Here is a 54,371-nt window from a genome sequence, read left to right on the forward strand (position 1 = left end):
CGCCCCGAGGGTGAAGGAGAACGGGCCGAAGGCCTCGCGCAGCTCGCCATTGCGATCAACGCTCAGGCGCGACCGGAAGCGCTGGCCGGCGAAGTTGCGGGTCCAGATCTCGCAATTGTCATCGAGCGAATCGCCCCTGGTGACGCTGACCGTAACCGGCAGCTCTGTCCCTGCGGCAGGCAGGCCGAAGAGCCGACAGATCAGGCCGATCCCCGCCCCGTTTCCGCGCGTGACTTCGGCCCGGCCCTGCCAGACCGGCTCGGCATCGTTGGCGTGGAACGTCCGGATCGCCGCGGGCATCATCGCGACCGCCTGCGCTCCCAGCACGGTCTCGAACAGGGCGGGGCCGACGGCGCGCTCGTCCTGGCTGGTGCTGATCGCATAGGGCGCCATCTCGGCCTCGATCGCAGCGAGATCGAGCGCTTCGGCGGCCGAGCGCGCGCCCGGAGCGATCTCACCAGCGAGGAGCGCGCGCACCACGGCGGCGGCTGCCAGTGTCGGCACCTGTGGGCCATCGTCGTTCTCCGCCAGCAGCGACCAATAGGCCCGGCGCGGCCGCCCCTTGCCGTCGATGCCGGAGATCGCGACCCGCATGCCGCCGCGATCCGAGGTCCAGAGCCGGGTGATCCGGCGCGCCTTGACGAGAAAGGGTATCAGCGGCGCGAGATCGGCGACCCAGCCACGGCGGCGAATCCAGGCGAGCCGCGCCAGCCCCCATTGCTCGATGCCGGCTTCCAGCCCCGCCGCGAAGCTGACGCGCGAGCGTACGGCGAAATCGGGACCGAGCGTCTCGGCGTCGACCGTCTCGACGGGCGCGACCCGGCGCGGGCCGAGGCCCGGCATGTCGATGACCTCGCCGGCGCCCCATGCCGGGATCATCTGCAATTCGCCCTCCCGCCAGATCGGGACCGGCTTGCCGGCATAGCTCAGGATCGCGGCAATGACGGATGGGCCGACCTCGCTGCGCCCGCCCGGCGTGATCGCGATGTCGATGCTGTCGAGCCGCTCCCAGCCTTCGCTCAACTCCCGCGTCGCGGCGGCCGAGAGCGCCGGCGTCGAGCTCGCGCCGGCGAGCGCGACCAAGCCGCGCTGCTTGGCGAGCGCGTCGAGCTGTAGGCCGTAGCCGGTGAGATAGCTGCGCGCATCGGCGAGGTCGACGACATGGGCGCCGAGCAGCAGCGCCGCGGTGGGAACTTCATAGCCCTGCTGCTGGAACGGCCCGGAGGCGTCGATCACCAGCCAGGGCTTCAGCGCGGCGAGCGAGGCGACGAGCTCCCTGTCGCGGTCGAGCCCCGCGCCGCTGACCGGCACACTCGCCTCGGTCGCCAGTCCCTGCGCCAGCGCCTCGGCCTTGTCGGCGCTGCGCGAGGTCAGCACGAGCTCTATTCCGGCCATGCGCGCGAGATGGCGCGCCAGCCGCCGGCCGAAGACGCCGGTCGCGCCAATCAGGACGACGCGCTTCACGGAGCGTCCGGCAAGGTGAAACGGTGGCGCGTCGCCGGATCGGGCATCTCGCACGAGGTTTTCTGGCCGAAGAGCCGGTAGCGATTGCGTGCGACGCGATCGTAAAGCCAGTCGCGCCAGCGCTTCGGCAGCGCGCGGCCGAGCAGCAGGAGGCGCACCGGCCCGTTCAGATGGCGAGCGAGCGCCAGAACGCCCTCGGACTTCGCCAGCGCCAGGCCGTTCTCGATGAAGAGGAAGCTGTCCGGCTCGTCAGGGTCGATGCCGTGCGCCTGCGCGAGCGAGCGCCCTTCCTGCGACTGGATTGCGACGAAGCGAATGTCGTGGTCGCGCTCGTGCCGCAGGGTGTAGCGCACGCCGCCTGAGCAGAGAACGCAGACGCCGTCATAGAGCCAGATCGGGGCGGGGATGCTGGTCATCGGGCCTCTTTACGGGAGAGGTTGACCGGGCGGGAAAAAAGTTTCATGCGCTTCCTGCGCAGCCGTGCCATGCTCTGCGTGCAATTGTCGAGCGACCTGAGACAGTTGACGATCTTGCAACGATTGGGGGAGTGCTGCGCAAATCTTGTGCAAGTATAGATTCGAGGTGAGCCGATTAACCGTGGGTCAACCCGGGCCGCCGCTTCCGATCACCGCTGCATAACACCAAGGTCGTCCTACAAATGTCGCTTGCGCTGGTGCTATTGCTGCCCGGGCGCGGCGATGAACGTCGAAACGAGGAGATGCCCCATATGAAGCGTCGTCAATTCCTGAAGGTCGCCAGCGCAGGCGCGGCCGCCTCCGCTGTCGCCATGCCGGCTGTCGCGCAGTCCAATCCTGAGGTGAAGTGGCGCCTGGCGTCGAGCTTTCCGAAATCGCTCGACACGATCTATGGCGGCGCCGAGGTCATGGCCAAGATGGTCTCCGAGCTGACCGACGGCAAGTTCCAGATCCAGGTCTTCGCGGCGGGCGAAATCGTGCCGGCGCTCCAGGCTGCTGATGCGGTCAGCAACAACACTGTCGAGATGTGCCACACCGTCTCGTACTACTATGTCGGCAAGGATCCGACCTTTGCGGTCGCCGCTTCGGTTCCGTTCGGCCTCAACGCCCGCCAGCAGAATGCCTGGCTGTTCCAGGGCGGCGGCAACGAGCTCTTCAACGAGTTCTACAAGAAGTTCAACATCTACGGCCTGCCTTGCGGCAACACCGGCGCCCAGATGGGCGGCTGGTTCCGCAAGGAGATCAAGAGCGTCGCCGACATCAACGGCCTGAAGATGCGCATCGGCGGTATCGCCGGCTCGGTCCTGCAGAAGCTCGGCCTCGTGCCGCAGCAGATCGGCGGCGGCGACATCTATCCGGCGCTGGAGAAGGGCACCATCGACGGCGCCGAATGGGTCGGCCCCTATGACGACGAGAAGCTCGGCTTCGCCAAGGTCGCGCCCTACTACTATTATCCGGGTTTCTGGGAGGGTGGTCCCTGCGTCCACGCCTTCGTCAACCTGGAGAAGTGGAACGCGCTGCCCAAGGCCTACCAGGCCGCTCTGACCGCCGCCTGCACCTACGCCAACACCCAGATGGCGGCGAAGTACGACGTGCAGAACCCGGCGGCGCTGAAGCGTCTCGTCGGCGCCGGCACCCAGCTGCGTCCGTTCCCGCAGGACGTGATGGAAGCCTCGCTCAAGGCCTCGAACGAGCTCTATGCCGAGATCTCGGCCAAGAACGCCGACTTCAAGAAGGCGATCGACTCGATGGTCGCCTTCCGCGGCGACCAGTATCTCTGGTGGCAGGTGGCGGAACTCACCTTCGACATCTTCCAGGTGCGCAACCGCGGCAAGTAACAGCCGCCATCGCGGCGACAGCGACGAAGCCCGGCCGCGAGGCCGGGCTTTTGTTTTGCTCGATCAGCGCCAGCGCGTGGTGCACGGATACCAAGATGAGTTAGACCAAATACCTATGCAGAAAATGCATGGGAGCCATGTGCTGAGCTTGCGCTCGCACTGCAGATGCCCTTTTCTGACGCTCTTGCGCGCGAACCGGAAAGACCGGCGCGCCTGAAAGCTCTGGGAGGAGCACACCGCATGAAGCGTCGTCACTTTCTGAAGGTCGCCGGAGCCGGCGCTGCCGCCAGCGCCATCGCCGCCCCCGCCATCGCGCAGGCGATGCCGGAGGTGAAATGGCGCGTCACCTCGTCCTTCCCGAAATCGCTGGATACGATCTACGGCGCGTCGGAAGTGCTGGCCAAGGCGGTTTCCGAGGCGACCGACGGCAAATTCCAGATCCAGGTCTTCGCCGCAGGCGAGATCGTGCCGGCGCTGCAGGCGGCCGACGCCGTGACCAACGGCACGGTCGAGATGTGCCACACCGCTTCGTACTATTACGTGGGCAAGGACCCGACCTTCGCCTTTGGCACCGCGGTGCCGTTCGGTCTCAATGCCCGCCAGCAGAACGCCTGGTTCTATCATGCCGGTGGCATGGACCTGCTCAACGAGTTCTACAAGAAGTACAACATCTACGCGCTGCCCGGCGGCAACACCGGCTGCCAGATGGGCGGCTGGTTCCGCAAGGAGATCAAGACGGTCGCCGACCTGCAGGGCCTCAAGATGCGCATCGGCGGCTTCGCCGGCCAGGTGATGAGCAAGCTCGGCGTCGTGCCGCAGCAGATCGGCGGCGGCGATATCTACCCGGCTCTGGAGAAGGGCACGATCGACGCGGCCGAGTGGGTCGGTCCCGCCGATGACGAGAAGCTCGGCTTCAACAAGGTCGCGCCCTATTACTACTATCCCGGCTGGTGGGAAGGCGGCGCCTCGCTGCACTTCTTCATGAACACGGCCAAGTGGGAGGCCCTGCCGAAGACCTACAAGTCGATCCTGACCACGGCCGCCGGCCTCGCCAATATCGACATGCAGGCGAAATACGACGCCCGCAACCCGGCAGCGCTGAAGCGCCTCGTCGGCGGCGGAGCGCAGCTGCGGCCGTTCTCGCAGGAGATTCTGGAAGCCTGCCTCAAGGCTTCGAAGGAGGTCTATGCCGAGACCAGCGCGAAGAACCCCGACTTCAAGAAGATCTACGACGCGATGTCGGCCTTCCGCGGCGACGAGTACCTCTGGTTCCAGATCGCCGAATACACCTACGACAACTTCCTGATCCGCGCCCGTGCGGGCAACATGCTCTGAAAAGAGGGCGATACGCCGGTTCGCTGGCCAACCGGCCAACTCGGTGCAAATCGGACCCCGGCCGCGAGGCCGGGGTTTTTCGTGGCATCAGACGCTGCCGGCGCGCTCGATCACCAGGACGCGCGCGGGGCCGACCGGATGGGCGACATGGGCGTCGCCGTCCTGCGCGTGGAAGATGTCGCCGCGCAAGAGCCGCTGCACGCTCTCGACACCCTCGGCGCGGGTGTGCATGTCGACCTCGCCGTCCAGGACGACGAAGACCTCGGGGCCGTCATTGACGTGCCATTTGTAGGGCTGGTCGGTCCAGTGCAGCCGGATGGTGGCGTCGTCGATGCGCTCGATGTCGAGCGCCTCCCAGGCGCGGCTGCCGGTGAAGTCCTGCGGCTTGATCGTCCTCATTCCCGTTCTCCATGGTGGAAGAGGCCTGGAATCTTCACCGGCGGCGGCGCCCATGCCATAGGCAAGACGCCGGTAATGCCTGCGATCGGCGGTTTCTGGAGGGATCTCGCTTGCGAAACGACGGTGAGCTCGATGCGATCGACCGGAAGCTGCTGGCGCTGCTTGAGGCCGATGCGCGCGCGTCCTTCACGGCCTTGGCGCGCGATGCCGGCCTCTCGCGCACCGCGATCCAGGAGCGCATGGCGCGGCTCGAGCGCGACGGCGTCATCCTCGGCTACACCGTGAGAATCGCCGACCGGCCGAAGGCGCCGACGACCCGCGCGCTGCTCTGGCTGCGCATCCGCACGCGCCCCTGCGCGGCCGTGCTCGATCGCTTCAGGACCTGGCCGGAGGTCGTCGCCTGCTATTCGCTGGCCGGTCCCGTGGATGCGATGCTGATCGTCGAGACGGGGGATGCGCCGGCGCTGTCGCGACTGGTCGACCGGCTGAGCGACGTGCCCGGCGTCGGCGAGATCGAGACGGCGCCGATTCTGGCGGAGAGCGCCAGGGCCTGCTGAGCCGCGGCTGCCCTAGCCCGGCCTTGTTCGAAGCGCTAGGCTGTCCGCAACGCAAATCGAGGCACTCATGAAGCTGCCACTCGCCATCATCCTTGCCCTGGGCCTGCCGACGTTCGCAGCCGCACAGTCGATCGGCGAGCCCATTCCCGGTCGCGGGCCCGTCAAGGCCAAGCCGGTCGCCGCACGTCCCGCGCCAGCCCAGGCGGCGCGCGCCTGCCCGGAATACGGGCCCGGCTTTGTTCGCGTCGAAGGCTCCTCGGCCTGCGTCCGCGTCGGCGGCGGCGTCCGTGTCGAGTTCGGCAAGACCTCCAGCCGCCGCGGCTACGGCTCGGCCGCTGATGGAATGCTCTATGGCGAGGCGCGCGGCCAGACCTCGGTCGGCGAGGTCCGCGCCGTGATCAGCGGCCGGGGGCGGATCGACAACAATCTCAACGATGGCCGGCAGCGCTGGTGAGGTCAGCGTCATTCTCGGGCTGAACGAAGGGCAGACCCGAGAATCTCCGGACGAGAAGTTGCCTATAGGCGCCTGTTCCGGCCTGCGATGCTCGGGTCAAGCCCGAGCATGACGGGTGAAAAGAAAAAAGCCCCGGATCGGCGATCCGGGGCTTCGTCGTTCTGGCCTCGAGCCTTACTGCAGATTCAGCGTCGGCGGGGCGTTGAGGTCGAGCCCCGGCAGCCCGCCGGAGCCGCCGAGCCCCGGTATGCTGATGCTGTCGAGCTGCTTGTTGATCTGCTGCTGGTCGAGCTGCACGCCCGAGCTCTTGTAGTGCATCACCATCTGCGGGAAGAGCACGACGAGCGCGACCATGATGCACTGGATCACCACGAAGGGCACGGCGCCCCAGTAGATCTGGCCGGTCGTGACCGGCTCCATCATCTTGCCCGTCACCTTGTCGCGATAGGGGTTCTTCGGCGCAACCGAGCGCAGGAAGAAGAGGGCGAAGCCGAAGGGCGGGTGCATGAACGAGGTCTGCATGTTCACGCCGAGGATGACGCCGAACCAGATCAGGTCGATCCCGAGCTTGTCCGCCGCCGGCCCGAGCAGCGGCACGATGATGAAGGCGAGCTCGAAGAAGTCGAGGAAGAAGGCGAGCAGGAAGACCATCACGTTGACGACGATCAGGAAGCCCGCCTGGCCGCCCGGCAGCGAGGTCAGCAGATGCTCGACCCAGACATGGCCGTTTACGCCATAGAAGGTCAGCGAGAACACGCGCGCGCCGACCAGGATGAACAGCACGAAGGCCGAGAGCTTGGCGGTCGATTCCGTCGCCTGCCGCAGCAGGTCGAAGGTCATGCGCTTCTTGCCCAGAGCGAGCAGGATCGCGCCGGCCGCACCCATGGCGCCACCTTCGGTCGGCGTCGCAACGCCGATAAAGATCGTGCCGAGCACCAGGAAGATCAGCGCCAGCGGCGGCACCATCACGAAGATCACCTGCTCGGTCATGCGCGAGAGCAGGTTGAGCTTCAGGAACTTGTTGATCAGCGCGATCACGAAAGAGACGGCGACGGCGATCGACATGGTCAGGATGACGAAATCCGCGCCGGCTCCGACCTTGGTGAAGAATTTCATGTAGGCGATGGCGAGCGCGAAGGCGATGATCGTCACCACCAGCAGCGAGAAGCGGCGGGTCTGCCCGTCGGCATCGCGCAGCGTCTGCGCCTCGGGCGGCAGGCCGGGCGCGCGTTTCGGCCAGACCATCGTGACCAGGAAGACGTAGCCAGCATAGAGGCTCGAGAGCACGAGGCCTGGGATGAAGGCGCCCTCGTACATGTCTCCGACCGAGCGGCCGAGCTGGTCGGCGAGCACGATCAGCACCAGCGAAGGCGGGATGATCTGCGCCAGCGTGCCCGAGGCGGCGATCACGCCCGTCGCGAGGCGCCGGTCATAGCCGTAGCGCAGCATGATCGGCAGCGAGATCAGGCCCATCGAGATCACCGAGGCCGCGACGACGCCGGTGGTGGCAGCGAGCAGCGCGCCGACGAAGATCACCGCATAGGCGAGGCCGCCGCGGATCGGCCCGAAGAGCTGGCCGATCGTGTCGAGCAGGTCCTCCGCCATGCCCGAGCGTTCCAGCACCAGCCCCATAAAGGTGAAGAACGGGATCGCCAGCAGCACGTCGTTGTTCATCGTGCCGTAGATGCGCTCGGGCAGGGCCTGCAGGAAGTTCTCCTGGAACATGCCGAGCTCGATGCCGACCACCGCGAAGAACAGGCCGTTGGCGGCGAGCGCGAACGCGACGGGGTAGCCGAGCAGCAGGAAGAACACGAGCGCGGCGAACATCACCGGCGCCATGTTGGTGCGCAGGAAGTCGCCGATGCCAGCAGCGTGAGCGTCGCCTGTATGCAGGCTCAGGAAAGCGGCGGCGGTAAGCGCGAGCAGCAGCGCGGCGGCACGGACGGAACGGGCTGGGATCATGGAACGGGTCCGGGAAACGGCGGCTTGGTTCACGGGGCGAGGCCCTCGGCCCGGGCCTGCTCGAGCAGGCGCTGGGCCTCGGCTTCGGCGGCGGCGGCATGGCCGCGCAGCGTCTCGTCGTCGTCGAGCTTGCCGCGCATGATCGCGATCTGCTTGATCACCTCGGAGATGCCCTGCAGCAGCAGCAGGAAGAAGCCGATGATGACGAGCCCCTTGGCGGGCCATTGCGGCAGGCCGCCGGCCGAGAGCGACTGCTCGTTGACCTGATAGGAGCGCAGGAAGAACGGGCCGGAGTGGTAGACGATCAGCGCGCAAAACGGCAGCAGGAAGAAGAGATGGCCGATCAGGTCGATCCATTGCTGCACGCGCTTGGGCAGCAGGTTGTTCACGATGTCGATGCGGATGTGCTCCTTCACCTGCAGCGTCCAGGACGCGCAGAGCAGAAATACCGCGCCGAACAGCACCCATTGCAGCTCGAGCCAGGAATTCGAGGAGACGTTGAACAGCTTGCGAACGATGGCATTGACGGCCGAGACGATGACGGCAACGAGAATCAGCCACGCGACGGATCGACCGATCTTGCGGTTCAGGCTGTCGATCGCGCGGCTCAAAGCGAGGGGTCCTTCCACCTCAGTCCTCCCTGACCTCGTGGATTGCGTGCGGCCGCATCATGCGGTTTGCGAAGGGCGGTTATACGAATGCTACATGCCGCACAACATTGCGCGGTGCAAGGCGCTGTGGATCAGTCCTTTCGCTGACGCGGCTCGCTGCGCAATGCCAGCAAAGCGACGACCAGCATCAGCCACATCATCGCCATCAGCGCCGGCGGCCAATGCGCCACCAGCGCGCTGATCAGGGCGGCCGCCAGCGCGCCCGAGCCGAGCTGTATCGCGCCCGAGAGTCCGGCGGCCGATCCGGCGAGCTCCGGGCGCGCCGAAAGCGCCGCGGCGGTTGCGCCCGGCAGCGTCAGGCCGTTGCCGATCGCGCTGATCGCCAGCGGCAGGAACAGGGTGAGTGGCGTCCACCAGCTTGTCAGCGCGATCGCGAACGCGGCCGTGAGCGCCACGAACGAGATGATCAGGCCGATCCAGGCCATCTTCGCCGTCCCGTGCCGGAGCACCAATCGGGACATCGCGAAATTGCCCACCATGTAGCCGAAGGCATTGAGGATGAAATAGGCGCCGTAGACGTTGGAGGTGCGCCCCATCGTCTCCACGACGATGAACGGCGCCGCGGCGATGAAGGCGAAGAAGGCGGCCGAGGTCATCGCCAGCGCGATCACGTTACGAATGAAGCCGCGGTCGCGCGCGAGGTCCGGAAAGGCCCGGAAGATGCCGGTGATCGAGGTCCGCATGCCGACATTCGGCGCCGTTTCGGGCAGGCGCAGCTGGACCATGACCAGCACGATCGCGGCCACTGCGGCCATTGCCCAGAAGATCATGCGCCAGCCGAAACCGGTCTCGATATGGCCGCCGAGATAGGGCGTGATCATCGGTGCGACGACCATCACCATGGTCACCGTCGCGATCTGGCTGGCCGCCTCGTCGCGACTCGCCGTGTCGCGGATGATCGCCCGGGCGAGGGCGAAGGTGGTGCCGGCGCCGGCGCCTTCGAGGATCCGGGCGAGCAGCAGGGTGCCCGTGGTTTCCGCCAGGGCGCCGAGCACCGAGCCGACCATGAACACGGCGGTCCCGGTGATCACGCACGGCCTACGCCCGAATCGATCGGAAAGCGGGCCGACGACGAGCTGCGTCAGCGCGACCGCGACGAGGAACAGCGTCAGCGTCAGCTGGATCGTCGCGTAGCTGGTGGCGAAGTTGCGGGCGAGCGCCGGCGTGGCCGGGGCCAGCATGTTGAGAGCGATCGGCTGCAGGGTCGAGATCGCGACGAGGACGGCAACGGAAGGCTTCGCTGTCATAGCGGCTTGTCACCTTCCGGCTTCAGCTGCGAATCCGGGCGGACCCGCTGGCGGTGCAGGGTGTAGAGGCCGCTGCCGACGATCAGCGCGATGCCGGCGAAGGCGATGCGATCCGGCGTCTCGCTCCAGACCAGCCAGCCGATCAGCACGGCGACGAGCACGACCGAATAGCGGTAGCCGGCGACGACGCCGACATCGGTGTTGCGGAAGGCGCTGATGATGCAGAAGCCGCCGGCCGTCACCAGCAGCGCGGCGAGGCCGAGATAGAGAAGCTCGATTCGCCAGGGCGACTGCCAGGTTTCGAGCGTACCCAGGCTGAGGCTGAGGGAACCGACGATCACTGTCGTGGTCAGCGAGATCACGGTCGACGGCACGTCGTCGCCGATCATCCGGGTCATCAGATCGCGTATCGCGACGAGGAACGCGCTGGCGAGGGCGATCAGCGCGGCGAGGCTGAAACCGTCGGCGCTCGGGCGCATGACGATGAGCACGCCGACGAAGCCGACCGCGAGCGCGATCGTCCGGCGCCAGCCGACCGTTTCGATCCGCAGCAGCACCGCCAGCACGACGATGAGCAGCGGCGAGGCCATCAGGATCGCCGTGATGTTGGCGAGCGGCAGCAGGCCGAGCGCCCAGATGAAGGTCACGGCGCACAGCGCTTCGACGGCGCCGCGGCCGAGGACCAGGGGTCTCAGCCCGGATGGCAGCTTGCGCCAGTCGCCCATCATCGCGACCATGACCAGCCCCGCCACGATCGCGAAGCCGGTCCGAAGCGTCACCGCCTGCCCGGTCGGAAAGGCTTCGCGGGCGAGCTTCATCAGGGCATCGTTGCAGCAGAAGAGCGACATCGCCGTCAGCATGGCGATGATTCCGCGGCGGTTCTGGGCGGCGGTGGCCAAAGCGGGGTCCTGGTCGGCTTGAGCGAACTCAGGCGTCGAAGCGGGAAAGGGAGAAGGCGGAGAGGTCGAAGGCCGAGCGGCCCTCGGTCGCCAGGTCGGCGAGGATTTCGCCGATCGCGCTGGCGAATTTGAAGCCGTGGCCGGAGCAGGCCGAGGCGAACACCGCCTGTGGCACGCCGGGCACCGCATCGATGATGAAGCCCTCATCGGGCGAGACGGTGTAGATGCAGCCCTTCACCGTCAGCGGGTCACCCGCCGCGTCAGGGATGTAGCGTGCCAAGCACTCACGGATCAGGCGGAGCTGGTTCGGGCTCGGCGTCCGGTCGGGATCGCGCGGGTCCATCGGCTCGCGCCCGAAATGCGGGCCGCCGAGCTTGAAGCCAGGATGCTCGTAGAGCGGGAAGCCGTAGAAATTGCCTTCCTCGACGCTGAGGATGAAGACCGGGAAGACGCCCTGGCGGAATAGCTCCGGCTTGCGCGTGGTGAACCAGCCGATCGCTTGCCGCACCGTCCTGACCCGCTGCTTCAGCGCCGGCACCGCGTCCTCGATCCAGCCGCCGGAGGTGATGACTAGCTGGCCGGCCGAGTAGGTGCCTCGTTCGGTCTTGACCGTGACACCGCCATCGGCGGTCGGCTGCCAGTCGAGCATCGGCTCGCCGGTCCTGATCTCGGCGCCCTTGGACTGCGCCAGTCCGACATGGGCGTAGATCGCCTTCTCCGAGGCGACGAAGCCGCCGTCCGCTTGCCATAGTCCGATATGCCCTTCCGGCAGCTGGAAAGCCGGGAAGCGGCGGGAAATCTCGTCGCGATCGAGCACCTCATGCTCGAGCCCATGATCGATGCAGGACTTCAGCGAGGACTCGACCGGGCCGAGGCCCTCTGGCGCAAGATCGAGCGAGCCGGTGACATGCAGCAGCTTCAGCCCGGCGGCGTCGCCGGTCTCTCGCCAGAGCTGGTGCGCCCGCTTGACGATCGGCACATAGTGCGAGCCCTCGAAATAGGCGAGGCGGATGATCCGGGTCAGCCCGTGCGAGGAGCCCATGGCGTGGCCGAGATCGAAGCGCTCGAGGCCGAGCACCCTGAGCCCGCGCTTCGCCAGGTGCCAGCAGGCGGCCGAGCCCATCGCGCCGACGCCGGCGACGATCACGTCATATTGCGAGGAACTCATCGCGGGTCCTTGGAGAAGCCGGCTCAGCTCGCCGGTCTGATCTGCCTGCAATCTAGGCGGGCGGGCGTTTCGGGTCCATCCCGCGCAATGGGTGAGCGCATCTGCACGCGGGGCAGGGATGGTGCCCGGCGTGGCGGAAAATCGCGCCTTGAGCTCACCGCCGCAGCTTTTTGTTAACCTTGCCGGGCGCATGCTCCTTTATCCTGTCTCGCCTCGGGAATGCCTATGCTTGCTCGCTCTGTCTGGCGCCTGTTGGGCCGCGCCGGCCCCGCTGCCGCGCCGGCTGCGTCGCAAGCCGCAGCGGCGCCTCCGCCGCCTGCGACACCCGCCGAGACGTCGATCAGCGAGGCGATCAACGAGCTGGAGAGCGACGTCGTCGCCGCGATGCGTCGCCTCAACGACGGACTCGACCAAGCCGAGCACTGCTCCGAGCGTTCGGAAATCCGCTCCCGCGAAATCCGCAGCGGGATGGCCGAATTGCGCGAGGCAGCGCTGCAGGCGAGCGAGAATTCGTCCGCGCTGGCGACCGCGACCCTACAGGTGTCGGAGGCTGCCGAGCGGGTCGGTGCCGCCATGTTCGGTGCACGCGACATGCTCGACAACGCCGCCGAGCGCGCCGCCGAGGCGACGGCAATGATCAACGGGCTCGCGGTTGCGACCAGCGAGATCCGCTCGATCGTCGACGCCATCGCCGAGATCGCCCGCCAGACAAATCTGCTCGCCCTCAACGCCACCATCGAGGCCGCCCGTGCCGGCGCGGCCGGCAAGGGCTTCGGCGTCGTGGCGCAGGAGGTGAAGTCGCTTTCCCTCGGGGTGCGCGATGCGGTCGACCACATCCGCAGCCAGGTCGATCGGCTGAATCAGGCTGCCCAGGGCTCCGCCGCCGTGGTCACCGACGCCTTCCGCCTGGTCGGGGAGGTCAATCCGGTGATGGCGACCGTCGGCGAGGCCTCGCAGGAACAGGCGGCAGCCGCGGCCGAACTGTCGCGCAGCGCTGAGGCGACCGCCCGCTTCATCGATACGGTGCGCGACCGCGTCGGCGAGGTCGACCGCGTCGCGCTTGCCGCAGCGCAGGAGAACATCGACGCCAGGCGGGCGTTGGCCGACGGCGCGCGCCAGGCGGAAGGGCTGCTGGAGCGCTTCGTGCCGACGCTGCGCCATACCGTTTTCGCCGATCGACGCCAGCACGATCGCTTCCCGGCCGAGTGCCCGGTCAGGTTCGATATTGCCGGGCGCAGCATCGCAGGGCGGACTATTGATCTCGGTTTCGGCGGCGCGCTGCTCTCGATCGCAGACCCAGAGCTAAAGCAGCGCGCGCGGGGCTCAATTGCGATCGACGGCTTGCCGCCGCTGCCCTGCCGGGTGATGGCGCGCAGCGATCTGGGCCTCCACATCGCTTTCGAGCGCGGCGAGGAGGAAGCGCATGCGGCCCTCCATCGGCGGCTTGCTCAAATCGAGCACGGCTATCGCCCGCTGATCGAGCAGGCGCAGGAATTCGCCCATCGCGTCGCGGCCTTGCTCGAAGCGGCGCTGCGCACCGGCCGCCTCAGCGAGCAGGACCTGTTCGACACGGACTATATCCCGGTGCCGAACTCCAATCCGCGCCAGTTCATTAACCGGGCGCTGCCCGTGCTGCAGGCGATCCTGCCGCCGGTGATGGCGCAAGCCAAGGCGAGCGATCCGCGCCTCGTCTTCACCTTGCCGATCGACCGCAACGGCTATGTCCCGGTGCACCACCCCGAATATTCGCAGCCGCAGCGGCCCGGCGATCCGAATTGGGATCCCGCCTATAGCCGCGACCGCCGCATCTTCGATGATCGTGCCGGCATCACGGCCGCGCGTTCGGCGCGACCCTTCATCATCCAGTCCTACCACCGCGACATGGGCAGCGCCGGCATCCAGCTGGTGCGCGAGGTCGATGCGCCGGTGCGCGTCGCCGGCCGCCATTGGGGCGGCGTGCGCATGGCGTACAGGATGGCGTGATCAGTCTTTCCCCGCCGCCAGGATGGCGTCGATCCAGCGCTGCGAGGTCAGCGCCTCTTCGCCCGTCACCACCGGGTCGCGACCCGCTTCGATCGCATCGAGGAAGTCGGCGATCACGGCGCGGTGGGCGTCGTGCGGGAAGTCCATGATGTTGGCGCCGCTGCCGGTATTGCCCTCGGCTTCGACCACCTCGGAGCGGCCATCGAGGAACGAGAGCTGCAAACGCCCGCCGACCAATGCCGCGTGGCCCTTGCTGCCGATGATCTCGATACGCTCGGGATGGCCGGGGTGGGCCGCGGTGGTGGTCACCAGCGTCACTGGGGCGCCATTGCCAGCCTCCAGCAGGGCGCCGACATAGTCTTCGGTCTCCATGCGGTGCAGCGCGGTGGTGCGCACCTGCGCCGCGACGACCCTGGACACGCCGACCAGCGAGCGGAACAGGTCGAAGGAATGGATCGCTTGCGTCAGCAGCACGCCGCCGCCGTCGCGGGCCATCGTGCCGCGGCCAGGCTCGTCATAGTAGGTTTGCGGCCGCCACCATGGCACCTGCAGCAGGCCGGCCTCGACCGAGCCGAGCTCGCCGCCATCGAGCGCCGCCTTGAGTCTGAGGCTCGCCGGCCGGAACCGGTGCTGCAGCACGACGCCGAAGGCCTTGCCGACGCGCCTTGCCGCCGCGACCAGCTCCTCGCCGCGCGCGACGGTCAGCTCCAGCGGCTTCTCGACCAGCACATGCTTGCCGGAGGCGAGGCAGCGCGCCCCGACATCGCGATGGCTCGCCGGGGGCGTCAAGACGATCACTGCCTCGACGGCCGGGTCGGCTAGAACCGCGTCGATGTCGGTGTTGCCGGGGAAGGGGAACTGGGCGCGATAGGCGTCGAGCCGCTCCTGCGAGCGACTGACGACGTGGCGAACATCGACCCTGTCGGCCAGGTCGACCAGGCTGCGCGAATGGGGCAGGGCGGCCGGTCCCAGCCCGATGACGGCGATGCCGATCTTGCGTGTCACTTTGGCTCGGTTCCTCTGACGGGCAGGCGCACGGCCCGGTCCTGCGCATGCAAGGCGAGCCGGCAGACCGTGAACATGTGCCGCTGCGTCGACGCCGTCTCGCTGCGGTCCGCGATGTCGGCGATCAGGTTGCGGAAATAGGTGAGCGGCTCGCTGCTGGCGTCGATGTGGCGGGTGCCGGCCTTGTCGACCAGGAAGACATGGTCGGTGCCCGGCCGGCCGGCGATGTCGACATATTTGCGCAGCTCGATCGTGCCCTCGGTACCGAGGATGGTGAGGCGCCCGTCGCCCCAGGTCGGGAGCCCGTCGGCGGTGAACCAATCGACGCGGATAAAGCCGTTCGCCCGGTCGCTGCGCAGCAGGATCTCGCCGAAATCCTCGAAATCGGGCAGGTCGGCCAGGCCGAAATGGCCGGTGCCGGAGGCGGCAATCTCGGCGTCCTGCGAGCCGGTGAAATGCAGGAACTGGTCGATCTGGTGCGAGGCGATGTCGGTGAGAATGCCGCCGAAATAGCGCTTGTCGAAGAACCAGCCGGGCCGGATCGCCCGGTTGAGACGGTGCGGCCCGAGCCCCACCGTCTGCACCACGCGCCCGATCGCGCCGTCCGCGATCAGCTTGCCGGCGACGATGGTGGCGGGGACGATGAAGCGCTCGGAAAAGCAGACCGAGAAGATGCGGCCGGTCTCTGCGACGACCTTCTCGACCTCGGCGAGTTGCTCGAAGCTGGTGACGCCAGGCTTGTCGACCATCACGTCCTTGCCGGCGCGCATCGCGCGGACGGCGAGGCTAGCCCGCTCCGAAGGGATGCCGGCGCAGACGACGAGATCGACCGAGGGATCGTCGAGCAAGGTCTCGGCTTGCGCCTCCCGCAGTTGCGGGAAGCGCTCGCGGAAGCCGACGAGCACGCGTGGATCGCTGGTCGCAGGATCGAAGCCGGCGCAGTCCGCGCCGGCCTCCAGCAGGCCGCCGACCATATGGTAGATATGGCGGTGGTCGAGGCCGATGGCAGCAAAGCGCATGTTATTTCGGTGCGTGGCCGACGCCGATCTCCTGGTCCCAGCGCCGGAAGGCGGCGACCAGACGCTCGGGCGTCAATGGCGGGCGGGTCGGCAGGCTGGAGATCAGCCCGTCATATTCGGGCCGGCCGAACTCCTTCAGCACGTCTTGGCTCTCCTTCGGCGCCATCGCCAGGGTCACGCCCTTGATCGCCGGGCCGGGATAGAAATAGCCCTTGTCATAGGTCGCAGCTTGCGATTCCGGCTTCAGCAGATGCGACATCAGCGCCAGGATCACCGGAATCTTCTCCGCAGCCACGCCCTTCGGGATGCACATGAACTGCGTGTCGGGAATCCAGTGCGTATTGGCGATGGTGAAGACCTTCGCCTCCTTCGGCACGATGCCGAGCGCGCGCGGGTTGATGTCCCAGCCCAGCGTCGAGACGATGCAGTCACGCGTGCCGTCGCCGAGCTCCTTCATCGTCGCAGCGGTGCCGGTCGGATAGTAGTCGATCGCTGTTCCGAGCTCCTTGAGATAGGCCCAGGTCTTGGCCCAGCCGTTCATCGGGTCGCTCGGGTCGCTGTCGCCGAGGATGTAGGGCATGCCTTGCAGGAAGGTCCAGCCGGGGCCGGAGTTGAGCGGGCGGGCATAGGTGAAGCGGTTGGGGTTCTGCTTCACATAGGCGAGGAATTCCTCGGCCGTCTTTGGCACCGTCTTGATCTTGTCCGCCATGTATTCGAACAGCGGGCCGGAGGGCGAATAGACGACGGCGACACCTTCGTTCTGGCCGAAATTGCGCTGCATCATCAGCGCCTGCTCGTGATAGATCTCCTCGGCCTTGGGCAAGCTAGCCGTATGCGACTTCCAGACGTCGACCCACAAGCCCTGCTGGATGCCGTCCGACATCGCGCCTGGGCCGGTCAGCACCATGTCGATGTCGACGCGGTTGGCGTCCTGCTGCGCCTTGAGCTTAGCCGGCAGTTCGGGCGAGGGCGCCCGCGAGAAGTTCAGGCGCGAGATCAGCTTCGGATTGTCTTTGGCGAACTTCTCGATTGAAGCTTGGGTAAGCTGCAGATTGCCGGCGACGTCGATGATGTTGAGCATCACCGGGTTTGCAGGCGCGCTCTGGGCGAAGGCTCCGCCGGCGGAGAGCGCCGCGAGGCTGGAAGCGCCGGCGATCACGCCGCGCCGAGTCGGATGGGTCATTGCTACCTCCCTGTGCTGGCCTGCTTCGCTGCGGCCTTGGCATGTATACTAGTGCACAAGGCGTATCGGGCAAGATGCGACGAGAGCAGGGACGGAATGCGTCGGCCTTGAGCGCAGCCTTTCAGCTGACAGCCATTGTGGGCGAGCCGGGAAATGATGATCGCGGCGAAGGGCTGGCAAGGGCCTCCGCCAGGAATTCGACGAGCGCGGTCACCCGCCGGTTCGCAGGCCCTGCTGGCTGGACACCGTACAGATCGATGTCGCCGGCATTATAACTGTCGAGAGCCGTTTCCAGTCGGCCGGTCTGCAATTCGTCCTGAATGTCCCACTCGTTCTTGAGGATTGCGCCAAGCCCCTGACACGCCCATTCCCGCAGCACGTCGCCGTCGCTGACCTGGCGATCGCCCGACACTTTGACGACGAAGTGCTTGCCACCGTCGCGGAAAGGCCAGGCTGACAGAGGCGCGCCCGGCCGTGCCAGGATGAGGCAGTTATGATGTGCCAGATCGCGCGGATGCGTGGGTTTGCCTGTTCGCGCCCAGTAGCCTGGCGCCGCGCATACGAGACGTTGCCCGCGGATGAGCAGGCGGGCACGCAGGCGCGAATCCGGAAGCGGGCCGCTGCGTAGCGCCAGATCGAAGCGCTCCTCGATAAGGTCCACAGTGTCATCGCTCAATATCAGCGTCATGTGAACGGCTGGGTGTTGTCGTTGAAAGGCGTCCAGCAGGGGCCGCAGCCGCGTGCGACCGAAGTCATTGGTGGCTGTCAGCCGGATCGGCCCAGCCAGCGTGCCGTTTTCCCGCAGGCTGCCCACCGCCACGTCCCATTCGGCGACGATGCGGCGCGCGTCGGCCAGCAGCGACGCCCCCTCATGCGTGAAAACCAGGCGACGCGTCGAACGCACGATCAGCCGGGCACCGAGCTCCTGTTCAAGCTGGCTGACGGCGAGCGCCACTGTCGAGGTCGCCAGCGCACGCTGGCGCGCGACGCCGGAGAAACTGCCCTTTTCGGCGACATCGAGAAACAGGCGAAGCGCGTCGATCCGGTCCATTTTTCGAAAAGCTCGTAAACTTATTTGTCAATCGGCATGATTATGCAGCAAGCGATTGGGAATTATAGTGTCTGCATATCAACTGCGGTCAGACGAAAGCGAGTTCATCGTGCTCATCGACTTCACCGACAAGCGGATTCTCATCACCGGCTCGACCGCTGGCATAGGGCTGGCCGCCGCCAAGGGCTTCCTGGCGGCAGGCGCCTCAGTCGTCATCAATGGCCGCACGCAGCCGAGCGTCGACGCGGCGATCGCGCGGCTGGCCGATCCGGCAGGCCGCGTCCAGGGCTTTGCAGGCGACCTCGCGAACGGGGAAGGCTGCGAGGAACTGATCCGGCAGCACCCCGATTTCGACATCGTCGTCAACAATCTCGGCGTATTCGGGCCGCAAGATTTTTTCGACACGCCCGATGCCGTGTGGGAGACGTTCTTCCAGACGAATGTTATGTCCGGCGTCCGATTGGCGCGCGCTTACGCGCCGGCAATGGTCAAGCGTGGCTGGGGGCGGATCGTCTTCGTCTCTTCCGAGTCAGGGCTCAACATCCCTGCCGACATGATCCACTATGGATTCACCAAGACCGCCCAGCTGGCGATTTCCAGAGGGCTTGCCAAGCGCCTTGCCGGTACGGGCGTAACCGTCAATGCGGTTCTGCCCGGCCCGACACTGTCGGAAGGCGTCGCCGACATGCTCAAGGCTGACGTCGAACGAACGGGAGAGACGCTCGAGAAGGTGGCGGCGGATTTCGTCCGTGCCCATCGTGGCTCCTCGATCATCCAGCGGGCCGCCGGCGTCGACGAGGTGGCTAACATGATCCTCTACGTCAGTTCCGAGCAGGCATCCGCCACGACGGGTGCTGCCCTGCGGGTCGATGGCGGCGTCGTCGACAGCATCGCCTAGAGCGTTCTCGCGCTCAGCGGACATTCGCGCGGCACCGCTGCGCAGGACGGTTCTGGCCGCCTGAGCCTCCTCCCTCGCCATGAAACCCATCACCGCGGGCTCGTGCCGGCGGACTGTGAACCATGTCTTGCATCCTGAAAGGACACGTCATGACCCATCCCATTATTTCGGCAATCGAAGAGCGCCGCACGACGAACCTGTTCGATGCGTCGCGCGGCATCAGCGACGACCAGATCAGCGAACTGGTCAGGCTCGCGACGAGGGCGCCGACCTCCTTCAACTTGCAGAACTGGCGCTTCGTCGCGGTCCGGAGCCCGGAGCAGAAGACCAGGCTGCGCAAGCTCGCTTGGGACCAGGCGAAAGTCACGGAGGCGGCCGTGACGTTCATCATCTGCGGCCAGCTGACGGATGAACGTGTTCTGGCCGAGCGTCTAGCACCTGTCGTCGCGGCCGGGATCATGCCTGCGACGATGGTGTCTGGATGGGAGGCGGGGGCCCGGAATCTGTATCGCGATCAGCCCTGGCGCCAGCGCGACGAGGCGGTCCGGACAGCGACCTTCGGAGCCGGCACGCTCATCTTCGCCGCCCACGCGCTGGGCCTGGGCTCATCGCCGATGATCGGCTTCGATCCCGACGCTGTCTCGCAGGAGTTCGGACTCGGCCCCGACGAAGTTCCGGTGATGCTTGTCGGAGTTGGCTATGCCACTCCGGAGAACTGGCCGCAAAAGCCGCGTCGACCGCTTTCGCAGGTTCTGGAGTTCGTCTGAAAGCGCGACAGGGACGGGCTGGCCAATCGACCTGCGCTCGCTTGGCCAGCTGCCTTGGACGTCGAAACGGGCTTCAGCCTCCCGTCACGCTCATGTGCCGGCCGACCGCGGCGCGGGGGCGGCGCCGGTCGATGACGAAGTCGTGGCCCTTGGGCTTGCGCGAGATCGCTTCTTCCATCGCCCGGTAGAGCAGGGCGTCGTCGCTGGAGGCGCGGATCGGGGCGCGCAGATCGGCGGCGTCCTCCTGGCCGAGGCACATATAGAGCGTGCCGGTGCAGGTTAGCCGCACGCGGTTGCAGCTCTCGCAAAAATTATGGGTCATCGGCGTGATAAAGCCGATCAGGCCGCCGGTCTCGCGCACCCGGACGTAGCGGGCAGGGCCACCGGTCCGGTAGGGGTCGTCGTCGAGCGTGTAGCGGTCCATCAGCCTGGCCCGCACCATCGAAAGCGGCAGGAACTGGTCGAGCCGGGCGGGCTCGATCTCGCCGAGCGGCATCACCTCGATCAGCGTCAGGTCCATGCCGAGGCCGTGGGCCCACTGCATCAGCCCCTCGATCTCGTCCTCGTTGACGCCCTTGAGCGCCACCGCGTTGATCTTGACGCGCAAGCCGGCGGCGCGGGCCGCCTCGATCCCGGCGAGCACTTTCGACAGGTCGCCCCAGCGCGTGATCTTGCGGAATTTTTCGGGATCGAGCGTGTCCATCGAGACGTTGACGCGGCGAACCCCGCAATCGGCCAGCTCCTGCGCGTAGCGGGCGAGCTGCGAGCCGTTGGTGGTCACGGTGAGCTCGTCGAGCGCGCCCGAGGCGAGGTGGCGCGAGAGCGAGCGGAACAGGTTCATGATGTCGCGCCTGACCAGCGGCTCGCCGCCGGTGATCCGCAATTTGCGCGTACCGCGCGAGACGAAGGCACTGGCGACGCGGTCGACTTCCTCCAGCGTCAGCAAGTCGCGCTTGGGCAGGAAGGCCATGTCCTCGGACATGCAGTAGACACAGCGGAAATCGCAGCGATCCGTCACCGAGATGCGCAGATAGGAGATGTCGCGGCCGAACGGGTCGGTCAGCGGCGCGCGCATCAAGGGCTTGACGGGGTCATGCAGCACGATGGCTGAAATCCTCGGGCGATCGCGGTCTTGCGGCGCAGTGCGCCTGCCGTTGCTCTGATATAGGAAGCGAGCATTGTCGGCGACAGGGCCGCCGTCAAGCGCACCAGAAGCCGCGAGCCGCTCTGAGGAAACACGAAGATGTCAGATTGGCCGAGCGAGATCCGTCTGTCGAAGGATCGCCGCACGCTCCACATCACTTTCGAGAGCGGCGAGAGCCATGCGCTCCCCGCCGAATTGCTGCGGGTCGAGAGCCCCTCGGCCGAGGTTCAGGGCCATAACCCAACGCAGAAGCAGACCGTGCCGGGCAAGCGCGAGGTCGAGATCCTCAAGGTCGAGCCGGTCGGCCACTACGCGGTGAGGCTGACCTTCGACGACATGCACGACACCGGGATCTATGGCTGGGATTATCTGCGCGAGCTCGGCCGCAATGGCGAGGCGAAGATGCACGCCTATCTCGACGATCTTGCGGCGAAGGGGCTGTCGCGGGAGCGAGGTCGAAGAGTTTAGCGCGCGCCGGCTCGATCGAACGAACCGAACCCGTGTCCCGGACGTAGATGCTCCCGAACGCGCCTGACGCGCACCAGGGAGGATGTCATGCAAGCGAAGGTCATCATCGCCGGCTTGGGGCTGGCGGTTTTTCTGTCGGGCTGCATGACGATGGGCGGGCCGGCCGTGAAGGCGCCCGAGCCGTTGAAGACGATCGATGCGGGCCGCTTCTACAGTGGTCTCTGGCACGAGATCGCCCGTCGCCCGATGGCGATCACCGATGGCTGCGTCGCCGGTGCGACGGAATACAAGCGCGACGCCGGTGGCGGCATAGAGGTTCTCGATTCCTGCCGGATGGGCACGCCCGCGGGCGAGCTCAAGACGATCGGCGGGCCGGGCCGTATCCTCGATCCCGGCACGAACGCCAAGCTCAGGGTCGACTATCGTCTGTACGGCTTCATTCCGGTCACGCGCGACTATTGGGTGCTCGATCGCGCCAACGACTACAGCTGGTTCATCTCGGCCGATCCCGAGTTCCGCGACCTTTACATCTTCTCCCGCGACCCGCAGATCGGCGAGGCACAGCGGCGCAGGCTTGTCGCGCGCGCCCGAGCGCTGGGCTATGACGTGAGCAAGCTCGAATTTCCCGAGATGCCGCCGCGGTGAGCCCGCCCGCCTGGGCGATCGAGAGCGGGCGTGATCAGCCCAGTCCTTGCGGGCGGCGCCCGCCGGCGCGGCGAGCCCTGCTTTAGCTCTTGACGGGCGGATAGATGGACGAAGGAAAGGCCGGTGCGAGGCCGGCCTTTCGCAAATCCGGATGGGGCTGGCGTTCAGCGGGCGACGACGACCCGGGTGCCGACCTTGGCGCGCTCGTAAAGGTCGATCACGTCCTCGTTCAGCATGCGGATGCAGCCGGAGGATACCGCCTGGCCGATCGTCTCCGGCTCGTTCGAGCCGTGGATGCGGTAGAGGGTCGAGCCGAGATAGAGGGCGCGGGCGCCCATCGGATTCTCCGGGCCTCCGGGCATGAAGCGCGGCAGGTCGGGCCGGCGCTTCAACATCTGGGATGGCGGGGTCCAGCTCGGCCACTCGGCCTTGCGTGTGATGGTCTGGGTGCCGCCCCATTCGAAGCCTGGGCGCCCGACGCCGACGCCGTATCGGACGGCCTTGCCGTCGGGCAGCACATAATAGAGGCGGCGCTCGGCGGTGTTGATGACGATCGTTCCGGGGCGATAGGTGCCGCTGAACGAGACGATTTCGCGCGGGATCGCAGTCGCCTGCGCCTTGGCGGGGTCGACATAAGAGACGAGTGGCTGACGGGTGAGCGGGTCGATTTCGGCGATAGCGGCCGTAGCGGTGGCCGCGACGGCCGTGCCGGCGATCAGGGCCAAACGGAAGAAGCGGAGCATAGCGGCCTCGGGCGAGGTTAGGGGAGCGGGCGCGGGAAAAGGTGACGGAAAAACGTCAACAATTCCCCAAATCTCTGGCAGAGCGAAGGCTGTCGTTCAATCGATTGGCGTTCACATCGGCGCGACCTCTCAAGCTTTCGAGGCGCCCGTTGCGGGGCTGCAACAGGCGTAGGCGTCTACTTTGGCGGTTGCCGTGATTTGGGCGATTTTCGGACAAAAGCGCGACGCCGAGAAAAAGTTCCCTGAGGCGAAATGCGGCTGAACCGGGTGGCGAGATCGACGGTGGAACATCCGTTGCGCTGCGACGTTGTGATGCCGCCGCTCGCTTGGCGGTGACTTCGAGGCCTGCCGACAGATGATTTCCGACGACAATGAGGAACAGCGCATTATCCGGATTGCGCGGGCGCTCTGCCGTTCGGCCCGTATTGATCCCGACTCGGCAATCGATGAACGCACCCGTCCGCTTCTTCCCGGGTCTTCCACGCACAGCGCGGCGCCGCTGCCGGCATGGGTGGCCTTTCGCGATTCGGCACGCGCTTTTGCCGCGAGCTATCCGCGCGAGATCGTGAGCAGTCTCTGAAGGCTTCTCCGATTGCCGTTAACCGGCCATTCCCCTAGTCTTCAGATCGAGGGGCAACTTCCGATTGCAAAGCCGGGCCGGCTCTGGTCCGCTTCTGCGAAACGCCGGGAGGTTCGCCATGGCTGCCTGCCAGTTCAATGCCGGGCCTGAAGAGCTCGCTGCCCTCGGGACAGCCTTTCACGAGGCCTGGCGGCATGTCGGCCCGATCTATGGGCCGTTCGAGAACCCTCATCGCGAATGGCTGGCGCGACTGATTCTCGGCCTGCGCCGCTCGGGTCATGCCGGCGACATCGCCCTGCTCGCCATTGAGCAGTTCATGGCGACCGCACCGCTGGCCGAATGGGCGAACGTTGCGAGAGACGCCCGGCAACAGCCAGGACCCATCGTGCGGAATTGAACGCGCTGCTCGCGTCTGCCCTCGGCGTCCGGCCGTAAAACTCCCAGGAATCCGTCTCGGAACGTGCCCGGCCTGCGGGCAACGTTGCCGTAATCTTCGCACGCAAATTGGGCCGTGCTGACCCGGTCCGACGCCCGGTGCCGTGGTCGCAAGGGGCCGGTGAACCGGTCTCCACCTGTCTGGCCTGATGCGTCGGCGGCCACAGCGGCCGCCGCAAGGAGTTTCTGATGAAGCGTTTCATCCCGATGGTCGGCCTGCTGGCCCTGCTCGCAGTTCCGGCCATGGCTGCCGATCGTCGCGTGCCCGTCCAGCAATACCAGCCGACCTATTCCCAGCCGCGCGCCTACAACTGGAACGGCCTCTATGTCGGCGCCCATAGCGGTGCCGGCTTCGACCGCTTTCAGGGCGTCGGCAAGAAGAGCCGCAGCGAGGTCCTGCTCGGCGGCCAAGTCGGCTACAACCTGCAGATGGGCGGCCTCGTCACCGGTCTCGAGGCCGACATCTCGATGAACGGGCTCGGCAAGGGTGCCAAGCGCACGGGCGGCACCAGCGCCGACATGCGCTATGTCAGCACGCTGAAGGCGCGCGCCGGCTTCGCCTTCGATCGCTTCCTGGTCTACGGCCTCGGCGGTGTCGCCTATGGCAGCCTGAAGGCGAGCGACGGCCTGGTCTCGAAGGAGAAGAGCAAGGTCGGCTATGTCGCCGGCGCCGGCGCCGAATACGGCATCACCGACAACCTCTCCGCCAAGCTCGAATACAACTACGTCTCGCTCGGCAAGCAGAACTTCCAGTTCGCCAATGGCCGCACCCGCGTCGGCGTCAACGAGCATCTGGTCAAGGCCGGTTTGAACTACCGGTTCTGAACCTCGAACCTCCGGGTCGGCAAACCGATCCGGATCGACTTGCGGCCCATGGCTGCGCCCGGGCATGGATGGAGCGTGATGTGTCTGGATATTTCGCCCCTATTCCGGCATCACGTTCCATCCGTGCACCCTGATTGACCTCTTCATGCGCGCCCTGATCGTCGAGGACGAGCCACAACTGATGGCTTTCCTGTCCTCGCTCCTGACCAATGCCGGGCTGATCGCCGACCGCACGACCACGATCGATGCGGCGATGGCGGCCCTGCGCTCGACGCCGTTCGACATCGCCATCGTCGACCGGCGCCTGCCGGACGGCGATGGCCTCTCGATCGTCAAGGCGCTGAGCACCTCCGAGACGCGGCCCGCCTTCCTGGTCCTGACCGCCCGCGATGCCAAGGCCGACGTGATCGAAGGCCTGAACACCGGCGCGGATGATTATCTGATCAAGCCGTTCGAGCCGGAGGAGTTGCTGGCGCGCTTGCGCGTCATCATGCGCCGGCGCAACCCCAAGCGCTCGCTGGTGATCACCGCCGGCAATCTCGCGCTCGATCTCGAAGGGCGCTGCGCCAGCGTCGGCTCGGACCTGCTCGACTTGCGCCGGCGCGAGGCGCTGATCCTCGAGGCGCTGGTCCAGCGCGTCGGCCGCGTCGTCACCCGCGACGTCCTGATCGAGGCCGTCTACGGCTTCGACGACCTGATCGAGTCCAACACCCTGGAAGCCCAGATCTCTCGGCTGCGGCGCAAGCTCAAAGAGGCCGGCGCAAGAGTCGAGATCACCTCGCTGCGCGGCATCGGCTACATGCTGCGGGTGTCGGAAGCGGTCTGCTGAACCACCAGTTTTTCCGGGGCAGGTTGAACGCCTAAGCCCGGAACTCATGGCCACGACGCTTCCCGTCATTGCGAGGAGCGCAGCGACGAAGCAATCCAGGGGGACGTGGAGCTCTGCCGCCCCTGGATTGTTTCGCTCACGCTCGCAATGACGCAGTGAGCATCGGCGTCGCCACATGCATAGGTCCCGGGTTCTTCGCTGCGCGAAGCCCGGAATGATGAGCGCTCTCAACGGAAACGCGGTGCCTCAACCGTCGCTCTCGCGCGGCGGAAAGACAAGCCGCACGATGGTGCCGCCGCCCGGCCGGCCGAGAATTGCGAGCGTTCCGCCATGGGCGGCCATGATGTCGCGCACGATTGTCAGGCCGAGCCCGGCGCCGGTCGAGTTCGGCGACATCCGGTTGAACGGTTCGGCCGCTTGAGAGCGGTCGGAGGCATCGATCCCGATGCCGTCATCGCTGACCTCCACCACGGCTCCGTCGATCACCCTCACGAGGATCGTCGATTTCGCCTGGGCATGCCGGAGCGCGTTGTCGACGAGGTTGGCGATGGCGGCCCGCACGGTCGGTTCGTTGGCCTCGATCAGCGAGCGGCAATCGCCTTCCTCCTCCAAGGCGACATCGGCGCCGTTGCTCAGGATCAGCGGCGCGAGATCGGCCAGCACGGCGCGGGCGATGCGGTTGAGCTGCAACCGCTCGAACGGCAGTTCGGTGCTGTGCAGCCGGGCCAGCTGCAGCATCGACGAGACGATGGTGGTCAGACGGCTGACATCGGTGGTGAGCGCAAGCCGCATCTGGTCGTTCGGCAACGTGTCGATCCGGCCGCGCATCACGGTGAGCGGCGTGCGCAGTTCATGCGCGACATTGTTCATGAAGCGCCTTTGTACCTCCATGTTCCCGGCGATCTTGTCGAGCGCCGCATTGAGCGCCGTGGTCAGCGGCATCAGCTCGATCGGGGTCTCCTCGGTCGGCAGCAGGCCGCGTGGAGCCTTCGGGTCGATCCTGGCCGCAGCCTCGGCCGCGCTGCGCAGGCGCGCGCCGATATAGGATACCGACATCGCGATCGCGCCGGCGATCAGCAGGCCGAAGACCACCGAGATCGCCAGTGCCGAGCCGGCGATTGCGCGCAGGTAGTGGGCGAGGATGAGGTCCCAGCCCGGCAGGCCGCCGCCGGTCGCCACGATGAAGCGGGTGCCGTCCTTTTCGATCACATCGAAGGCGAGCGCATTATCGCCGCCGACCCGCATCTGCGCCGCAATGGTCGGGCCGTCGAGCCGGATGTCGATCGGCAGGCCCGGCCGCAATTCTGGCGCATACTCGACAACCGAACGTCCGTCGGAGACCAGGTACCAGAGCGAGGGGCTGGCACGCTCGATCCGCGTGAGCCCGGCGGTCTTCTCGACCTGCAAGGCGATCCCGGAAGGCTGGCGGACGCTTTGCTGGATGATCTGGGAGGTGACGTCGTTGCGCAGGACGCCGGGATCCTCGGTGATCAGGGCAAAGGCGATGACGGAGCCGATGAAGGCGGTGAACAGGACGATGCCGAGCAGCGACAGGCGCAGCGTAAGGGCCCGCGACAGCGAGGTCATGACGAGGCTCCGCCGCCATGCCGTGCAGCCGGTGTCGGTTGGCGCTGGATCGATACGGCGTTGTGAGTCGTCACGGAACCTCGATGCGGGTATGGCTTGCGCAACCGGGCGCTCGCCTCTTCCTGTCTCTGCATGGACCGTATCGCCATTGCCGTTCAACTCTCTCCCGGAGCTGCCGGCCTGATGTCTGCGCTGCGCGTCATCTGGAGTTGGCCGTCGCTGCGCGTGATGCTGGCCACGTTGCTGGCCTTCGCGCCGAATCTCGTGCTGGCGCAAGGCGTGGCGACGAAAGGGGATATTCAGGCGGGCCAACTGCCGACGTCGTCCCGCCAGGACATTTTTCGTTTCGTTGAAGGCGTATTCGATACGACCAGCAAGACGGTCAGCTTGCCGATCGAGCGCTCGCTCGCGCTGTTCGGCGAGCCGAACGCCTATATCATCGGGGGCGAGCTCAGCGGCTCCTTCGTGGTGGGCGGGCGCCATGGCAGCGGCGAATTGCGCTTCTCCGACGGCATTCCGGTGCCGGTGAGTTGGTCGGCGTTGTCGGTCGGCATCGGCCTCGGCGCCGATTACGGCCGGGTGATCATGCTGGTCTACGGGCTCGACCGGCAGGAAGATGTCTTCGGCACCTATGCCAGCCTCGGCGGCAGCGCCCATTTCCTTGCCGGCGCCAACGCCACCATCCTGGCCTCCTCGCGGGCGCGGATCGTGCTGATCTCCTCCGGCCTCGGCCTGCGCTTCTCCGGGGACCTCAGCCGCATCGTCATCGAACCTGCGGGCCCGTCGGACCAATTGCGCCCGCCCGGCCGGATCTGCGCCACGCCTGCCGATTGCCCGCCGCCCGGCCGCTGACTGGTCTCGCGCCAACGCGCATACGTCCTAGCGGCGCCGGTCGAGCAGGCGATGCGCCGTGACATGCAGTTCGTCGAGCTGGCTCGCGATTTCAAGCGCGATCAGGCCCATCTCGCGCTCGTCGGCGGCTTTGCGGACATAGAGCGGCTCCGACCAGAGCACGCAGCCGCGCCCAAAGGGCAGGGCGATGCTCGCCCTGTCCCAATTGTCGAGATCGATCCGCGCACTCGTCACCGCGGCGAAGAGATAGATCGGGCGGCCGGTGGCGCGGGCGAGCTGGACCGCGCCTCTGCCGGCGACGCGCGCGATCTTCGGGACATCGGCGGTCAGGAGCAGGCTGGTGCCCGCGCGCAGCGCTTCGCGCATCTCGAAGAAGGCGGGAATGGCACGCTTGGCCTTGATCTTCAGGGGGCTTTGTGTGCCGGAGCCGCGGATGACGCGAAAGCCCGCCCGCTCCACCACCGAGGCGACAACCGCTCCGTCGAAATGCAGCGAAGCCAGGATCGCGACCTCGGCCGCGCCGTCGAGTGCCGCCAGGCTCAGCATTTGCTGGCCGTGCCAGGTCAGGGCGATGAAGGGGTCGCGGCTGCGCTCCCACGGTCTCGCCCCCGGGATCGCCGGCTTGAAGCGCGTCGTGCGGCGGACGAAATCGAGATATCTGTGCAGGGCGCGGCCGGCGAACGACGCAGATTGCCCAGTGCCGAATCGCATGATCCGATCTCCACGATGGTCCCGGTGGAGGGATCGGCGCGTCGGCTTGCTCCAACATTGCGCGGCCCCGCGGCGGCAGCACGCGTTTCGTTCGATCGAGCGAAAAGAGCTCGCGCAAGTATCGAGACCTGTCAGCGCATCATGAACTTGACGATGCGTGCGACGAGTTCCTCGTCCTGCCCGGCGAAACCATGATGTGCGCTGAAGCGACAGGGATTGGCCTCGTCGGTCTGCCCGCCGCTCATCCATTCGACCTGGACGCGCCCGCCCGCCCATGCCTGGAACGGGGCGACGTCGGCTGGCAGCGTCAAGCGGCAGCGATCCTCTCGGTGGTGCAGGACGAGCGTGCGCGGCAGCCGGTTCGGCGTCCCCAGGATGCTCTGAACGGTAGTGTCGCCGGGCCCGGACGCCTTGCTCAGTAGGCCCGAGGTCAGGACGAGCCTGTCCGGCATGGCGCCCTCCACGAGGCCCTGGGCCGCACGGTGCGTGCCCATGCTGGTGGCGACCACGATGACCGGACGCTTGATCGCCGCCATATGGTCGACCGCAGCAGGAAGGTTCGTCGCGAACTCGGCAAGCAGCACATTGTAGCCCTGCGCGGCGAAGGCGTCCCTGTTGCGGATCAGGACATTGTCGCCGGCCTTGCCGAAGCGCGCGCCGCTGCCGATCTCGAGCCGGCCATCACCGCCGGTCAGGAGGATGACGCTGCCCTTGGGACTCTGGACGCGGATGAGGATGCTACGGACGCCGGCGATCGTGACGGTCTCGCCGCCCTTGACCGTGATCGGCGTCTCCGCCTGGCCGGGGGACTGGATTGCGAACGACCATAGGATCGCGAGCGCGCCGAGGGCACGCAGGACACGCTGCTGATATCCGATCACGTTGTTAGGTCACCCATTCACCTGAAAGCGGCGCAGAACTGCGCGCGCCACCGTCACCGTGTTGTGCCTGCACCCGCCGCAGGATTCGGTGGCTACATTGCACAAGATGTGCAGCCGGTTTCATGGCCATTCGTGAGGGGAGCCAGGGGGCGGCTCGCGCGGCGGTAACCGGAAAGGCACGGCAGGCGCCCGCCTTTTGAGGTCGGGCTTCCTCGTATCAGCGAGGCTTGGGTCTCTTTAACAGGCCAGCTTCGATCGCAAGCTCGATGTCGATTTCCAGGATCTCCTCGCTCGTCAGTTTGAGATCGCGTCTCAGCCTGCGTTGGATGTCGAGATCGATTGGGATTTCGGTCGATAGCGGCATCTCAGGAGCCGGCCGCTTCCGGCTTTTAGGCATAAGCATTTGTCATCTACGCGCGAGAGTATGGCGCGGATGCAGCAAACTGGGGCCACCATCTCCGGCTCGCCGATATCTCCGGCGAGCAGGCGAGCTCGATCGCTCGCGCAACCTTTGCTCAGCGCGATGGCGCCTATGGGCTATTCGAAAGTGGGGAAATGGTGGGCGGCACAGGGATCGAACCTGTGACCCCTCCCGTGTGAAGGGAGTGCTCTACCGCTGAGCTAGCCGCCCGGATCGCGCTGTTCCTAGTGGGGTGTGCCGCCGCCGTCAAGAATGAGTAGCGAGGGCCGGCTTGCGGTCGGTAAGCTGCCGCACTGCCTGCGGCAGTTCACTGAAGTGCTGGATCACCAGGTCGGGCGCGAGTGCCTCGACCGGCACGTCGGTGTAGCCGAACGGCACGCAGATCACAGCGATGCCGGCGGCGCGCGCCGTGTCCACGTCGGTGCGCGAATCGCCGACCATCACCGCGCGGGCCGGATCGGCGCCGGCCTGCGCGATCGTTTCGGTCAGATGGCGCGGGTCGGGCTTGCAGAAGGCAAAGCTGTCGCGGCCGGCGATGGCGGCGAAGCGCCCGCTCAGCCCGAAATGGTCGAGGAAGAGCCGGGTGTGCCGGATCGGCTTGTTGGTGCAGACGGCGAAGACGAAGCCTTCGGCGGCGAGCTCGTCCAGCGCCGCGCCGACGCCGTCATGGATGAAGCTGGTGCCGGCGACGCCGTCCGCGTAGATGCCGAGGAAGGTCTCGAACAGCTGCTCCAGCTTCTCGGTATCGAGCGGCCGGCCGCTGACCTTGAAGCCGCGCTCGATCAACGCCCGCGCTCCGGCACCCACCAGCTCGCGCGCCCGCTCGAGCGGCAGGGCCGCCAGCCCCTCCTGTTCGAGGATGACGTTGAGCGTGCGCATGATGTCGGGCGCCGTCTCCGCGAGGGTGCCGTCGAGATCGAAGACGACGATCGGGGGCAGGGACATGGGCGATCCTGTGACGTGGCTCTCCGCATAAAGGCCGGGAGGCACGGCTTGGCAAGGGCGGCCAGGCAACAGCCGCGTCATCTCGTCGTGACCCCGCCGCAATCGCGATGATACGGCTGCGCCGCCATGATAGTGTGCGGACGAATCGTCGAAAGGGGTCGTAGCGGTGCCGAAACTGTCGAGCTGTTCCAGAAGCTCCATTGGCCGTTCGATGGGCCGGGCGCTGGGCGCCGGCCTGTTCGTCTTGCCGGCTTTCGGCGCGGCGCTCGCCGCGCCCTTCGAGTTCGCGCCGGCGCCGCAGACCGACCTCAACCGCGTCTATCGCATCGACAAGGCGACCGGCGAGGTCGGGGCCTGCCAGTTCCAGCTCAAGGAGGGCGGTGTCGGCGTTACCGTCTGCTTCCCCGCGGGGGAGGGGGCCGGCCCGCAGGCGCCGAGCGACTATGTTCTCGTCCCCTCGCGCCACGAGCGCGAAGGCGGCATCTTCCGCGCCAATGTCCGTACCGGCGAGCTCAGCGTCTGCTACGTCTTCGACGACAAGGTCGTCTGCACGCCGATGGCGAAGTAGCGGCCGCCGCCGGGCTGGTTCCCGAACGGTCATTTCAATCGGCGTTCCGCCTGCATGCGGCGTTTTGCTATCGGCAAGCGCGCGCAGCGCGTGCTAGAGCCCCGGCGACCCGTTCAATAGGCCGGAGGCTCATATGCTGACGCTCAAGGATCCCTCGCTGCTGCGCGCGCAGTGCTTCATCGACGGCGCCTGGATCGGCGAGGGCGTCGATGCTGTCGACAATCCGGCGACCGGCGAGATTCTGGCCAAGGTGCCGCGCTTCGGCGCGGATGAGACCACCGCCGCGGTCGAGGCCGCTTCGCGCGCCTTCAAGCCCTGGGCGAAGAAGTCGGCCAAGGAGCGCTCGCAAACCTTACGCAAATGGTTCGAGCTGATCATGGCGAACCAGGAGGATCTGGCGCAGATCATGACGGCCGAGCAGGGCAAGCCGCTGGCCGAGGCGCGCGGCGAGGTCGCCTATGCGGCCTCCTTCGTCGAGTTCTATGCCGAGGAAGCCAAGCGCATCTATGGCGAGACCATTCCCTCGCCCTTCCCGAATTCGCGCATCATCGTCCAGAAGCAGCCGGTCGGCGTCTGCGCCGCGATTACGCCCTGGAATTTCCCGGCGGCGATGATCACCCGCAAATGCGCGCCGGGCCTGGCGGCGGGCTGCACCTTCGTGGTCAAGCCGGCGCCGGACACCCCGCTGACCGCGCTGGCGCTGGTCGCGCTCGCCGAGCAGGCGGGCTTCCCCAAGGGCGTGCTCAACATCGTCACCGGCGACGCCCAGGCGATCGGCGGCGTGATGACCTCTCATCCGGCGGTTCGCTTCATCGGCTTCACCGGCTCGACCCCGGTCGGCAAGCTCTTGATGCAGCAGGCGGCCTCGACGGTGAAGAAGGTCGGGCTTGAGCTCGGCGGCAATGCGCCCTTCATCGTCTTCGACGACGCCGATCTCGACAAGGCGGTCGAGGGCGTGATTATCGCCAAGTTCCGCAACATGGGCCAGACCTGCGTCTGCACCAACCGCCTCTTCGTCCAGGACGGCATCCATGACGATTTCGTCGCGAAGTTCGCCGGCGAGGTCGCCAAGATGAAGGTCGGCAATGGCGTCGAGATCGGCGTCGTCCAGGGCCCGCTGATCAATGAGCGCGCTGTGGAGAAGGTCGAGCGCCATGTCGCCGACGCCGTTGCCAACGGCGCCAAGGTGATGGTCGGCGGCCGGCGGCATGCGCTCGGCCGTACCTTCTATGAGCCGACAGTGATCTCCGGCGTGACCACCAAAATGCTGGTCACCACCGAAGAGACCTTCGGGCCGATCGCCCCGGTCTATCGCTTCACCAGCGAGGACGAGGTCGTCGCCATGGCGAACGACACGCCCTTCGGCCTTGCCGCCTATTTCTACACCAAGGATCTCGGCCGCGCCTTCCGCGTCGCCGAGGAGCTCGAATACGGCATGGTCGGCATCAACTCGGCCATTCTCGGCACCGAGGTCGCGCCCTTCGGCGGCGTCAAGGAATCCGGCCTCGGCCGCGAGGGCTCCCTTCACGGCATCGAGGAGTTCGTCGAGATCAAGTACATGCTGATGGGTGGGCTCGGCGCGTGAGCGAGGATCTGAAGAAGGCTGCCGCGCTGGCGGCGCTGGAGCTGGTGCAGCCGGGCATGCGACTCGGCCTCGGCACCGGCTCGACGGCGAAGCATTTCGTCGATGGTCTCGGCGCCAAGGTCACGGCTGGATTGGATGTGATCTGCGTCGCGACCTCCGAAGCGACGCAGGCGCAGGCGCTCAGCCTGTCGATCGCGATGTCGACGCTTGACGAGACGCCCGAGCTCGACCTCACCGTCGACGGCGCCGACGAGCTCGACACCGGCTTGCGGCTGATCAAGGGCGGCGGCGCTGCGCTGCTGCGCGAGAAGATCGTCGCCGCCGCCTCGAAGCGCATGATCGTGATCGCCGACGCCGGCAAGCAGGTCGAGACGCTCGGCCGCTTCCCGCTGCCGATCGAGGTCGTGCCGTTTGGCTTGGAGGCGACGCGGCGGGCGGTCGCGGCTGCGATCGCATCGTCCGGCGCGCATGGCGAGCTCAAGCTGCGCCAGCGCCCCGACGGCTCGACGCTTCTGACCGATGGCGGCCACTACATCCTCGACGCGCATCTGGGCCGGATCGAGCTGCCGGAGGTGCTTGGGCTCGCACTCAATCAGGTGCCGGGCGTCGTCGAGCACGGCCTCTTCCTCGGGCTGGCCACCGCGGCTTTCCTCGCCGGAAGCGACGGTGTGCGGGTTCTCGGCGATCCGGCTGGCGAGCGCCGCTGACAAGCTGTCGAACGGCCCGCTCCAGCCGCAAAAGTGGTTTCCACTTTCGCTGGACATGTTCTAAGAGCGGCCTGCGGCTCGCCCGGTCGGGGTCGTTGCCGCACCGGAATAATGGAATCGCCGCATTCCGGACGATCGACGAAGGGGTAACCGCATGATCCGTCACAGCCTGGCAGGCGCGCTTCTCTCGCTGGCGTTGCTCGCCATGCCCGCTTTGGCGCAGCAGGGGCCGACGCCGGAGCATCTCAAGGCCGCCCGTGAGGTCGTCGTCTCCTCCGGCCTGTCGCAGTCCTTCGACTCGATCTACGCTGAGTTCAGCGCCGGTGTCCGCCAGAGCTTCGGCACCACTCGGCCCGAGCTGAAAAAGGACATGGACGAGGTCCTGACCGCCCTCAAGGCGGAGGCGGACCTGCGCCGCGAGGAGATCGTCGACTCGTCGGCCCGCATCTTCGCCAGCAAGATGACCGAGGCCGATCTCAAGGACGTCGCGGCCTTCTTCAACTCGCCGGTCGGCCAGCGCTACAATTCCTACCGCCCCCAGGTGATCGACGAGATATTCGCGCTGCTGCAGCCCTGGAGCACCGCGACCAGCAACCGGCTGTTCGATCTCTTCCAGGCCGAGATGCGCAAACGCGGCCATCAGCTCTGAGCTGCAGGTTCCATTGCTGACAAAAGGCCGCCGGGCGAACCGGCGGCCTTTTTTATTCGGAGGTCAGTTCACCGGCCCGCGTCCGCCGATATCCTCCATCATCGGATCGCTCGGGCGCGCACCGGTTGCCCGATTGACCATCACGGTGACGAACCAGAGCACGACGCCGATGCCGAGCAGGATGCCGGCGATCTTGTACTGGACCGGATCGCGCCCGGTCCAGGGACCGGCGAAGAAGGCGCAGAAGATCGCTCCGGCGATCGGCAGGATCGTCGGCGTGCGGAAATGCTCGTGCTCGACTGTGTCCTTGCGCAGCATCAGCACGGCGATATTGACGACGGTGAAGACGCAGAGCAGCAATAGCGCCGTCGTGCCGCCCAGCGCCGGCACCGTGCCGACGAAGGTGATCAGCGCGAAGGCGAGCAGGGTGGTGAAGCCGATCGCGACGTAGGGGCTGCGACGCGTCGGATGGACCTTGCCAAGCACCGGCGGCAGCACATGCTCCCGGCTCATGCCGTACACCAGCCGGCTCGCCATCAGCATGTTGATCAGCGCGCTGTTGGCGACTGCGAACATGGTGATGAAGCCGAAGATCCAGATCGGAAAATTCGGCGCGCCGGCTGCGACAACCTTGAGCAGCGGCGTCTCGCCCTCGCCGAGCTGTTCCGGCGAGACCAGGGTGATCGCCGAGACCGAGACCAGAACATAGATCACGCCGGTGATGACGAGGCCGGCGAGCAGGATCTTCGGGAAAGTCCGGGTCGGGTCCTTGGTTTCCTCGGCCATGTTGACCGAGTCCTCGAAGCCGACCATGGCGAAGAAGGCGAGGGTGGTCGCCGCGATCACCGGCCAGAACAGGCCGCCATCGCCGGCCGGCTTGAACTGAGTGATGCGCGAGACGTCGCCTTGGCCGGCGGCGATCGCCCACAGGCCGACGAAGATCACAATCAGGAGGCCGGTCAGCTCGACGCAGGTCAGCACGACATTGGCCTTCACGCTCTCGCCGACGCCGCGGAAGTTGATCGCCGCGACCAGCGCCATGAAGCCGAGACCGACGATGGTGATGCCGATGCCGCCGGCGAGGTTGAGCCCGAACGCGTGTGACATGTTGGCAGCGAAGGCGCGCGAGGCGGTCGAAGCCGAGGTGATGCCCGAGCACATCACCGCGAAGGCCACGATGAAGGTGATGAAATGGACGCCGAAGGCCTTGTGCGCATAGAGCGCGGCGCCGGCGGCCCGTGGGTATTTGGTGACCAGCTCAAGATAGCTGAACGCCGTGATCATCGCGACGACGAAGGCGACCAGGAAGGGCAGCCAGACGACACCGCCGACCTGCTTCGCCACCTGCCCGGTGAGCGCGTAGATGCCGGTGCCGAGAATGTCGCCGACGATGAATAGCAGCAGCAGCCAGGGACCCATCACGCGATGGAGGCTTGGCTCGGCAGCTTGGGCTTGCGGTGCGGCGGAAGGGGGCAGCGTAGCGTCGCTCATGATTCATCCTCGCTCGACGGGCCGCAGGCCCGGTGAAGAGGAGAACACAGTCACGCCATATTTGTTCAAGCGCAACCGGGACGTGCGGCCCCGGTTGTGCATTACGTGATCAGTCTTCTGCGGCCTTGAACTTGTTGAGCCCACTCATCACGAAGGGCGCGACCAGCGCGATGAAGGCGATGCCGAGCAGCGTGGCCGAGATCGGGTTCTCGAGAAGGATCATCGGATCGCCGAGGCTGATCTGCAGAGCGCGGCGCAATTGCGCCTCCGCCATCGGCCCGAGAATCAGCCCGACCACCATCGGCGCGATTGGATAGTCGTAGCGCCGCATCAGATAGCCGAGATAGCCGAAGCCGAAGAGCATGCCGAGTTCGACCGGGGAGGGGTTGACCGCGAGCGTGCCCATGGTCGCGAAGACCAGGATGCCGGCATAGAGCCAGGGCTGCGGGATCGCCAGCAGCCGCACCCAGAGCCCGATCAGCGGCAGGTTCAGGATCACCAGCATGACGTTGGCGATGAAGAGCGAGGCGATCAGGCCCCAGACCAGGTCGGGCTTCTCGGCGAAGAGCAGCGGGCCAGGATTGAGCCCGTATTGCTGGAAGCCGGCGAGCATGATCGCGGCCGTCGCCGAGGTCGGCAGGCCGAGCGTCAGCAGCGGCACCAGCGTGCCCGCGGCCGAGGCGTTGTTGGCGGCTTCCGGCCCGGCGACGCCCTCGATCGCGCCCTTGCCGAACTCCTCCGGATATTTGCAGAGCTTCTTCTCGGTCGAATAGGAGAGGAAGGTCGGCACCTCCGCCCCGCCGGCCGGCAGCGCGCCGATCGGGAAGCCGAAGGCGGTGCCGCGCAGCCAGGGCGCCCAGGAGCGCTTCCAGTCCTGCTTGCTCATCCAGAGCGAGCCCTTGATTGGGATGATCTCCTCCGGCTCGCGCCAGCGCTTGGAGGCGACGTAGAGCGCTTCGCCGACGGCGAACAGGCCGACCGCCAGCGTCGTCACCTCGACGCCGTTGAGCAGTTCGGGCACGCCGAATGTCAGGCGCGCCTGGCCGGTCAGCTTGTCGATGCCGATCAGCCCGAGCAGCATGCCGAGGAACAGGCTGGTCAGGCCGCGCAGCGGGGAATCGCCGAAGGTCGCCGACACCGTGACAAAGGCGACGATCATCAGGGCGAAATAGTCCCAGGGTCCGAATTTGACCGCCAGTTCGACCAGCCAGGGCGCCAGGAAAGCGAGGCCGATCGTGGCGACCAGGCCGGCGACGAAGGAGCCGATCGCCGCCGTCGCCAGCGCCGGGCCGCCGCGGCCGGCCTTCGCCATCTTCGAGCCTTCGAGCGCGGTCGCTAGCGAGGCGCTCTCGCCCGGCGCGTTGAGCAGGATGGCCGTCGTCGAGCCGCCATACATGCCGCCATAGTAGATGCCGGCGAACATGATCAGCGAGCCGGCCGGATCGAGCTTGAAGGTCACCGGCAGCAGCAGCGCGACCGTCAGCGCCGGGCCGATGCCGGGCAGCACGCCGACGGCGGTGCCGAGGAAGACGCCGATCAGGCAGAACAGCAGTTTCGAAGGCTCTAGAGCGACGGAGAAGCCGTTGGCGAGTGAGAGAAAGGTATCCATCTGCGTGCCTCCTCAGCTCAGCAGCGCTTCGAGCGGCCCGGCCGGCAGCGACAGGGTCAGGAGCTTGAGGAAGACGACGTAGATGATGGTGCCGAGCACCGCGCCGATGACGATGTCGACGATCAGCGCCTCGCGTCCGAAACCGCGCGCCGTGCAGGCGAAGATGATCGCGGTGGCGATGATGAAGCCGCCGCCGAGCGCGATGCAGGCGACGAGGCCGACCAAGCCGCCGATGATCCAGAGCAGCGCCTTGCCGTCGGCCTCTTCCGGCTTCGGCAGGCCGTCTTTGAACGCGACGATGAAATGCGCGAGCCCGAGCACGGCGAGACCGGCGCAGACGACATAGGGCATCGCGGTCGGCCCGACCCCATAGTTCGAGGTGATCGTCTGGCGCGAGGCATCGAAGGCGACGATCGCCGCCGCAGCGAGCAGCAGGAGCCCGACGATGAGGGCCGGGCGGTCGATGGAGCGGGACATGGGCGCGACCGTCTTCTCTGGAGCGAAGGTGACGAAGGGCGGGCGGCCTCGCGGCTGCCCGCCCTTGATTGACGTCTCAGGAGGGCCTTACTTCACCAGGCCGACATCCTTCATGACCTTTTCGACGCGGACCGTTTCGTTCTTCAGGAATGCATCGAATTCGGCGCTGGCGAGATAGGCATCGTCCCAGCCGCGGGCTTTGAGGATCTCGGCCCATTCCTTCGACTTGACCATCTTGTCGATCGCGCCGGAGAGCTCGGTCTTCTGCGCGTCGCTGAGCCCCGGAGGCGCCACGACCGAGCGCCAGTTCAGCAGCTCGACATTGACGCCGCCTTCCTTGAGCGTCGGGGCGTCCGGAGCGTTCGCCAGACGCTTGCTGGCGCTGACGCCGACGACACGCAGCTTGCCGGCCTTGATCTGGCCCTCGAACTCGCCATAGCCCGAGATACCGGCGGTGACACGCCCGCCCAGCATGGCCGCGAGCGCCTCGCCACCGCCCGAGAACGGGATGTAGTTGATCTTCTTAGCGTCGCCGCCGGCCGCTTCGGTGAAGAGCGCGGCGAGGATGTGGTCGGCGCCGCCGGCCGAGCCGCCGGCCCAGGTCACCTTGGCCGGGTCGGCCTTGACGCGGTCGGCGAGATCCTTGGCGTTCTTGATCGGCGAATCCGTGGGCACGACGATGACAAGCGCCTCGGCGGTCAAGCGGGCGATCGGCGTGGCCTGGGTCAGGTTCACCGGCGACTTGTTCAGCAGGATGGCGCCGACCATGACGAAGCCGTTGACCATCAGCTGGTGGCCGTCGCCCTTTGCGCCGATCAGCTGGGCGAGGCCGATCGTGCCGCCGGCGCCGGTGACGTTGGTCACCTGGACGCTCTTGGCGATGCCGGCAGCGGTCAGCGCCTGCTGCATCGAGCGGGCCGTGCCGTCCCAGCCGCCGCCGGGCGCGGCCGGAGCCATGATCTTAAGTTCCATCTGGGCGAAGGCGGCCGTGGTGAGGCCAGCCAGGGCGACGGCGGCCACGGCCCCGCGCTTGAAGAAGGACGTGAGCATAGTTACCTCCCAAATGGCGCGTTTGACGCGCCGATTGTCGACGCTCGCCTGTGGCACCGCATCAGACCGCGGATCAATTGCGCCTGATTGCATAATCACAAGTCAAGATGTTTCGCTTGAGCCGCCTGCCTACGCAGGAAAATTCGACGAGGGCAGCGGCGACACCATCGATGGTCGTAGGTCTTCCCAGCAACGCGGCGATCTTTGGAAGGGGCTGGTGAGCGTGCCGCTCCCTCTAGGCGCGGCATCTCCCATCGCGTAAGCCCCGACGCATGAGTCAGATTGCTCTCTCGATCGCAGCAGTGCGGGCCCTTCGCATCGCTGGCTTGCTCTATCTGGCGGCGATGTTTCTCGCGGCGCTGTTGGCGAATCACTCTGTGCTGCTGACGCTCGCCTTCTCGATCGCCTGCGTCGGGCAGGGCGCTACCATTCTCAGGTTTGGGACAGACGCCGCCTCGCGGCAGGGAGACAGCTATGGCTGAGTTCGACGTCGACCTCTTCGTCATCGGCGCCGGGTCGGGTGGCACGCGCGCCGCCCGCATCGCCGCAGGCCATGGCGCCCGGGTGATGATCGCCGAGGAGGATCGCATCGGCGGCACCTGCGTCATCCGCGGCTGCGTGCCCAAGAAGCTCTTCGTCTATGCCAGCCGCTTCGCCGACGAGTTTGAGGACGCGGCCGGTTTCGGCTGGAGCGTCGGCAAGCCGGAATTCGACTGGCCGATATTGCGCGATGCAGTCGCCAAGGAAGTGACGCGGCTCTCCGGCCTCTACCGCAAGGGCCTCGACGGCGCCGGCGTCGCGATCCGCGAGGAGCGGGCTGTCGTCGCGGGGCCGCACGAGGTCAGGTTGCAGAAGAGCGGCGAGACGATCCGCGCCCGCCATATCCTGGTCGCGACCGGCGGCCATCCGGCCTTCGAGCCGCCGATTCCGGGCGGCGAGCTCGGCATCTCCTCGAACGAGGTCTTCCATCTGCCGAGCCTGCCGCAGCGCATGCTCGTCGTCGGCGGCGGCTATATCGCGCTCGAATTCGCCAGTGTCTTCGCCCGCCTCGGCGTCGCCGTCACGCTGCTGCACCGCGGCGACAACGTGCTGCGCGGCTTCGACGAGGATCTGCGTACCCGTCTGCGCGACGCGCTCGGTCATGCCGGCATCACGCTGCGCCTCGGCTGCACCGTCGACCGTATCGAATTGCTGCCGGACGGCAGCCGCCGCGCTCATTGTGCCAACGGCGCGCCGATCGACGCCGACGTCGTCCTCGTCGCCACCGGCCGCCGCCCGAACACGGTGGGGCTCGGCCTCGAGGACGCCGGCGTCAAGCTCGGCCCCACCGGCCAGGTCCTGGTCGACGCCGCGTCGCTCTCCAGCGTTCCGTCGATCGCTGCCGTCGGTGACGTCACCGATCGCGTCAACCTGACCCCTGTCGCGATCCGCGAGGGCCACGCCTTCGCCGATACAACCTTCGGCGGCAAGCCCTGGACGGTCGACCATGCGCTTGTCGCCTCTGCCGTGTTCACCACGCCGGAGCTCGGCAGCGTCGGCCTCACCGAGCAGCAAGCCCTTGCGACAGGCCGCGAGCTGCGCATTTTCGAGACCGGCTTCCGGCCGATGAAGGCGACGATCTCGGGCCGCGACGAACGCATCTACATGAAACTGGTCGTGGATGCCGAAACCGACCGGGTGATCGGCGTCCACATCCTCGGCCATGATGCCGGCGAGATCATCCAGTCGGTCGCCATCGCCGTGACCATGGGCGCGACCAAGGCGGATTTCGACCGCACCATCGCCTTGCATCCGAGCGCGGCCGAGGAGCTCGTCACGATGCGCACGCCACGCAAGAGTTCGCTCTGACCGGCATCAGAACCCGCGATCCGCGCGACGGCTGTCGTGGATCAGGCTCGCATCGTTGAGCCCGACATCGCGCGCCATGTGAGGGGTCAGGCCCTCCTGGTCGAGCCGGTCGTCGAGCGCGACCAGGCGATTGCGCTGGAACTGGCGAATGCGAGCCAGTGCTGCTCCAAGCATTGGCATAAGGCTGACATATCGATTGCTTCTGCAGATTTCGGCCGACATGATGCGGCTCCCGAGTAGGTTTTGTCGTACTCAGGGATGCTGCTGAACCGAGATGCAGACAAACTGGATTTCGCGCTCCCTGGATAAGGCCAGCTGATGAATGATCTGGCGACCGGGCTGCCGCCGCTCAGCGCGGTGCGCGCCTTCGAGGCAGCGGCCCGCCATAGCAGCTTCACCCGCGCCGCGGTCGAGCTCGGCATGACGCAGGCTGCGGTGAGCTATCAGATCAAACTGCTGGAGGAGCGGCTCGGCCTGCCATTGTTCCAGCGCCAGGCGCGACGTGTCGTCTTGACCGAGGCGGGCGAGCGCCTGGCGTCGTCGGTGATGGATTCCTTTGATGGCTTGCGTGCGGCCTTCGCCGCGGTCACCGATACGGCCGAGGGCGTGCTCTCGATCCAGGCGCTGCCAACGATCGCCTCGAACTGGCTGGTGCCGCGCCTGGGCCTGTTCCAGTGCGCGAATCCCGGGCTGGCGGTGCGGATGGTCACGCAGGTCGGCCCGCATGATCCGCAGCGCGACGATTGCGATGTCGCTATCCATCGCGGCAACGGGCAATGGCCGGGGTTGGAAGCGCATTGGCTGATGACGAGCGAGTTCACCCCGCTCTGCGGGCCGAACCTCTTCCGCGATCTCGGCCGTCCGCCTCAGCCTTCCGACCTGCTGCATGTCAACCGCATCGGCAAGATCGAGGCCTGGGACCGCTGGTTTGCCGCCGCCGGGGTCAACTCCGAAGCCACTCCGGTGGAGCCACGCTTCGACCTCGCCGTGCAGCAGCTCGAAGTCACGGCCGCGCTCGCCAGCAATGGAGCAGCCATGTGTTCGCCGATCTTCTTTCGGCGCGAGCTGAGCGAAGGGCTGCTGATCCAGCCCTTCGATTTGATGCTCCCCGGTGGCAACGACTATTGGCTGACCTATCCGAAGCGGCGCCGGATCGCGCGCAAGATCAGCCTGTTCCGCGACTGGCTGCTGGACCAGGCGCGCGAGCCGGCGCCTATTTCGTCAGGCCCTTCTTCGCCAGCCAGTCCTGAATCAGCTGCGCCACAGCCAGATTATTCTTGTCCATCATGAGCATGTGCGAGTTGCCGGTGATGCCGATGGCTGGCAGGTTGACGACATCGACCGAGCCGCCGGCCGCGGTGATCTTGTCGCCGAAATCGGTCGCGGTCTTGCGGATCGTCGGCCAGCGCGCGTCCTGCTCGATATAGTCGCCGAACACCATCAGCACCGGGATGTCCTTCAACGCCGCCACCTTGGCCGGGTCGCCGATCCCAGCCGGCTCGACCGCGATCAGCGCCTTGACCTTGTCGGGCCGCGCCTGCGCCACCTTGAAGCCGAACTGGCCGGACTGGCTGTGGAACGAGATCACGCAGGGGCAGACCTTGTCGACCTCGGCGATGTAGGCGTCGATGATCATCTGGTCGGTCGATGTCCAGCGCGGCACGATCTGCTTGACGAAATTGTCGTAGCCTTCGGCCGGGAACTGGCTGCCGGGCAGATACTTGCGCTTTGCCGGATCTGAATCATAGCTGCCGGCGCCTGCGCCAATGCGGAAGCGCTCGAACGGATTCGCCGTGGTCAGGAACAGCGGTTCGCCGGGAATGACGTCGGGATACATCGCCCAGCTCGAACGCCCGCGCTCGACCGCGTCGGAGTTGTAGACCGACCAGCCCTTGCGCAGGAAGAATTCGAGCCAGCCCTGGCGCCCGTCCGGCGTGGTCTCGTAGTTGACGCCGGTCATGCCGCCGCCATGCCAGAGCAGCAGCGGGACGCTGCCCTTCTCGTTCTGCGGCAGGAAGTACTGCACATACATCTGGCCGGTCTGGTATGTGCCGTTGGGATCGACGCGGGCCGGCGTGCCGCCGGGGGTGAACACCACGTCCTTCACCGGCCGGCCCGAGATCTCGACCAGCTTGCCGCCGACATGGAAGGAGCCCATGCCGCGCAGCGTGATCGGCTCCTGTGCCTGTTGGGCCTGCGCCGCACCGAGGCCGCAGGCCAGGCCGAAAGCGGCCGCCAGAACGTGACGTCTCATGGTTCCTCCCGTCGCCGCGATCGGCGTTGTTGGTTACGCGGCCATCTTCGGCCGCGCCGCCCGAGGGAGACAATGGTCTTTGCGGGCAGGAGTGAAATGCAAATGCCGGAGCGATTGATGCAGGCCGCGCATCAAATAGAGCGTGATTGCGACTTGCAGGGCAGAGAGGTGAAGTCTAGTTTCTAGAAAACTTGGCTACGGTTCTAGAATGGGACGGGCTGTTAGCCCGGATAGGAATGGGCTTGAGCATCAAGAATGACGCCGTCGAGATCTTGGCGCGTGATCTCGCTCGGCGCCACGGCACGGGGGTGACCGAGATCATCCACCGGGCGCTCAAGGAGAAGGCCGAGCGGGACGCGGCGGGGCCGACGCTGTGGGAAAAGCTTCGGCCGCTCCACGAGAAGCTGCGAGCCTTGCCGGACACCGGGCCGGAGCCCGACAGGGATTTCTACGACGAGCTGAGCGGCGAACGGCGGTGATCGTCCTCGATGCGTCCGCGATCGTCTCCATCATGCTGGAGGAGGCCGACGCTTCGATGCTGTCGGAGCGGCTCGACACGTACGAGACGATGCGTTTCGCCTCGAGCGTGACGATCTGGGAAGCTGCTTGCGCGGTCGCACGGAGGAAGGCGGTGGCGAGAACGAGAGGCCTGGCTCTCGTTCAGGAGTTTGTGCAGACGGCTGGCATCGAGCCAGTCGCGCCCGATATGGGGATCACCGCTCTCGCCATCGAGGCCGCCGACCGCTACGGTATCGGTCCGGGTTACCCCGGCATCCTCAATCTCGGCGACTGCTTCTCCTATGCGACGGCGAAGCATCTTCGTGCCGCCCTGCTGTTCAAGGGCGACGATTTCGGCCGGACCGACGTCACGCCGGCCTGAGCGTAGGGCGTGGCCGCTGCTTCGCATGATTCAAAATCGATCCGGCTCAATCGCTGGTGCAGGGCCTTGAATCGGCGTCTTAACGGCTGGAATCCGTTTGACAGCCGACTACGCCAAGCGCCTGACGGGATTCATGCTTTCGCCCTGCGGCACGCCGTCCTTGCCGTAACGGTGGCCAGCAGCCATCTGCGGGTGTATAGGCCGCCGTTCGCGCCAAGATGAGGTTAACGCAGGCGCGATGCGTGAAATCAGGAGCAAGACCCATGTCCGAGCGGTGGACGCCCGAGAGCTGGAGGGCAAAGCCCGTCCAGCAGATGCCGGAATATCCGGATCAGGCAGCCTTGAAGGCGGTCGAGCAGCAGCTCGCCGGCTTTCCGCCGCTGGTTTTTGCGGGCGAGGCGCGCAAGCTCAAGCGGGCGTTGAGCAAGGTCGCGGCCGGCGAGGCCTTCCTGCTTCAGGGCGGTGATTGCGCCGAGAGCTTCGCCGAGCACTCGGCCGACAACATCCGTGATTTCTTCCGGCTGTTCCTGCAGATGGCGGTGGTGCTGACCTTCGCCGGTGGCTCGCCGGTGGTGAAGGTCGGCCGCATCGCCGGCCAGTTCGCCAAGCCGCGCTCCGCGCCGAACGAGAAGATCGGCGATGTCGAACTGCCGAGCTACAAGGGCGACATCATCAACGACAACGAGTTCACGGCGGAGTCGCGGATTCCCGACCCGCGCCGGCAGATCGAGGCTTACCGGCAGTCTGCGGCGACGCTCAACCTGATCCGCGCCTTCGCCACCGGCGGCTATGCCAATCTCGACAACGCGCATCGCTGGATGCTCGGCTTCGTCAAGGACTCACCGCAGTCGCATCGCTACCAGGAGCTGGGCGACCGCATCACCGAGTCGCTCGACTTCATGCGCGCCATCGGCGTCGATCCCGAGACGCATCCCGAGATGCGCACGACGGATTTCTACACCAGCCACGAGGCGCTGCTGCTCGGCTACGAGCAGGCGCTGACCCGCGTCGACTCGACCACCGGCGACTGGTACGCCACGTCCGGCCACATGGTCTGGATCGGTGATCGCACCCGCCAGCTCGACCACGCCCATGTCGAATACTTCCGCGGCATCAAGAACCCGATCGGCCTGAAATGCGGCCCCTCGCTCAAGCCGGACGAGCTGCTCAAGTTGATCGACGCGCTCGATCCGCAGAACCAGGCCGGCCGCCTCGTCCTGATCGGCCGCTTCGGCGCCGACAAAGTCTTCGACCACCTGCCGGCTCTGGTCCGCGCCACCAAGCGGGAAGGGCGCAATGTCGTCTGGTCCTGCGATCCGATGCACGGCAACACCGTCAAGGCGGCGAGCGGCTACAAGACGCGGCCGTTCGACCTGATCCTGACCGAGGTGAAGAACTTCTTCGCCGTCCATCAGGCGGAAGGGACGCATGCTGGCGGCCTGCATCTCGAAATGACCGGCAAGAACGTCACCGAGTGCACCGGCGGCGCCCGCGGCATGACCGATGCCGATCTCAACGACCGCTACCACACGGTCTGCGATCCGCGTCTCAATGCCGAGCAGGCGCTGGAGCTCGCCTTCCTCGTCGCCGAGCTGGTCAAGCGCGAGCGCGCTGGCCGGGCCCGGCCGGAAGTCGAAGCGGCGGAGTGAGCCGCTTCTCAGCGTCGCCAATGAAACAGGGCCGCGGCATTGCCGCGGCCCTTGTCATCTCAGAGGCTGCCCGTCAGAATTTAATGCCGGCGCCGACGCGTGCCGAAGTATGTTCAACCGTGACGTTGCCCTGCGCCTCCATCCGCGCGTAGAGCACTTCGGCCCTCAGTAGCAGCCCGCCAAAAACCGCGTCGACGCCGCCGCCGATCACGCCGCCGAGCATCGAGGCATTCTTGCGGCCTCCCGAGAGGAAGGCTGTCGCGTTGTTGATGGTCGGCAGCGGGGTATTGTCGCTCGGGTCGGCATCGACATACTGCGTCCGCACCGTCGCGGAGCTCGAGACCTTGCCCGTGCCATAAGCCAGGCCACCGGTGATGAAGGGCATGAACTGGCCCATAGTGTAACCCGCGCGGATGCGCAGGGTCGCGATCTGATCTGCTCTCGCGCTGACGGTGCCGGAGACGTCGGCCGTCGCGCGATAGCCATCGCTGAGAACCTGGATACGGCTGATCCGGTCGGAGTTGCTGGTGGTGGCATCGAGGCGCGTATAGTCCGCCTCGATGCCGAGGATGACGTCGCCGAAGAGGAAGTTATAGCCCGCAAAGCCGCCGAAGGTCGATTTGCTGGTGCTGCGCGACTGGATGTTCAGCAGCCGAGAAACGCCCATTTCGGTTTCGATCGTGGTCTGGCGCAGGTGGTTCGCGATCAAGTTGCCGGGGCCCTGGCTCGGATCAAAATTGACGTTCGAATAGCCCGCCAGACCGCCGAAGTAGAACCCCGACCAGTCGACGCCGCCGGAGCTGAAAATCGGCGGCTCCACAGGCTGTTCGATCTGCGACCCCCTGAGATAGTCTGCGCCTTGGGCGGTCTGCGCCAGCGCCAGCGTGCAGGCCGTCGCGACGACCGGGGCGAGGGCGGCAATAGATGCAGCACGCATAGCGTGTCTCTCCAAGCAGTGGCGAACGCGATGCTTGCGCCGCCCGGAGATGATTCATGCGGGGTTAACCCTAATACCCGGTTAATGCGGTTGCCGATCCGACTTGCCTCTGAAAGACATCTCCCACGGCGGACGATCTTGAGCCTGGATGCCGGAGGAGGGCGGATGGTCCGGCATATCGTGTTCTTCACGGCAAAGCGCGCTGAGGATATCGGAACGACCCAGCGGCTGCTCGGCCGCCTCGGCGAGATCCCGCACGCACTCACCTTCGAGGTCGCGGCCAATGTCAGGATCGATGCGATCGGCGAAGCCGCCGACATCGTCGTCTACGCCGAGTTTGCGGACGAGGCCGCGCTCGCCGCCTGGAAGATGCATCCGATCTATGGCGAGACGACGCAGGCCGTGCGTCCCTTACGCGAATTTCGCTACTCGGCCGACTTCCGTTCGAGGAGCGCCTCAGCCCATTCGTCGTTGCGAGGAGGCAAGGCCGACGATCGCAATGACGGGGTTCCTTGAAACGCACCCCCTCCCGCGTACCGCACCGTTGCTGGCAGGCAGGCCGCAAGCTACATCCGGAGCATGACCGCGACCTCTCTTCGCCTGGCGCTCGCCCAGCTCAACCCGATCGTCGGCGATGTCGCCGGCAATGCCGAAAAGGTGCGCATCGCGCGCCGCGAGGCGGCCGCCGGCGGCGCCGAGCTCGTGATGTTCCCGGAGCTCTTCCTCTCGGCCTATCCGCCGGAGGATCTGGTGCTGAAGCCGGCCTTCCAGGACGCCTGCCGCAAGGCTTGCGAGGAGCTCGCCCGCGAGACTGACGATGGCGGCCCGGCCGTGCTGGTCGGCCTGCCCTGGCTCGAGGACGGCAAGCTCTACAACGCCTATGCGCTGCTCGACGGCGGCCTGATCCAGTCGGTGCGTTTCAAGGTCGACCTGCCCAACTACGGCGTCTTCGACGAGAAGCGCGTGTTCGAGCCCGGCCCACTGCCGGGCCCGGTCGTCTTCCGCAACCATGTCCGCCTCGGCATTCCGATCTGCGAGGACATCTGGGGCGAGGAGGTCGTCGAATGCATCGCCGAGACCGGTGGCGAGATCCTGCTGGTCCCGAACGGCTCGCCCTTCCGCCGCGGCGTCATCGAGGAGCGGCTCAACGTCGCTGTCGCCCGCGTCGTCGAGAGCGGTCTGCCGATGGTCTATCTCAACCAGCTCGGCGGCCAGGACGAGCTCGTCTTCGAGGGCGCCTCCTTCGTCCTCAATGCCGACCGAAGCTTCGCCCATCAATTGCCGGCCTTCCGCGAAGCTGTTCGCATCACGGATTGGGAGCGCGGGCCCGATGGCTGGCGCTGCCTGCCGGGCGAGGTCGCAACTGTGGAGAGCGGCGACGAGGCCGACTACGCCGCCTGCGTGCTGGGCTTGCGTGACTATGTCGAGAAGAACCGCTTCCCTGGCGTCGTGCTCGGCCTCTCCGGCGGCATCGACTCCGCCATCTGCGCCGCCATGGCGGTCGATGCGCTGGGTTCCGAGCGCGTGCGCTGCGTGATGATGCCCTATCGCTTCACCTCGCAGGAGAGCCTCGACGACGCCAAGACATGCGCCGACGCGCTCGGCGTGCGCTACGAGATCGTGCCGATCGCCGATCCGGTCGAGGGCTTCGAGCAGGCGCTGGCCGAGCTCTTCGCCGGCACCAATCGCGGCATCACCGAGGAGAACCTGCAGAGTCGCGTGCGCGGCACGCTCTTGATGTCGATCTCGAACAAGTTCGGGCCGATGGTGGTGACGACCGGCAACAAGTCGGAGATGTCCTGCGGCTACGCCACGCTCTATGGCGACATGAACGGCGGCTACAACCCGATCAAGGACCTCTACAAAACCGAGGTCTTCAGGCTCTCGGCCCTGCGCAACCGCTGGAAGCCGGCGGGCGCGCTCGGGCCGGAAGGCGAGGTGATCCCGCAGAACATCATCGTCAAGCCACCCTCGGCGGAGCTGCGCGAGAACCAGAAAGATCAGGATTCGCTGCCGCCCTATGACGTGCTCGACGACATCCTCGCCTGCCTGATCGAGCACGAGATGCGGCTCGCCGACATCGTCGCCCGCGGTCATGACCTTGAGACGGTGCAGAAGGTCGAGCGCCTGCTCTATCTCGCCGAGTACAAGCGTCGGCAGGCGGCGCCTGGCGTCAAGGTCACCCGCAAGAATTTCGGCCGCGACCGGCGCTATCCCATCGTCAACCGCTTCCGCGACCCCGGCGAACCGGCCCATGAGCCGGACCGCTCGCTGGTCAAGGGCGTCGGCAAGGGCGGCGGCGAGAGCTTCGATTTCTAAAGCCAGAACCCGCCGATCTGGTTCGCTGTCGGGTTGGCGATGCAGGCGGTCATCCGGTCGAGCCAGATGCGCTGGTACTTGGCGTTGAGCCCGTGCTGGGTGTCGATGTCGTAGCGGCGCTGGATCAGCTTGACCCGCTTGTTGATGTGCAAATTGACGAGGCTGTTGAGCTGGGTCACCAACCCGCCGATCGTCGGGGCGCGCGCGATGGTGAGCTGATGAGCCAGCGCCCGGCAGACGACGAAGCCGACATCGTAATGGAACTGCTCGTGCGCCAGCAGGGCGGGTGTCAGCGTCACGCCGATCCTGACCTGGGCGTTCGGCCAGACCTCAATGTCGTTGGGCACGCCGAAGGCGTAGTCGGTCCCGACTATGCGGGCGCCCTTGTCGAAAATCTCGTATTCGAAGGCGGTGTAGGCGTCCTGCACCGTTCCGTCGGCCGGATCCATCACCACCGGCACTTGCAGGAAGTCGCCGGCCTTGAGCTTGATCGGCAGGCGCGAGGCGCTGACCACCACGTCCGCCGGGGCCGGATTATTGGCCATGTGCAGGACCGTCTTGCCGCCCGGGTCGACCCGCGAATCCGGGCTCGTCATCTTGAGGAAGACCTGCTGGTAGCGCTTGATCGCGCCCCGGGTGAGCGGCCCGCATTTGCCGTCGACCTCGAGCAGATCGATGCCCAGCGCCTTGAAATGCGGGTTGATGCTCGCCTGGATCAGGCGCGTATCCGCAACGGTGTTCTTGCCTCCGAGACCGACTGAAGCCGTGATGCTCATCCTCGCCTCCCAGCGCAGAGATCGATATCCCCGTCGCTATCTAACCTTGCGTCAATCTGAGCGCTTGTCGATCTCCTTCAGCCCAGCGTCTGCGATGCCCTTGCCCTCGCGCCGTTCCCGCGCGACAAGCGGCCGGTCATGACCACTCCTTTCGTCCGCACCGCCCCGTCGCCGACCGGCTATCTCCACATCGGCAATGCCCGCTCGCTGATGTTCAACTGGCTCTTTGCCAGGCGGCATGTCGGGCGCTTCCTGCTGCGCTATGACGATACCGACCAGGCCCGCTCGAAGCCGGAATTCGCCGAGGCGATCGCCGAGGATCTGGCTTGGCTCGGCGTCGTCCCCGACGCCAGCATCAGGCAGTCCGAACGGATCGGGCTATACGATGGCGCGGCAGACAAGCTGCGCGCCGCCGGGCGCCTCTACCCCTGCTATGAGAGCGCCGACGAGCTCGATCGCAAGCGCAAGCGCCAGCTCGCCCGCGGTCTGCCCCCCGTCTACGACCGCGCCGGCCTGAAGCTGACGGCCGAGGAGCGCGCAAAGCTCGAGGCGGAAGGCCGCAAGCCGCATTGGCGCTTCCTGCTCGACTGGGAGGAGGTCGGCTGGGACGATCTCGTCCGCGGCCCCTCGCATGTCGACTGCGCCTCGCTCTCCGATCCCGTGCTGGTGCGCGAGGACGGCACCTATCCCTATACGCTGCCTTCGGTCGTCGACGATCTCGACGTCGGGATCACCCATGTCATCCGCGGCGAGGACCACGTCACCAACACGGCCGTGCAGATCCAGATCATGCAGGCATTGGGGGGGACGCTGCCGGCCTTCGGGCATCACAACCTCTTGACCACCGCGAGCGGCGAGGGGCTGTCGAAGCGCCTCGGCCATCTCTCGCTGCGGGGCCTGCGCGAAGCCGGCGTCGAATCGCTGGCGGTGGCGGCGCTGGCGGTGCTGACCGGTTCCTCCGATGCGGTCCGGCCGGTGTCGAGCCTCGACGAGCTCGCCGGGCTGGTCGACCTTGCCCATGTCTCGCGTGCACCGGCCAAGTTCGACGAGCACGAGCTGGAGACGCTGTCCGCCCGCACCTTGCACCAGCTCGACTTCGCCGCGGTCGAGGAGCGGCTGAGAGAGCTCGGCATTCCCGCCAGCGAGCCGTTCTGGCTCGCTGTGCGCGGCAATCTTGTAAAGCTGTCCGATGCGAAGGACTGGTGGCAGATCGTCGAGGGGCCGATCGAGCCGCATGTTGTCGACAAAGCTTTTGCTGCGGCTGCGGCCAAGCTGCTGCCTGCCGAGCCGTTCGACCAGACGACCTGGAAGAGCTGGACGCAGGCCGTCGGCGCGCAGACCGGAGCCAAGGGCAAGGCGTTGTTTATGCCGCTGCGCCAGGCGCTGACAGGCCTCGACCATGGGCCCGAGCTGGCGGCGCTGCTGCCGCTGATCGGGCGCGAGAAGGCGCTGAAGCGGTTGGCTGGGGAGGCCGGCTAGTGACCACGACAGACGGCAGAATGGACCACGCGAACAGGCTTCTTGCCGCTCATCGCGAGTTGCGGTCCTTCGCCTGCGTCAGATCGGGATGTCGCTATGATGCAAAGCTGGTGCTCGTCGCGGCGACAACCCTGAGCTTGAGAATTTATGGGCTGGATCGCATTTGCGGCGATGCTCTGCCCTATTGCGGCAGCGGGCTCGTCATCAGGGATGTGCGATCCGAACAACATGATCGAATTCGCTACGAAATCACCGATCAGGACGGAGATTTTGTGCTGCTGCGCTGCGAGCGGCTTGTCTTGACGCATCACGGTGAGCGGATCCCGTTCTCGTAGCCGCTCCGCCTTCGCGATTTCCATCCATGTGAGGTGGACCGGCGCCGTCATGCCCGGCCGCTGCCGAGATGCTCGGGTCAAGCCCGAGCATAAGGCGTACCGCTCGTCGCCCTCACTCGTGCCGGTCCATCGCTGTTTCGTGCTTGGTGTCGCGCATGGTCGAATAGACCAGCAGCGAGATGAAGATGACGGCCGAGAGGTAGTAGTAGAACCACTGCTCGTGGCCCTGCTGCTTGAAGAACAGGGCGATCGCCGGCGCCGTGCCGCCGAAGGTCGAGACGGTCAGCGCATAGGGCACGGCGACGCCGGTGGCGCGGATCGAGGTCGGGAACAGCTCCGCCTTCACCACGGCGTTGATCGAGGTGTAGCCGGCGACGAAGAGCCAGGCGCCGGAGATCAGCAGGAAGGCGACCCATGGCGACTTGGTCTGCTCCAGCGCCGACAGGATCGGCACGGTCAAGAGGGTGCCCGCAAGACCGAAGAAGATCAGCAGCGGCTTGCGGCCGATCCGGTCGGAGATCAGGCCATAGAGCGGCTGCAGGATCGAGGCGAAGATCAGCGAGCCGGCGATGACATAGGTGGTGACGATGTCGGTGAGGCCGACCGTCTGCTTCACGAAGGTCTGCATGTAGGTGGTGAAGGTGTAGAAGGCGGCGGTGCCGCCGGCCGTCAGCCCGACCACGATCGCGACCTCGCGCGGGTATTTCATGAGGCCGCGCAGCGAGCTTTCCTGCTTCTTGACCTTGTTGGCCGCGGTGAAGGCCTCCGTCTCATGCATGTTCCGGCGCATGAACATGGCGGTGACCGCGAGCAGCGCTCCGATCACGAACGGAATGCGCCAGCCCCAGTCGACCAGTTGCTCATGTGTCAGGAAGACATTCTGCAGCAGGAGCAGCACCAGGATCGCAGTGAGTTGCCCGCCGATCAGCGTGACGTACTGGAAGCTCGAATAGAAGCCGCGATGGTCGGGATGGGCGATCTCGGTGAGGTAGGTCGCGCTCGCCCCGTATTCGCCGCCGAGGCTCAGGCCCTCGATGATCCGGGCCAGCGCCAGCAGCACCGGCGCGGCGAAGCCGATCGTCTCATAGGTTGGGGTGAGCGCGATGATCAGCGAGCCGAAGCACATCATCAGCACCGAGACGGTCAGCGACAGCCGCCGCCCGTAGCGGTCGGCGATATGGCCGAACAACCAGCCGCCGATCGGACGGACGATGAAGCCGGCGGCGAACAAGGTCGCCGCATTGAGCTGCTGCACCACGGGATCGTGCGAGGGGAAGAATTTCGGCGCGAAATAGAGCGCGAAGGCGGTGTAGGCGTAGAAATCGTACCATTCGACGAGATTGCCGACCGAGCCGATGAAGATCGCCTTCAGGCGTCGCGCCGTATCGGCTGCATCCATGCCGTGGGGGGCGTGGGTGGTGATGGCTGGATCGGACATGGCTCGCTCCGCTCTTGAAAAGGCGGCGCGAGCAGCAGCGGGCGCCGGCAGCTATACGCTGACCTACGCCTTGCGTTCCGTGCCAGTCGGCGGCGAAGAATGTGGTCAGGATTGCTTCTGGCGCATGACAAGACTGGGGCTTGTCGGCCAAACTCAACGCAGGTCGTCCCGGGTCTCCGCTGCGCTTCGTCCGGGATGATTCCTGATTGGAGTCGGGCCCCAGCGTCCCGATTATGGCCGCGCGGTCGCTCCGACGCCGAGATTGGGCGCGAGATTCGGCGCGACGATCCGCACCGTGCGGCGCTCGCCGGTGACGCTCTTGCTCTCGCGCTTCAGCCCGTCGCCCTGCTGCAGCGTCTTCTCGCCATCGATCCGCTGCGGGCCGACGCCGGCCGATTCAGTGCTGGCGGTCGGCACGTTCGTGTCGGGTGCCGGCTCGTCGCCCGGCGCGGCCTGGAGCGTCGTCGGAGCCGGGGCAGGCGGGGTGTTCGGCTTGGCCTCTGCGGCCGCATTGGCGGCGCCCTTCTTGCCGCGCTGCGGCTGCTCGGGCTTCGGTCGCGACAGTTCCTGCGAGCGCTGCTCGGTGACGATGATGTCGCCCTTGCGCTGGTCGAGCATCTGCTCGGCGTTCGCCAGCGCCTGGGCCCAGCTCTGGCCGGGGGCGCGGCAGGTGCAGGCGGCGTCGAAGCTGCGCGTGTATTTCAGCGCGTTCGGCAGGGACGAGTAGGGCTGCCCGGTGCTGCGCGCCACCGCGTTCTGGATGTCGCCGCCATTGCTCATGCCGAAGGCCAGCGTCTCGGTGCCGGGGCAGAGCGACTGGCACATTTCGTCCTGGCCCTCGCGCCCGCTCGGACTGTTCGCAAGCGGGAAGAAATAGCCGTCGCAGCTGCGTACGCAGACGGTGTAGGGGCCGCCCTGGCGCGGCTGGTTCTCGCCCGGCTCGCGCGGTTCGTCGGGATCGAGCTCGGGCATTGTCGAATCGATCTCACCACGGCGTGGCTCGATGCCGAAGATCGTCTCGAAAAAGCCGCGAGGTTGCGCCCGGCAATTATTGTTGATCAGCGCGGCCAGCTGAGCGCGCCGCTGCTCGATGCCGCCGCCCTGGGCCTGCTGCTGAAGCTGGGCATATTGCTGCTGCAGCGCGCCGAGTTGGGCGCGGATGCCGCCGCATTGAGGTGGCGGCTGCTCGCCGAAGAACAGGAAGCCGCCGCGATCGCAGCCCATCGAGCGGTACTGGCTCGACAGCTGCGCCAGCTGCCCAGCGACGCGCTGCGCCGCCTGGGCGGCACGGCCGTCGCTACCGCCGCGCTGACCTTGCAGGCTGGAAAGCTCGGCCCGCCAGTTGTCGCAAGCCGGCGACTGCGCCAAGGCTGCGCCTG

Annotated in this window: 56 protein-coding genes and 1 tRNA gene (2 of these 57 cut by a window edge); 28 read left to right on the forward strand and 29 right to left on the reverse strand. The window is 66.5% G+C overall.

Annotation, left to right across the window (positions count from 1 at the left end; genetic code table 11):
• Window positions 1–1,464, reverse strand: the 5' portion of a protein-coding gene (locus ACFPOB_RS09250) for a DUF4166 domain-containing protein (RefSeq protein ID WP_377797697.1). Its footprint begins 219 nt before the window's first position; the window shows 1,464 of its 1,683 coding nt (coding positions 1–1,464); it begins with the start codon at window positions 1,462–1,464; its stop codon lies off the left edge, out of view.
• On the reverse strand, window positions 1,461–1,880 hold the full coding sequence (locus ACFPOB_RS09255) for a thiol-disulfide oxidoreductase DCC family protein (RefSeq protein ID WP_092156322.1): 420 nt from the start codon (window positions 1,878–1,880) through the stop codon (window positions 1,461–1,463). The genes ACFPOB_RS09250 and ACFPOB_RS09255 overlap by 4 nt, the downstream gene beginning before the upstream one ends.
• A 311-nt stretch (window positions 1,881–2,191) precedes the next feature.
• Here ACFPOB_RS09255 and ACFPOB_RS09260 point away from each other — a divergent pair, with 311 nt between their 5' ends.
• Together ACFPOB_RS09260 and ACFPOB_RS09265 are read left to right on the forward strand one after the other, a co-directional pair.
• Window positions 2,192–3,277 (forward strand): TRAP transporter substrate-binding protein, encoded by a 1,086-nt coding sequence (locus ACFPOB_RS09260; RefSeq protein WP_377797700.1) that lies wholly within the window; start codon window positions 2,192–2,194, stop codon window positions 3,275–3,277.
• A 240-nt stretch (window positions 3,278–3,517) separates the two neighbouring features.
• Window positions 3,518–4,612: a TRAP transporter substrate-binding protein gene (locus ACFPOB_RS09265; protein ID WP_377797702.1), complete on the forward strand. Its 1,095-nt coding sequence runs from the start codon at window positions 3,518–3,520 to the stop codon at window positions 4,610–4,612.
• 87 nt (window positions 4,613–4,699) lie between these two features.
• On the opposite strand, the gene ACFPOB_RS09270 is transcribed toward ACFPOB_RS09265, so the two are convergent.
• Window positions 4,700–5,011 (reverse strand): cupin domain-containing protein, encoded by a 312-nt coding sequence (locus tag ACFPOB_RS09270; RefSeq protein ID WP_377797703.1) that lies wholly within the window; start codon window positions 5,009–5,011, stop codon window positions 4,700–4,702.
• A gap of 110 nt (window positions 5,012–5,121) precedes the next feature.
• Here ACFPOB_RS09270 and ACFPOB_RS09275 point away from each other — a divergent pair, with 110 nt between their 5' ends.
• Both ACFPOB_RS09275 and ACFPOB_RS09280 read left to right on the forward strand, forming a co-directional pair.
• A complete protein-coding gene (locus ACFPOB_RS09275) occupies window positions 5,122–5,568 on the forward strand; it encodes an Lrp/AsnC family transcriptional regulator (RefSeq protein ID WP_377797705.1) in 447 nt (148 codons plus the stop codon).
• A gap of 67 nt (window positions 5,569–5,635) precedes the next feature.
• Window positions 5,636–6,022 carry a porin gene (locus ACFPOB_RS09280; RefSeq protein WP_377797707.1) on the forward strand — a complete coding sequence of 129 codons (387 nt, stop codon included), beginning with the start codon at window positions 5,636–5,638 and terminating at the stop codon, window positions 6,020–6,022.
• Window positions 6,023–6,196: 174 nt separating this feature from the next.
• Here ACFPOB_RS09280 and ACFPOB_RS09285 read toward each other — a convergent pair whose 3' ends face one another.
• The 5 genes from ACFPOB_RS09285 to solA form a co-directional block, all read right to left on the reverse strand.
• Window positions 6,197–7,861, reverse strand: coding sequence for a TRAP transporter large permease (locus ACFPOB_RS09285; protein WP_377797945.1), 1,665 nt, complete (start codon window positions 7,859–7,861; stop codon window positions 6,197–6,199).
• Between the two features lie 152 nt (window positions 7,862–8,013).
• Window positions 8,014–8,613, reverse strand: a complete 600-nt coding sequence (locus ACFPOB_RS09290) for a TRAP transporter small permease subunit (protein ID WP_377797709.1) — start codon at window positions 8,611–8,613, stop codon at window positions 8,014–8,016.
• A 113-nt stretch (window positions 8,614–8,726) separates the two neighbouring features.
• Window positions 8,727–9,902 carry a multidrug effflux MFS transporter gene (locus ACFPOB_RS09295; protein ID WP_377797711.1) on the reverse strand — a complete coding sequence of 392 codons (1,176 nt, stop codon included), beginning with the start codon at window positions 9,900–9,902 and terminating at the stop codon, window positions 8,727–8,729.
• Window positions 9,899–10,801: a DMT family transporter gene (locus ACFPOB_RS09300; RefSeq protein WP_377797713.1), complete on the reverse strand. Its 903-nt coding sequence runs from the start codon at window positions 10,799–10,801 to the stop codon at window positions 9,899–9,901. Before ACFPOB_RS09300 ends, ACFPOB_RS09295 begins: the two co-directional genes overlap by 4 nt.
• Window positions 10,802–10,829: 28 nt before the next feature.
• Window positions 10,830–11,969 (reverse strand): N-methyl-L-tryptophan oxidase, encoded by a 1,140-nt coding sequence (solA, locus tag ACFPOB_RS09305; protein WP_377797715.1) that lies wholly within the window; start codon window positions 11,967–11,969, stop codon window positions 10,830–10,832.
• A gap of 225 nt (window positions 11,970–12,194) precedes the next feature.
• On the opposite strand from solA, the gene ACFPOB_RS09310 reads away from it, so the two are divergent.
• Entirely contained in the window at window positions 12,195–13,952 is a 1,758-nt protein-coding gene (locus ACFPOB_RS09310; RefSeq protein WP_377797717.1) for a methyl-accepting chemotaxis protein, read from the forward strand.
• Here the strand turns inward: ACFPOB_RS09310 and ACFPOB_RS09315 are convergent, their stop codons facing one another.
• The 4 genes from ACFPOB_RS09315 to ACFPOB_RS09330 form a co-directional block, all read right to left on the reverse strand.
• Entirely contained in the window at window positions 13,953–14,957 is a 1,005-nt protein-coding gene (locus tag ACFPOB_RS09315; protein WP_377797719.1) for a Gfo/Idh/MocA family protein, read from the reverse strand. It lies immediately after the preceding gene.
• A complete protein-coding gene (locus ACFPOB_RS09320; RefSeq protein WP_377797721.1) occupies window positions 14,954–15,976 on the reverse strand; it encodes a Gfo/Idh/MocA family protein in 1,023 nt (340 codons plus the stop codon). The genes ACFPOB_RS09315 and ACFPOB_RS09320 overlap by 4 nt, the downstream gene beginning before the upstream one ends.
• Window position 15,977: 1 nt before the next feature.
• The gene (locus tag ACFPOB_RS09325) at window positions 15,978–17,159 is read right to left on the reverse strand and encodes an ABC transporter substrate-binding protein (protein WP_377797723.1); all 1,182 of its coding nucleotides are present in this window, start codon (window positions 17,157–17,159) and stop codon (window positions 15,978–15,980) included.
• Window positions 17,160–17,280: 121 nt separating this feature from the next.
• A complete protein-coding gene (locus ACFPOB_RS09330; RefSeq protein ID WP_377797725.1) occupies window positions 17,281–18,210 on the reverse strand; it encodes a LysR family transcriptional regulator in 930 nt (309 codons plus the stop codon).
• A gap of 109 nt (window positions 18,211–18,319) precedes the next feature.
• Between ACFPOB_RS09330 and ACFPOB_RS09335 the strand changes: the two genes are divergently transcribed.
• Both ACFPOB_RS09335 and ACFPOB_RS09340 read left to right on the forward strand, forming a co-directional pair.
• Entirely contained in the window at window positions 18,320–19,108 is a 789-nt protein-coding gene (locus tag ACFPOB_RS09335) for an SDR family NAD(P)-dependent oxidoreductase (protein ID WP_377797727.1), read from the forward strand.
• A 149-nt stretch (window positions 19,109–19,257) separates the two neighbouring features.
• The gene (locus tag ACFPOB_RS09340; RefSeq protein WP_377797729.1) at window positions 19,258–19,875 is read left to right on the forward strand and encodes a nitroreductase family protein; all 618 of its coding nucleotides are present in this window, start codon (window positions 19,258–19,260) and stop codon (window positions 19,873–19,875) included.
• 73 nt (window positions 19,876–19,948) lie between these two features.
• Here the strand turns inward: ACFPOB_RS09340 and moaA are convergent, their stop codons facing one another.
• Window positions 19,949–20,950, reverse strand: coding sequence for a GTP 3',8-cyclase MoaA (gene moaA, locus ACFPOB_RS09345; protein WP_377797948.1), 1,002 nt, complete (start codon window positions 20,948–20,950; stop codon window positions 19,949–19,951).
• 168 nt (window positions 20,951–21,118) lie between these two features.
• Here moaA and ACFPOB_RS09350 point away from each other — a divergent pair, with 168 nt between their 5' ends.
• Entirely contained in the window at window positions 21,119–21,487 is a 369-nt protein-coding gene (locus ACFPOB_RS09350) for a gamma-butyrobetaine hydroxylase family protein (RefSeq protein ID WP_377797731.1), read from the forward strand.
• An 87-nt stretch (window positions 21,488–21,574) separates the two neighbouring features.
• On the forward strand, window positions 21,575–22,132 hold the full coding sequence (locus ACFPOB_RS09355; protein WP_377797733.1) for a lipocalin family protein: 558 nt from the start codon (window positions 21,575–21,577) through the stop codon (window positions 22,130–22,132).
• Window positions 22,133–22,296: 164 nt separating this feature from the next.
• On the opposite strand, the gene ACFPOB_RS09360 is transcribed toward ACFPOB_RS09355, so the two are convergent.
• A complete protein-coding gene (locus tag ACFPOB_RS09360) occupies window positions 22,297–22,875 on the reverse strand; it encodes a L,D-transpeptidase (RefSeq protein WP_377797735.1) in 579 nt (192 codons plus the stop codon).
• A gap of 355 nt (window positions 22,876–23,230) precedes the next feature.
• Here ACFPOB_RS09360 and ACFPOB_RS09365 point away from each other — a divergent pair, with 355 nt between their 5' ends.
• From ACFPOB_RS09365 to ACFPOB_RS09380, 4 genes are all read left to right on the forward strand, one after another.
• Entirely contained in the window at window positions 23,231–23,455 is a 225-nt protein-coding gene (locus ACFPOB_RS09365) for a hypothetical protein (protein ID WP_092156347.1), read from the forward strand.
• Between the two features lie 118 nt (window positions 23,456–23,573).
• On the forward strand, window positions 23,574–23,852 hold the full coding sequence (locus ACFPOB_RS09370) for a hypothetical protein (RefSeq protein ID WP_377797737.1): 279 nt from the start codon (window positions 23,574–23,576) through the stop codon (window positions 23,850–23,852).
• Window positions 23,853–24,079: 227 nt separating this feature from the next.
• Window positions 24,080–24,715: an outer membrane protein gene (locus ACFPOB_RS09375; protein ID WP_377797739.1), complete on the forward strand. Its 636-nt coding sequence runs from the start codon at window positions 24,080–24,082 to the stop codon at window positions 24,713–24,715.
• A gap of 145 nt (window positions 24,716–24,860) precedes the next feature.
• Window positions 24,861–25,544, forward strand: coding sequence for a response regulator transcription factor (locus ACFPOB_RS09380; RefSeq protein ID WP_377797741.1), 684 nt, complete (start codon window positions 24,861–24,863; stop codon window positions 25,542–25,544).
• 246 nt (window positions 25,545–25,790) lie between these two features.
• Here ACFPOB_RS09380 and ACFPOB_RS09385 read toward each other — a convergent pair whose 3' ends face one another.
• Window positions 25,791–27,131 carry a sensor histidine kinase gene (locus ACFPOB_RS09385; protein ID WP_377797742.1) on the reverse strand — a complete coding sequence of 447 codons (1,341 nt, stop codon included), beginning with the start codon at window positions 27,129–27,131 and terminating at the stop codon, window positions 25,791–25,793.
• 183 nt (window positions 27,132–27,314) lie between these two features.
• Between ACFPOB_RS09385 and ACFPOB_RS09390 the strand changes: the two genes are divergently transcribed.
• A complete protein-coding gene (locus ACFPOB_RS09390) occupies window positions 27,315–27,983 on the forward strand; it encodes an EipA family protein (protein WP_377797744.1) in 669 nt (222 codons plus the stop codon).
• 27 nt (window positions 27,984–28,010) lie between these two features.
• On the opposite strand, the gene ACFPOB_RS09395 is transcribed toward ACFPOB_RS09390, so the two are convergent.
• The 4 genes from ACFPOB_RS09395 to ACFPOB_RS09410 all read right to left on the reverse strand — a co-directional run bounded on the left by ACFPOB_RS09395 (window position 28,011) and on the right by ACFPOB_RS09410 (window position 30,941).
• Window positions 28,011–28,694, reverse strand: coding sequence for a lysophospholipid acyltransferase family protein (locus ACFPOB_RS09395; protein WP_377797746.1), 684 nt, complete (start codon window positions 28,692–28,694; stop codon window positions 28,011–28,013).
• A gap of 131 nt (window positions 28,695–28,825) precedes the next feature.
• The gene (locus ACFPOB_RS09400; protein ID WP_377797748.1) at window positions 28,826–29,575 is read right to left on the reverse strand and encodes an alpha/beta hydrolase; all 750 of its coding nucleotides are present in this window, start codon (window positions 29,573–29,575) and stop codon (window positions 28,826–28,828) included.
• A gap of 556 nt (window positions 29,576–30,131) precedes the next feature.
• A tRNA-Val gene (locus ACFPOB_RS09405) sits at window positions 30,132–30,206 on the reverse strand.
• 36 nt (window positions 30,207–30,242) lie between these two features.
• Window positions 30,243–30,941, reverse strand: coding sequence for an HAD family hydrolase (locus tag ACFPOB_RS09410; protein ID WP_377797750.1), 699 nt, complete (start codon window positions 30,939–30,941; stop codon window positions 30,243–30,245).
• Window positions 30,942–31,152: 211 nt separating this feature from the next.
• On the opposite strand from ACFPOB_RS09410, the gene ACFPOB_RS09415 reads away from it, so the two are divergent.
• From ACFPOB_RS09415 to ACFPOB_RS09430, 4 genes are all read left to right on the forward strand, one after another.
• Window positions 31,153–31,509 carry a hypothetical protein gene (locus ACFPOB_RS09415; protein WP_377797752.1) on the forward strand — a complete coding sequence of 119 codons (357 nt, stop codon included), beginning with the start codon at window positions 31,153–31,155 and terminating at the stop codon, window positions 31,507–31,509.
• A 133-nt stretch (window positions 31,510–31,642) separates the two neighbouring features.
• Window positions 31,643–33,094, forward strand: coding sequence for an NAD-dependent succinate-semialdehyde dehydrogenase (locus ACFPOB_RS09420; protein WP_377797754.1), 1,452 nt, complete (start codon window positions 31,643–31,645; stop codon window positions 33,092–33,094).
• Complete coding sequence (gene rpiA, locus ACFPOB_RS09425; RefSeq protein ID WP_377797756.1) at window positions 33,091–33,801, forward strand: ribose-5-phosphate isomerase RpiA; 711 nt, start codon at window positions 33,091–33,093, stop codon at window positions 33,799–33,801. The genes ACFPOB_RS09420 and rpiA overlap by 4 nt, the downstream gene beginning before the upstream one ends.
• A gap of 154 nt (window positions 33,802–33,955) precedes the next feature.
• Window positions 33,956–34,450, forward strand: coding sequence for a DUF2059 domain-containing protein (locus ACFPOB_RS09430; RefSeq protein WP_377797757.1), 495 nt, complete (start codon window positions 33,956–33,958; stop codon window positions 34,448–34,450).
• 63 nt (window positions 34,451–34,513) lie between these two features.
• On the opposite strand, the gene ACFPOB_RS09435 is transcribed toward ACFPOB_RS09430, so the two are convergent.
• The 4 genes from ACFPOB_RS09435 to ACFPOB_RS09450 all read right to left on the reverse strand — a co-directional run bounded on the left by ACFPOB_RS09435 (window position 34,514) and on the right by ACFPOB_RS09450 (window position 39,077).
• Window positions 34,514–35,941, reverse strand: coding sequence for an APC family permease (locus ACFPOB_RS09435; protein WP_377797759.1), 1,428 nt, complete (start codon window positions 35,939–35,941; stop codon window positions 34,514–34,516).
• Window positions 35,942–36,050: 109 nt separating this feature from the next.
• The gene (locus tag ACFPOB_RS09440) at window positions 36,051–37,550 is read right to left on the reverse strand and encodes a tripartite tricarboxylate transporter permease (protein WP_377797760.1); all 1,500 of its coding nucleotides are present in this window, start codon (window positions 37,548–37,550) and stop codon (window positions 36,051–36,053) included.
• A gap of 12 nt (window positions 37,551–37,562) precedes the next feature.
• Complete coding sequence (locus tag ACFPOB_RS09445; RefSeq protein WP_377797762.1) at window positions 37,563–38,027, reverse strand: tripartite tricarboxylate transporter TctB family protein; 465 nt, start codon at window positions 38,025–38,027, stop codon at window positions 37,563–37,565.
• Window positions 38,028–38,114: 87 nt separating this feature from the next.
• Window positions 38,115–39,077, reverse strand: coding sequence for a Bug family tripartite tricarboxylate transporter substrate binding protein (locus ACFPOB_RS09450; protein WP_377797763.1), 963 nt, complete (start codon window positions 39,075–39,077; stop codon window positions 38,115–38,117).
• Between the two features lie 272 nt (window positions 39,078–39,349).
• On the opposite strand from ACFPOB_RS09450, the gene ACFPOB_RS09455 reads away from it, so the two are divergent.
• Both ACFPOB_RS09455 and gor read left to right on the forward strand, forming a co-directional pair.
• Window positions 39,350–39,559 (forward strand): hypothetical protein, encoded by a 210-nt coding sequence (locus ACFPOB_RS09455; RefSeq protein WP_377797765.1) that lies wholly within the window; start codon window positions 39,350–39,352, stop codon window positions 39,557–39,559.
• Window positions 39,552–40,925, forward strand: a complete 1,374-nt coding sequence (gene gor, locus ACFPOB_RS09460; RefSeq protein ID WP_377797766.1) for a glutathione-disulfide reductase — start codon at window positions 39,552–39,554, stop codon at window positions 40,923–40,925. Before ACFPOB_RS09455 ends, gor begins: the two co-directional genes overlap by 8 nt.
• A gap of 6 nt (window positions 40,926–40,931) precedes the next feature.
• Here gor and ACFPOB_RS09465 read toward each other — a convergent pair whose 3' ends face one another.
• Window positions 40,932–41,147, reverse strand: coding sequence for a hypothetical protein (locus ACFPOB_RS09465; protein ID WP_377797767.1), 216 nt, complete (start codon window positions 41,145–41,147; stop codon window positions 40,932–40,934).
• 96 nt (window positions 41,148–41,243) lie between these two features.
• Between ACFPOB_RS09465 and ACFPOB_RS09470 the strand changes: the two genes are divergently transcribed.
• Window positions 41,244–42,215 carry a LysR substrate-binding domain-containing protein gene (locus ACFPOB_RS09470; protein WP_377797768.1) on the forward strand — a complete coding sequence of 324 codons (972 nt, stop codon included), beginning with the start codon at window positions 41,244–41,246 and terminating at the stop codon, window positions 42,213–42,215.
• Here ACFPOB_RS09470 and ACFPOB_RS09475 read toward each other — a convergent pair.
• Window positions 42,139–43,179 carry an alpha/beta hydrolase gene (locus ACFPOB_RS09475; protein WP_377797769.1) on the reverse strand — a complete coding sequence of 347 codons (1,041 nt, stop codon included), beginning with the start codon at window positions 43,177–43,179 and terminating at the stop codon, window positions 42,139–42,141. The genes ACFPOB_RS09470 and ACFPOB_RS09475 overlap by 77 nt on opposite strands.
• Before the next feature lie 242 nt (window positions 43,180–43,421).
• Here ACFPOB_RS09475 and ACFPOB_RS09480 point away from each other — a divergent pair, with 242 nt between their 5' ends.
• From ACFPOB_RS09480 to ACFPOB_RS09490, 3 genes are all read left to right on the forward strand, one after another.
• Window positions 43,422–43,658, forward strand: a complete 237-nt coding sequence (locus tag ACFPOB_RS09480; protein ID WP_377797771.1) for a type II toxin-antitoxin system VapB family antitoxin — start codon at window positions 43,422–43,424, stop codon at window positions 43,656–43,658.
• Complete coding sequence (locus tag ACFPOB_RS09485; RefSeq protein WP_377797773.1) at window positions 43,655–44,059, forward strand: type II toxin-antitoxin system VapC family toxin; 405 nt, start codon at window positions 43,655–43,657, stop codon at window positions 44,057–44,059. The genes ACFPOB_RS09480 and ACFPOB_RS09485 overlap by 4 nt, the downstream gene beginning before the upstream one ends.
• A gap of 263 nt (window positions 44,060–44,322) precedes the next feature.
• A complete protein-coding gene (locus tag ACFPOB_RS09490) occupies window positions 44,323–45,708 on the forward strand; it encodes a class II 3-deoxy-7-phosphoheptulonate synthase (RefSeq protein ID WP_091830738.1) in 1,386 nt (461 codons plus the stop codon).
• Window positions 45,709–45,781: 73 nt separating this feature from the next.
• Here ACFPOB_RS09490 and ACFPOB_RS09495 read toward each other — a convergent pair whose 3' ends face one another.
• Window positions 45,782–46,528: an outer membrane protein gene (locus tag ACFPOB_RS09495; RefSeq protein ID WP_377797775.1), complete on the reverse strand. Its 747-nt coding sequence runs from the start codon at window positions 46,526–46,528 to the stop codon at window positions 45,782–45,784.
• Window positions 46,529–46,810: 282 nt separating this feature from the next.
• On the opposite strand from ACFPOB_RS09495, the gene ACFPOB_RS09500 reads away from it, so the two are divergent.
• Entirely contained in the window at window positions 46,811–47,161 is a 351-nt protein-coding gene (locus ACFPOB_RS09500; protein ID WP_377797777.1) for a Dabb family protein, read from the forward strand.
• 63 nt (window positions 47,162–47,224) lie between these two features.
• Complete coding sequence (locus tag ACFPOB_RS09505) at window positions 47,225–48,964, forward strand: NAD+ synthase (RefSeq protein ID WP_377797779.1); 1,740 nt, start codon at window positions 47,225–47,227, stop codon at window positions 48,962–48,964.
• Here the strand turns inward: ACFPOB_RS09505 and ACFPOB_RS09510 are convergent.
• Window positions 48,961–49,740: a hypothetical protein gene (locus tag ACFPOB_RS09510; protein ID WP_377797781.1), complete on the reverse strand. Its 780-nt coding sequence runs from the start codon at window positions 49,738–49,740 to the stop codon at window positions 48,961–48,963. The genes ACFPOB_RS09505 and ACFPOB_RS09510 overlap by 4 nt on opposite strands.
• Window positions 49,741–49,878: 138 nt before the next feature.
• Between ACFPOB_RS09510 and gltX the strand changes: the two genes are divergently transcribed.
• Both gltX and ACFPOB_RS09520 read left to right on the forward strand, forming a co-directional pair.
• Complete coding sequence (gltX, locus tag ACFPOB_RS09515; protein ID WP_377797783.1) at window positions 49,879–51,219, forward strand: glutamate--tRNA ligase; 1,341 nt, start codon at window positions 49,879–49,881, stop codon at window positions 51,217–51,219.
• The gene (locus tag ACFPOB_RS09520) at window positions 51,219–51,554 is read left to right on the forward strand and encodes a hypothetical protein (RefSeq protein ID WP_377797785.1); all 336 of its coding nucleotides are present in this window, start codon (window positions 51,219–51,221) and stop codon (window positions 51,552–51,554) included. Before gltX ends, ACFPOB_RS09520 begins: the two co-directional genes overlap by 1 nt.
• Before the next feature lie 112 nt (window positions 51,555–51,666).
• Here the strand turns inward: ACFPOB_RS09520 and ACFPOB_RS09525 are convergent, their stop codons facing one another.
• Together ACFPOB_RS09525 and ACFPOB_RS09530 are read right to left on the reverse strand one after the other, a co-directional pair.
• Window positions 51,667–52,992, reverse strand: a complete 1,326-nt coding sequence (locus tag ACFPOB_RS09525) for an MFS transporter (RefSeq protein ID WP_377797786.1) — start codon at window positions 52,990–52,992, stop codon at window positions 51,667–51,669.
• Window positions 52,993–53,223: 231 nt separating this feature from the next.
• Window positions 53,224–54,371 carry the 3' portion of a DUF2865 domain-containing protein gene (locus ACFPOB_RS09530; protein WP_377797787.1) on the reverse strand. 58 nt of this gene lie beyond the right edge of the window, so 1,148 of the gene's 1,206 nt are visible here — the last part of the coding sequence; its start codon lies off the right edge, out of view; the stop codon is at window positions 53,224–53,226.

Source organism: Allobosea eneae, from assembly GCF_042657265.1.
GTDB classification, from domain to species: domain Bacteria; phylum Pseudomonadota; class Alphaproteobacteria; order Rhizobiales; family Beijerinckiaceae; genus Allobosea; species Allobosea eneae.

Bases quoted from the DNA above. Each gene is read 5' to 3' on its own strand.
- ACFPOB_RS09430 (WP_377797757.1), top strand. From the start codon at position 33,956: ATGATCCGTCACAGCCTGGCAGGCGCGCTTCTCTCGCTGGCGTTGCTC.
- ACFPOB_RS09455 (WP_377797765.1), top strand. From the start codon at position 39,350: ATGAGTCAGATTGCTCTCTCGATCGCAGCAGTGCGGGCCCTTCGCATC.
- ACFPOB_RS09355 (WP_377797733.1), top strand. From the start codon at position 21,575: ATGCAAGCGAAGGTCATCATCGCCGGCTTGGGGCTGGCGGTTTTTCTG.
- gltX (WP_377797783.1), top strand. From the start codon at position 49,879: ATGACCACTCCTTTCGTCCGCACCGCCCCGTCGCCGACCGGCTATCTC.
- solA (WP_377797715.1), bottom strand. From the start codon at position 11,969: ATGAGTTCCTCGCAATATGACGTGATCGTCGCCGGCGTCGGCGCGATG.
- ACFPOB_RS09320 (WP_377797721.1), bottom strand. From the start codon at position 15,976: ATGCGCTTTGCTGCCATCGGCCTCGACCACCGCCATATCTACCATATG.
- ACFPOB_RS09415 (WP_377797752.1), top strand. From the start codon at position 31,153: ATGGGCCGGGCGCTGGGCGCCGGCCTGTTCGTCTTGCCGGCTTTCGGC.
- ACFPOB_RS09340 (WP_377797729.1), top strand. From the start codon at position 19,258: ATGACCCATCCCATTATTTCGGCAATCGAAGAGCGCCGCACGACGAAC.
- ACFPOB_RS09260 (WP_377797700.1), top strand. From the start codon at position 2,192: ATGAAGCGTCGTCAATTCCTGAAGGTCGCCAGCGCAGGCGCGGCCGCC.
- ACFPOB_RS09350 (WP_377797731.1), top strand. From the start codon at position 21,119: ATGTCAGATTGGCCGAGCGAGATCCGTCTGTCGAAGGATCGCCGCACG.
- ACFPOB_RS09475 (WP_377797769.1), bottom strand. From the start codon at position 43,179: ATGAGACGTCACGTTCTGGCGGCCGCTTTCGGCCTGGCCTGCGGCCTC.
- ACFPOB_RS09395 (WP_377797746.1), bottom strand. From the start codon at position 28,694: ATGCGATTCGGCACTGGGCAATCTGCGTCGTTCGCCGGCCGCGCCCTG.
- ACFPOB_RS09470 (WP_377797768.1), top strand. From the start codon at position 41,244: ATGAATGATCTGGCGACCGGGCTGCCGCCGCTCAGCGCGGTGCGCGCC.
- ACFPOB_RS09500 (WP_377797777.1), top strand. From the start codon at position 46,811: ATGGTCCGGCATATCGTGTTCTTCACGGCAAAGCGCGCTGAGGATATC.
- ACFPOB_RS09360 (WP_377797735.1), bottom strand. From the start codon at position 22,875: ATGCTCCGCTTCTTCCGTTTGGCCCTGATCGCCGGCACGGCCGTCGCG.
- ACFPOB_RS09325 (WP_377797723.1), bottom strand. From the start codon at position 17,159: ATGACCCATCCGACTCGGCGCGGCGTGATCGCCGGCGCTTCCAGCCTC.
- gor (WP_377797766.1), top strand. From the start codon at position 39,552: ATGGCTGAGTTCGACGTCGACCTCTTCGTCATCGGCGCCGGGTCGGGT.
- ACFPOB_RS09410 (WP_377797750.1), bottom strand. From the start codon at position 30,941: ATGTCCCTGCCCCCGATCGTCGTCTTCGATCTCGACGGCACCCTCGCG.
- ACFPOB_RS09265 (WP_377797702.1), top strand. From the start codon at position 3,518: ATGAAGCGTCGTCACTTTCTGAAGGTCGCCGGAGCCGGCGCTGCCGCC.
- ACFPOB_RS09490 (WP_091830738.1), top strand. From the start codon at position 44,323: ATGTCCGAGCGGTGGACGCCCGAGAGCTGGAGGGCAAAGCCCGTCCAG.
- ACFPOB_RS09280 (WP_377797707.1), top strand. From the start codon at position 5,636: ATGAAGCTGCCACTCGCCATCATCCTTGCCCTGGGCCTGCCGACGTTC.
- ACFPOB_RS09370 (WP_377797737.1), top strand. From the start codon at position 23,574: ATGGCTGCCTGCCAGTTCAATGCCGGGCCTGAAGAGCTCGCTGCCCTC.
- ACFPOB_RS09285 (WP_377797945.1), bottom strand. From the start codon at position 7,861: ATGGCGCCGGTGATGTTCGCCGCGCTCGTGTTCTTCCTGCTGCTCGGC.
- ACFPOB_RS09440 (WP_377797760.1), bottom strand. From the start codon at position 37,550: ATGGATACCTTTCTCTCACTCGCCAACGGCTTCTCCGTCGCTCTAGAG.
- moaA (WP_377797948.1), bottom strand. From the start codon at position 20,950: ATGCGCGCGCCGCTGACCGACCCGTTCGGCCGCGACATCTCCTATCTG.
- ACFPOB_RS09270 (WP_377797703.1), bottom strand. From the start codon at position 5,011: ATGAGGACGATCAAGCCGCAGGACTTCACCGGCAGCCGCGCCTGGGAG.
- ACFPOB_RS09435 (WP_377797759.1), bottom strand. From the start codon at position 35,941: ATGAGCGACGCTACGCTGCCCCCTTCCGCCGCACCGCAAGCCCAAGCT.
- ACFPOB_RS09330 (WP_377797725.1), bottom strand. From the start codon at position 18,210: ATGGACCGGATCGACGCGCTTCGCCTGTTTCTCGATGTCGCCGAAAAG.
- ACFPOB_RS09450 (WP_377797763.1), bottom strand. From the start codon at position 39,077: ATGCTCACGTCCTTCTTCAAGCGCGGGGCCGTGGCCGCCGTCGCCCTG.
- ACFPOB_RS09510 (WP_377797781.1), bottom strand. From the start codon at position 49,740: ATGAGCATCACGGCTTCAGTCGGTCTCGGAGGCAAGAACACCGTTGCG.
- ACFPOB_RS09445 (WP_377797762.1), bottom strand. From the start codon at position 38,027: ATGTCCCGCTCCATCGACCGCCCGGCCCTCATCGTCGGGCTCCTGCTG.
- ACFPOB_RS09465 (WP_377797767.1), bottom strand. From the start codon at position 41,147: ATGTCGGCCGAAATCTGCAGAAGCAATCGATATGTCAGCCTTATGCCA.
- ACFPOB_RS09310 (WP_377797717.1), top strand. From the start codon at position 12,195: ATGCTTGCTCGCTCTGTCTGGCGCCTGTTGGGCCGCGCCGGCCCCGCT.
- ACFPOB_RS09295 (WP_377797711.1), bottom strand. From the start codon at position 9,902: ATGACAGCGAAGCCTTCCGTTGCCGTCCTCGTCGCGATCTCGACCCTG.
- ACFPOB_RS09385 (WP_377797742.1), bottom strand. From the start codon at position 27,131: ATGACCTCGCTGTCGCGGGCCCTTACGCTGCGCCTGTCGCTGCTCGGC.
- ACFPOB_RS09390 (WP_377797744.1), top strand. From the start codon at position 27,315: ATGTCTGCGCTGCGCGTCATCTGGAGTTGGCCGTCGCTGCGCGTGATG.
- ACFPOB_RS09420 (WP_377797754.1), top strand. From the start codon at position 31,643: ATGCTGACGCTCAAGGATCCCTCGCTGCTGCGCGCGCAGTGCTTCATC.
- ACFPOB_RS09380 (WP_377797741.1), top strand. From the start codon at position 24,861: ATGCGCGCCCTGATCGTCGAGGACGAGCCACAACTGATGGCTTTCCTG.
- ACFPOB_RS09365 (WP_092156347.1), top strand. From the start codon at position 23,231: ATGATTTCCGACGACAATGAGGAACAGCGCATTATCCGGATTGCGCGG.
- ACFPOB_RS09255 (WP_092156322.1), bottom strand. From the start codon at position 1,880: ATGACCAGCATCCCCGCCCCGATCTGGCTCTATGACGGCGTCTGCGTT.
- ACFPOB_RS09505 (WP_377797779.1), top strand. From the start codon at position 47,225: ATGACCGCGACCTCTCTTCGCCTGGCGCTCGCCCAGCTCAACCCGATC.
- ACFPOB_RS09525 (WP_377797786.1), bottom strand. From the start codon at position 52,992: ATGTCCGATCCAGCCATCACCACCCACGCCCCCCACGGCATGGATGCA.
- ACFPOB_RS09375 (WP_377797739.1), top strand. From the start codon at position 24,080: ATGAAGCGTTTCATCCCGATGGTCGGCCTGCTGGCCCTGCTCGCAGTT.